Here is a 57,671-nt window from a genome sequence, read left to right as displayed (position 1 = left end):
CCGTAGCCTGCACCGATTCCGGCGACCAGCCGGCAATGTGCGGCGTCAGCACGACCTGCTCCAGGTCCAGCAGCCCGGCCGGCGGCTTGGGCTCGCTCTCATACACATCCAGCCCCGCACCACCCAGCTTGCCCGAGCGGATGGCCGCTTCCAGCGCTGCCGTGTCGACCACGCTGCCGCGCGCAATGTTGACCACGTAGCCGTTCGGGCCCAGCGCTTCCAGGATCGTCTGGTTGACGAGGTGCTTGGTCTGCGCGCCGCCCGGCGTGGCAACGATCAGGAAGTCGGCCCACTCAGCCATGTCCTCGAGTGCATCGAAGTAGCGGTACGACACCCCGTCGCGCGGCTTGCGGTTGTGATAACCGATCTGCATGTCGAAGCCGGCAGCGCGGCGCGCGATCTGCAGCCCGATGGTGCCCAGACCAACGATGCCGAGGCGCTTGCCGCATACGCCGGGCTGCAGCGGAATGTCGTCGCGCCAGACGCCGTTGCGTGTGGAACGATCCAGCTTGGGAATGCCACGCACGGTCGCCAGCAGCAAGCCAAAGGCGTGGTCGGCCACGCAGGCGTCGTTGGTGCCGGCGCCGTTGGCCACCGCTACGCCACGTGCGCGGGCGGCTTCCAAATCGATGTTCTCGTAGCCAGCGCCCAATGCGCAGGCCAGTTCCAGCTTAGGCATCGCGGCAATTTCCGCTCCGGTCAGGCCCGTCGAGCCATTGGTGAGCACGATGCGGACATCTTGCCCGTCGCGCGCGATGGCGGCATCGCGTTCGGCGCGGGTCGGTGCATGGATGACGTGAAAATGTTCAGCGATCTGCGCCACGTTCTCGGGCGTCATCGCAATGAGGAGCAGCAGGGTCGGTTGCATGGTCAGGATAGGAGGCGGGCCGCATGAATGGGGCAAGGCCCGGTCGGCAAGGAGGTGCGCGGCACGGCGCTTGGCGATGATAACGCGTGCCCCCACAGCCGTGCTGGAAGCCATGGCCGCCATGCGGTTACACCCCGTTACCGATGAGCGGGTTTGGTTGCACGGGTTTGCAGGCGTGCGGCATAGACTTTGCGGCAAGAGGCGCATGGCCGCAGGCCGCAGAGCAGACTGCTGGTCCGGCCCAGACGCCTCGTTCACAAGACGGGATCATCATGCGAGCAACGAACAAGTCGGACCGTACAGGGCGCGTAGCGCGTTGGATGACAGTGGCCACATTGGCTGCCGTGGCAGCGGCGCTGACGGGCTGCGTGACAGCGCCGGCGTACCCCGGTTACGGCGCGGGCTATGGCGCGGGTTATGCCGCGGGCAGCAATGCCTACGGCAACAGCGTCGGCCCGACCAGCTACAGCAGCGGTTACGACAGCACGTACAACAACGGCTACGGCAGCTATGACCCGAACGCGCCGCAGCCCTATCCGCAGCAGCCGGCGCCGACCTATTCGCAGCCCCAGCCGACTTACTCGCAACCGAACTATTCGCCATATCCGAACAACGGCGATCAGTCTTATCAAGCGCCCGCTGATAACCGCTACGGCGTTGTTGAATACGTCGAGACGGTGCCCGTGCGCGGCCAGTCGAGCGGCGTAGGTGCGGTACTCGGCGGCGTGGTGGGCGGCTTGCTGGGCCATCAGGTTGGCGGCGGACGCGGCAACACCGTGGCCACCATCGGAGGCGCGGTGGCAGGCGCCATGGCGGGCAACGCCGTGGAGGGCAACACGGTGGTCGGCCAGACTTATCGCGTGACCATGCGCCTGAACGACAACTCGCGCGTCACGCTTACACAGAACAACCCGAACGGACTGCGCGTGGGTGATCGCGCACGCATCGAAAACAACATGGCAGTGCCTTACTAGCCACATCCCGCATGGCGCCGCCCGCGCCGGCTTCAGAAACGGAGCGGGTCGGCCGATATAGCGGAGGCAATAACCCGCTGTGACTGCCATGCTCAATCGACTTTCCATCCGTTTCCGACTCAACGCAGCGCTGGCGCTGCTGGCCGTGCTGCTGGCGGCCACCGGCACCATCGGCGTGATCGGGATGCGCGCCTCCGACGCCAATATCAATGAGGTCTATACCAATCAGCTCGCTTCGGCATCGCTGATGGGCAAGGCACAGCTGAACGCAGCGATCGTGCGTACGACGCTGGATCGGGCGGTCTTCCATCCGGATGCGGCCGACGTGCCGGCCATCATCGAAAAGGCCAACGCTTACCGCGCCAAGTCTGAGGGCGCGTGGAAGCAATACAAGGCGCTGCCCATGAACGCGGAGGAAGCGCGCCTGGCCGCTGACGTTGAAGCCAAGCGCGCAGCGTTGTTCCGCGATGGTGTTGAACCGCTGATGAACGCCCTGCGCGCGCACGATACCGCTGCTGCGGACAAGGTGGTGATGACCCTCATCCCGCCGCAGTTCGTGGCACTGTCTGCTGCTGTAGACGCGCTGGATCGTAGCCAAGCTGAGCAGGCCAAGGCCGCCTACGAAAGCGCGGTTGCCCGCTCGCATGCGTTTCTGATGTTGATCATTGGTGCCATCGCGGTGGGCATCGCGGCGGCGCTGGGCTGCGCATTCGGCCTGCACCGCGCGATCTCTGTGCCGCTGTCCAAGATGCTGGGCCACTTCAGCGCGATCTCGAACGGCAATCTGACCGAGTGCATTACCGTCAGCAGCAAGGACGAAATGGGCGCGCTCACGCAAGGTCTCGTCGACATGCAGAACGGGCTGATCCGTACCATCGTGACGATGCGCGGCGGTAGCGAATCCATCGCCAGCGCCACCAAGCAGATTGCGGCCGGCAACATGGACTTGTCGCAACGCACGGAAGAGCAGGCGTCGTCGCTGGAAGAAACAGCGTCGAGCATGGAAGAGCTGACCAGCATCGTGCGCCAGAACGCCGACAACGCACGCCAGGCCAGCCAGCTTGCGGGCAACGCTTCGGACATCGCCGTCAAGGGCGGTGAGGTGGTGGGCCGCGTGATCGAGACGATGTCGGGCATCAACGACAGCAGCAAGAAGATCGCCGACATTATCGGCGTGATCGAAGGCATAGCATTCCAGACCAACATCCTCGCGTTGAACGCGGCGGTGGAAGCTGCGCGCGCAGGCGAGCAGGGCCGTGGGTTTGCGGTGGTGGCCGGTGAAGTGCGCAGCCTGGCGCAACGCTCGGCCACGGCGGCCAAGGAGATCAAGGAACTCATCAGCGATTCGGTTGGCCGCGTTGAAAACGGCTCGACGCTGGTGACCGAGGCCGGCGCGGTGATTGACGAAGTGGTTGTGGCAGTCAAGCGCGTGACCGACATCATGGGCGAGATCAGCTCGGCATCGGACGAGCAAAGCGCCGGCATCGAGCAAGTCAACCAGGCCGTCACGCAGATGGATGAGGTGACTCAGCAGAACGCCGCGCTGGTGGAAGAGGCAGCCGCTGCTGCGCAATCGCTGGAAGAGCAGGCCGGCGTGCTTCGCGAGGCGGTGGCGTCGTTCCGCTTGCCGGTGGCGGGTGTGCGCGCCGAACCTGTGCCGGCGCCCGTGGCTGCAAAGGCGGCGCCCGCTGCATCGGCTACATCGGCCGCATTGACCGTTTCCAGCCCGGTCGCTAAACCGGTTGCACGCAAACCTGCCGTGGCGACGGCGCGTGCGGCCGGCAAGCGTCCCGCTGCGCCGGCCAAGTCGGTCGCTGTGCCAGTTCAAAGCGCGAAGGTAGCGCCTGCCGTGGCAGCCGAGCCCAAGCCTGGCAAGCTTGCCTTGGCTGCGGCCTCCAGCGATGCCGACGACTGGGAACAGTTCTGACGCACAGGCCGACACGCTCAATCCAACAAGCCGCGCCCAGAGCGCGGCTTTGTGTTTCAGCGCTGTAACCGATTTGCGGAATTGCTTGGGCCGATGTTGTCAGCCCAGGCGGCGATTCGCGCGGCAATGTCGCCGATGCGTGCCTCAACTGCGCACCAGCCCCCATCTGACGAGCGATTCGTCTGGAAGGTCCTTTGCGCATAAGGCTTTGCAACCTGCACTGCGCTGCGCGCCGAAGTGCATGCAGCAACGCGCGCTCCGTGCCGGTGAAGTGCACTTCCCGCTCGCCTAACCCAAACACCCTGCAGTGGACCGCTCAACGCCTCCGTCATTCGTAGGGAGGCTTTGTCCGCTGCCGTACGAACACCCGTCCCATCAGGCGATATTGCATGCCGTGGCGTTGATCTTGCAGACCCCGTCCGCCGCATCTTGCGTTCATACATGCAACAACCCTGCGTGTCCGACACGTGTCTGAAGGCGTACGTGGTGCACTGCACCGCATAACTGTGCGCCTCGGCGGGTGTTGGTATGGTCCTCGCGTTCCCCCTCGCGAGAAGCAGGCTAGAGAGACGCATCCACCGATCGACGGCAGGCGATCGGGGCGGATGTCACGGCGCAAAGCGGTTGCGTCGGACGTCGAAGAAGACCTTTGGGGGAAGCATGAGTGCCACAGCGCAAGGCGGGGGGTACGCCGGACACTGGCAACGCGCCCGTAGGGCGGGAGCGGGGGAGCGACCATGAGCGATCTGCCATGGGACCTTTACCTCGCGTTGCTCAACACCTTGACGGTGGCGACCACGCTCGTCATCTTCATCAGTACCGCCGACGACTTTTTCCTGGATGCCTTCTATTGGGTGCGGGAGCTGTGGCTCTGGCCGCAGCGTGGCCGCACCCCCGTCACGATCTCGGCGCAGTCGCTGCGTGAGCGCGAAGAGCAATGGCTCGCCATCATGGTGCCGGCGTGGAAGGAGTACGACGTCATCGCCAAGATGGTCGAAAACACCCTGGCGACGATGGAGTACACGCGCTTCATCATCTTTGCCGGCGCGTACCGTAACGATGCGGAGACCACCACCGAGGTCGAGCGCATGGTGCGCCGCTATCCCGGCCGCGTGGTGCGCGCAGCCGTCACGCACGATGGCCCGACGTGCAAGGCCGACTGCCTGAACACCATCATCCAGACCATCATCCGGCATGAGGCAGGCCACGGCATCCGCTTTGCGGGCGTGATCATGCACGACTGTGAAGACGTGATCCACCCGCTGGAGCTGAAGTACTTCAATTACTTCATCATCGATCAGGATCTGGTGCAGTTGCCGGTGCTATCGCTTGAGCGCAAGTGGTACGAGTGGGTGGCCGGCACGTACATGGATGATTTTTCAGAGACGCACCAGAAAGACCTGGTGGCGCGCCAGGCGCTGACCGGCACGGTGCCGGGGGCCGGCGTGGCGCTGTGCTATAGCCGCCGTGCGATCGAGGCGGTGATGAAGGTACGCGGCGATTCTCCGTTCAACACCAGCACGCTCACGGAAGACTACGACTTCAGTTTCCGCCTGCGCGAACTGGGCATGCGCGAAGCGTTCGTGCATTTCCCGATCTGCGAGAACGCAGCGCCGGCCGAAGACGCCGCGGGCAAGACGCGCACACGCTGGCACCTGGGGCGGCGCAAGGGCACGCGTCCGCAACTCCTGGCCACGCGCGAATACTTTCCGAGCACGTTCCGCACGGCGTATCGCCAGCGCGCACGCTGGGTGCTCGGCATTGCGTTCCAGGGCTGGTTGCAGATGGGCTGGAACGGCAATCTCATCACGCGCTACATGTTCTTCCGGGACCGCAAGGGCGTGCTGACGGCGCTGTTCTCGATCCTGGCGTATGTGCTCTCGCTCAACTATCTGGCGCTTGGCGCACTGATGGCAAAAGGCGTGGTCACGATTCCGGATGGCACGTTCGTGGTCGGCAGCTTCTGGATGCAGGACCTGCTGGCTGTCAATGCCGCGCTGCTGTTCAACCGACTGGCGCAGCGCGTGTACTTTGTCGGTCGGCTCAATGGCCCGCTGCAAGGCGTGCTGTGTCTGCCCAGGCTCGTCGTGAACAACTTCATCAACTTCTTCTCGGTATGCCGGGCGTGGAAGATCTTTCTGATCTACTGCCTGACCGGCAAGCCCATCGCCTGGGACAAGACGCAGCACACCTATCTGTCGAACGACGCGCTCGGCCGCACGCGCTGCAAGCTGGGCGAAACGCTCGTCAAGTGGGAAGTGCTCACGCAGGAGCAGTTGGACGCGGCGCTTGCCATCCAGAGCCAAACCGGGCGGCGTCTTGGGCAGGTGCTGGTCGAGCAGGGCCTGGTGACGCCCGACACGCTGGCCGATGCGCTGGCCGAGCAGGTCGACCTGCCGCGCGTGAGTCTGACCAACGTCGTGCTGGGTGCGCTGGCCGATTGCCTGCCGCGCGACCTGGCTGTGCGGCATCACGTCGTGCCGTTCTCGATTGGCGAAGACGGTTCGCTCAACATCGCCGTGTCGGAGTTGCCCGACGGCGAAGCGTTGGAAGAGTTGGCGCGTGCTGCGGGCCGCAAGGTCGCGTGCTTCATGGCGTGCGATCACGAAATGTCGGCCGAGCTGGCGCAGATGGCCGATCCCAACCGCCGTGCGACGGTCGTGTTTGGCCCGGCGGCGCATTCGGCCATGCTGGCCGTCGAATCCATGACGGGCGCCGGCCCAGGTGTTGCAGCCGGCACGGCACCCGCACCCGAGGCTTCCACCATCCCCCCCATTCACGTGCCGCCGGACTTGGCCCCCGGGCCAGACCCTCGGCCCAATCCATCAGTTGCGGGAGGTGTGGCATGACACGCGAGAGAGCAGACCGTTTAACCGTGCGCCGGTTGCGCTGGCCGATTGCCGCGGCAGTGTGGGTGCTGTGTCATGGCGTATCGCTGGCAGAGCAGCCTGCGCCGTTGCAGCCCGATGCCTACTTTCGCGCCGATCGCGCCTATCACGCCATCGACGCCAACAAGCTTGACGATGCCGAGGCCGCCACGCGCGCGGCATTGGCCGTGCAACCTGACAGCCTGCAACTGAATCTGTTGCTGCTCGATGTGCTTACGCGCAAGGGCCAGTTGGATGCGGCACGCGCGCAGGCCGACGCGCTGCTGCGGAAATATCCCGACGAGCCACGCGTGTACGCGCAGCACGGGTTCCTAGCGCAGAAAGCAAATGCCCCCGCTGTGGCCGAGCAGGATTTTGCGCACGCCGTGCAAGGCACCGACTGGACCCCGCAGGAGCAGCGCAACCTGCATCTGGCCTGGTCGGATAGTGCGTACTCCGCCAAGCATCCGCAGGCTGCCCTCGATGCGCTCAGCGGCATGAAGGACGAGCCCGATGCCGACGTGCAGGTGCGCCTGGCGCAGTCACGCTTGCAATTGGGCGATCGGGATGGCGCAACCCAAGCGGCCACGCTGGCCGCCGAACACGCTACGGACCCGGCGCGGCAGCGCTACGCCAAGGCGCTGCTCGCCCAGGCAATGGCGCCCGAAGCGCAGGGCGACGCCACTTCCGCCAATGATCCGCGCGTGATCGGTCAGCGTGAGTTGAACGAGGCTTACAGCCATCTGCGTGCGCGTGACGACCGCGCTGCATTGGCAGCGTTCCAGCGCGGCTTCGCCACGGGCGAGGGTAACTGGACCCACTACGCCGATGCCGCCTACGCAGCAAAGCGGCTGGGCGACAACCCGACTGCCATCAACCTCTTCCGGGAAAGCCTCGACCATGCCGATGCCGATGCCAAGAGCGACCGCGGTGGCAATGGAGACGACCGCCTTCAACCGGATCGCCGCTTCGGTTACCGGCGTGAAGTCGAGCAGATGCAGCGCACGTTCGGCATGGTTCTCTCTGGCGCGTATCAAACGTCTGCATTCGGTTTGCCCAACACGGTGAGCGCGGGGCAGGCTGGCGCAGAGGTGTACTGGCAACCGCCCGGTATCGGCTACCGTGACGGCAGCATCTTCCAGCTCTTCGTGCGCGGCTACGACAGCGTGTACGACCGCAACGGCAACACGGGTCTGCCGACCGCGCAGGGCTCCGTGGGCGCACGCTACAAGCCGATCAAGGACATCAACCTGGTGTTCACCGCCGAGCGTCTCTTCCGCATCGGGCAACTGACCACCAACGATACATTGCTGCGCATCGGCTTCTCGACCGACCAGGGGCTCGACCTGCAGGTCACCAAGCCGCGCTGGCAGACGTGGCAGGTGTTTGGCGAGGGCGCGTACTTCCTCAACCAGGGCCGCATGATCGTCAGCACGGAAATGCGCTACGGACACACGTGGTTGCTCAACTCGATCAGCGATCGCCTGACGGTCTATCCGCATATCGTGCTGGCGGGCGATCACGACAACAAGGCGATCGGGCAGCGGCTCGCGCTTGGTGTTGGCCCAGGCATCAACTTTCGCTACTGGTTTCGGGAGTCGCACTACGCAGCGCCGGCCAGTTGGCTGGATTTGACCGTGCAATACCGCTTGCCGTTGACGCATGCGGATCGAGCAAAAGGGGTGGTCGCGCGAGCCATTCTTTGGTTCTAAGCAACCCTGGATTCAAGCAGACCCCAGTCAGAGGTGTCGCAGATGAAACGTTTTTGACCGCCGAGGGAAACGGGTAACAAAGAGAAATGGCAGCGGCGTCCGAAGGATGGCGTCGCAGCGCCATGGCGAGTCAAAGCGGGACGCTTGGCACGGCCTTCGCTCATTGGCGAAGTCTGTGCCGGCGTCAGAAGCGACACGTTCGTCGTCGCGCTTTGCATGCGCCGATGCGGATGACTGGGGGGAATCATGACAGGAAAAATTTTGACCGTGTTCGGCACGCGCCCGGAGGCCATCAAGATGGCGCCGCTGGTGCAGGCATTGCAGGCCGAGGCAGGTTTTGAGTCGGCGGTGTGTGTGAGTGCGCAGCACCGGCAGATGCTGGATCAGGTGCTGGAACTCTTCGGCATCGTGCCGGAGTTTGACCTCAACCTGATGCGGCCTGGGCAGACGTTATCCGACATCACGTCGAACGTGCTGGGCGGCATCGACGGCGTGCTCGATGCCTACAAGCCCGATGCCGTGCTCGTCCACGGCGACACGACGACCACGCTGGCGGCAAGCCTTGCGGCGTTCTACCGGCGCATTCCGGTCGGGCATGTGGAAGCGGGTCTGCGCACCGGCAACATCTGGTCGCCATGGCCGGAAGAGTTGAACCGGCGTGTTACCGATTCTGTGACGACCTGGCATTTCGCGCCCACGGCCGAATCGCGCCAGAACCTGCTGGACGAGGGCATCGACCCGGAGCAGGTCACGCTTACCGGCAACACCGTCATCGATGCGTTGCTGGCCGTCAAGCACCGGCTGGACGACGACACCACGCTCTCAGCGCAGATGGCGGCGCGCTATCCGTTCCTGGAAGCGGGCCGGCGAATGATCCTGGTGACGGGCCATCGCCGCGAGAACTTCGGCGAGCCATTCGAGAACTTCTGCGTGGCGCTGCGCCTGCTGGCGGCGCGTCATCCGGATGTACAGGTCGTGTATCCGGTGCACCTGAACCCGAACGTGCAGCAGCCGGTCAACGCCATCCTCTCCGGCCACGACAACGTTCATCTGATTGCGCCGCAGGACTACTTGCCGTTCGTCTACCTGATGGACCGCGCCTACCTGATCGTCACCGATTCCGGCGGCATTCAGGAAGAGGCGCCCGCGCTGGGCAAACCGGTGCTGGTGACGCGTGATACCACCGAGCGGCCAGAGGCCGTGGCATCGGGCACCGCGCGGCTGGTCGGCACCGATACGCAACGCATCGTCGATGAAGCAGAAGCGCTGCTCAATAACGCCGCTGAATACGAGCGCATGGCGCAGGCTCACAACCCCTATGGCGACGGCCACGCCTGTCGGCGCATTGTCGATGCGCTGAAGAAAGCCTTCACCACGCAGCCACAAATGGTGACGCGCGGCCCGCAACTCATTCGCAAACCGGCTACCGAAGCCGAAATCATCGATCTGGAAGCGGCGCGTGCCACCGCGCAAGGGTCGTCAACGCAGCACCGCCTGAACGGCTAGGAGGCTTGATGAAAGCGAAGCAAATCGGAGGCGGCGTGTTGGTTGCCTCTGCACTTGTTGCCGGGTGGCTGATCGTGGCGCCGCCGTGGGCTGGCGATGGACGCGTACCTGCCATCGTGACCGGCGCGATGGACCAGGGTAGCCCCGGCGCCGACACCGACAAAAAAGCCCCAACGCCCGCATCTTCCAGGGCGACGGCCACGGCTGCGCAACCCGTGCAGCCCACCGTTGTGGCAGCAGTAACACCCAGGCCCGTGACTGGAGGCGCGCGCGCTTACGGCTACGGCGTCATGGATGAGAACGGACAGGTCATTCCACCGCCACGCACGGTGGTCATGACTGAAGTCCGCCCCGGCACGCCGGAAAACGAGACGACAGGTACAGACCGTGGCCACGATCGTGGCCCCAACTTCAACCTCGGGCTCTACCGCCAAGCGGACGGCTCGTTCTATCGCCCATGATTGCCATGAGTCGGAGAGTCATCATGAAGACATTGCTACGTAAGTTCCTGTGCGCGCTCGTCTTTGCGGGCGGGCTGCTCGGCATTTCGCTGACAGCGCCGGCACAGGCCGCCACCTGCACGATCGGGCTCGGGCCCATCTGCGTGACAGTGGGCGGAACAACAACGAGCACGCCAGCCCCGATGCTCGTGCTGTACGACGCCCCGCCAAACGACCAGTACACCAACCTGGGCAAGTCGTACGCGATCATGCTGTACAACCTGCTCGCGCACTTCAACACCACCATCACGCTGCTGCCCGTGCAGAACTACACGGCCGGGATGACCGAGCAATACACCGCCATCTTCTACATGGGGAGCTACTACAACAACCCCATACCGGCGGCGTTTCTGTCGGATGTGACCACCACACAGAAGACCGTCGTCTGGTTCAAGTACAACCTTTGGGAACTTGCCTGGAACACAGCGTATCCATTCACCTCGCGCTACGGCATCAATTTTGTCGGTCTGCGCGGCATGAACGCCGCGCCCTCGGCGAGCGCGCCAAACCCCGGGTTCTTCGATACGGTGTCGTACAAGAGCCAGAGCATGACCAAGTACTACGCCTTCAATGCCACGACTGGCGCCATCAGCGCTGATCCGGACATTGGCGTGACCTCTGTGGCCGATGCCACCAAGGCCAGCAGCGTGGTGACGATCACCAACTCGGTGACGCAGGAAACGGCGCCATACATCATGCGGTCGGGCAATTTCTGGTACGTGGCCGACATGCCGTTCTCTTACATCGGGCCACGCGATCGCTATCTGGTGATGTGCGACATGTTGCATGACATTCTGGGCACCAATGCACCCACGTTGCACCGTGCGCTCGTGCGTCTGGAAGATATCAACGCCACCAACACTGTGACGTCCATCAATACCCTCACGGATTATCTGTACAGCAAAAAGATTCCGTTCTCGCTTGCCACCATCCCGCTGTACAAAGACCCGAACGGCGTCTACAACGGCGGCGTGTCGCAGACCATCCACCTGGTTAATGCGACGGGGCTCAAGTCGGCACTGAACCATGCGTTGCCACGGGGCGGGAAGATCCTGATGCACGGTTACACGCACCAGTACAGCAACATCCCGAACCTCATCAACGCCGTCAGCGCGAACGACTTCGAATTTTGGCTCGCCACGCAGAACAGGCCCGTGAACGAGGACTCAACGCAATGGGCGGCAGGGCGATTGTCTTCCGGGCTGCTGGAGTTCCAGCTCAATGGCTACGCGCCGTTCGCCTGGGAGGCGCCGCACTATCAATCGTCTCCGCTGTCGATCAAGGCCGTGCCGCAGTACTTCAAGAACACCTACCAGCGCGTGGTGTATTACACATCGGATAACCCGCAGACCTTGAACTCGACGACCGCCGGACATGATTTTTCGGTCGGCCAGTTCTTCCCCTACATCATTCAGAAGGACTACTACAACCAGCGCATCATTCCTGAAAACCTGGGCAACGTGGAATACAACATCTGCAATATCGATCCGTCGTCATGCCTGACGTACACCGCACAGGATATCTTGACCAATGCGACGTATGCACAGGTGGTACGTGACGGGTTTGCCTCGTTCTTCTTCCATCCGTTCTGGCTGGAGCCGGAACTTGGCACGCCCGGCTATACCGACTTCCAGACCATCATCACCGGTATCACCGGCATGGGGTACACCTGGGCGGACGCCAGCACGGTGAAGTGATGATGTACCGGATGCGCTCGTTACTGGCAGCAGCCATGTTGGCATTGAGCGCATCCGCCGAAGCCGCAGGGCCGGTAGGCGCCATGCCTGCCGGCCCTGCGCCGTTGTATGGCGTGACGGTCGATGCGGTGGACAACGTACCAGCCGTGGTGGATGCGCTGTCGCACCTCTCGCGCACGCCCACGGTGCGCGTCGTCTTTGATGAAGGCATGGACGCGCCGCATTACGTTGGGGCGGTGGCCGCCATCCGGGACGTCGCGTATGTGATGGGCGAACTGGTGGATTCTTCCACGCTCCGGCAATACACCGCACAGCAACTGCGTACGCGTGCCGCTGCTTACCTGCACGCCCTTGGCACCAACGTCGATGTCTGGGAAATCGGTAACGAGATCAACGGCGAATGGACCGGCCCCACGCGTGACGTGATCGACAAGACCATGGCCGCCTATGAAGTCATCAAAGCCGGCGGCGGCCGTACAGCGCTCACGCTGTACTACAACGAGGGCTGCGCCGAGCAGCCGTCACGTGCGATGTTCGAATGGGTGCAACGTAATGTGCCGCTGCGCCTGCGCGATGGGCTTGATTACGTCTTCATCAGCTTCTATGAAGACGACTGCAAGATCCCTCCGCCCGATTGGAACGCGGTGTTCACCAGGCTAGGCGGACTGTTTTCGCATGCCGCGCTGGGTTTTGGAGAAGTCGGGACGCGACATGCTGCACGCAAGCCGGCGCTCGTCGCGCATTACTACGGGCTCGCGGTCACACATCCTCGCTTTGTCGGCGGCTACTTCTGGTGGTACTTCCGGCAAGACATGGTGCCGCGCTCAAGGCCGCTATGGCGCAGCCTCGATGCGGCGTTCCTCAGCATGCCCGTGGCGGTCAGCCGCTAGCCCGCGCGCTGACGCGTTGGGTGTTTGCGGTTGATTTGCGGTCTGCCAGGTCTTCGGGTTCAACCGGCTCGCCGTCACGACGCACCAGCTGGATCGTGCGCGTGGGCAGCGCGAACGAGGTGCCGAGATTTTCCAGACCTTCCAGGATCGTCAGGTTGATGCGCTGCTGGATGTCCATGTACAGGTTGAAGTCCGGATCGGTCACGAAATACACGACCTCGAAGTTCAGTGCGTTCTCGCCAAACTCCTTGAAGTGCGCGCGATCAAACCGCGTGTTGCCGGCGGCTTCCACCGCACGGCGCACGATGTCCGGAATCTTCTGCAGTTGCGCGGCACGCGCATCGTAGGTCACCCCAAAGGTGAAGACGATGCGTCGTTCCGACATCCGTTTGTAATTGTGAATCGTGCTCTTGAGCAGCGCCGTGTTGGAAGCGACGATCTCTTCGCCCGACAGGCTGCGGATGCGCGTGGTCTTGAGGCCCACGTGCTGCACCGTGCCGGCAATCGATTCGAAGACGATGAAGTCTCCGATCTCGAAGGGCTTATCCAGCCCGATGGCGAGTGAGGCAAACAGGTCACTCAGGATGCTTTGCACCGCCAGCGCCACCGCCACGCCGCCCACACCCAGGCTGGCAACGAAGGCCGTGATGTTGACGCCCACGTTGGCCAGAATGGCCAGCAGCAGCATCGACCACAGTGCAAAGCGCAGCACCCATGCGGTCATCGACGTGATCACGGGGTTGCGCGTCGCGTGGGTTTGCGTCGACAGCCGATCGCGTGCCCACAGTTTCACGCCGCGATTGAGCCACAAGGCAATCTGGAAACCGATGATGACAAACCAGATGTGGTCGAGCTTGTTGGCAATGCGCGTGGGCAGATCGATGAAATACGACCCGGCAAGCAATGCGGCCAGCGCGATGAACAGCGGATGCGTATCGCGCAGCACTGCGGTGACGAGAATGTCGAAGCGGTAGCCGGTCCGGCGCGCGCGCGCGTCAAACCGGTTACAGATGAGGTGCAATACGCTGGACAGCACCGCATATGCAGCGATTACAGTCAATGCGGCGGCGGCCCAATCGCGGGCCGGCACGCGCAGGAAGGTGTGGGCGTTGAGCCACTCCATGGGCATCTCCGTGCAGAAATCACGGATGCTGCGCCGCACATAACGTGCCTGCCTTACTGCCGCAGCGTTGCCCTCGGCTCGGCGTCCGTCGGTACGCACACGCGGTTGCGGCCCTGACGCTTGGCTTCCATCAGGCCGAGATCGGCATCTGCCAGCAGGTGGGCCAAGTCCTGTCCGGGGCGTAGCGGAGCGGCGCCTACGCTCACTGTCAGCGGCCCCGCGGGCGTTTGCGTGCCGGCCACCGCCGTCTTGAGCCGTTCGACCACGGCCAGCGCGCCGGTCAGGCCGCAAGCCGGCAGCAATACGGCGAATTCGTCACCGCCCAGACGGCCGAACAGGTCGGCGGGGCGCAGCACGCCCGCCAGCGCATCGGACAGCGCGATGAGTGCCTCGTCGCCTGCGGCGTGTCCCCACGTGTCGTTGATGGATTTGAAGTGATCGACGTCGAGGTACAGCGCGCACAGCGGCTCGGCATGATGCTGCGCACGCTCTACCGCAAAGGTGCCCAGCTCGAAGAAGCGCTGCCGCGCGAGCATGCCGGTCAGGTGGTCAGTGTTGGCGCGATCGGCCAGGCTGCGTTCGGCCGCAAAGTGCCGGGCCATGGCGCGCAGCAGGTAGTGATGAATGACCGCGGCCGCAGCAATGCAGATCGGTAGATAAAGCACCAGCCCCAGCCAGCCGTGGTGGATTGCCGTGGCAGGTTCCGGCGCGATGAGCAACGCGACGATGGGGCCGGCCATGCACAGCGCCATGGCGATGCAGAAATCGCGCCGCGTGAGCCACGCGGGGCTGGTGGCAAGCGGCATCAGATAGAACGCTGGCAGCACCCATTGGAGCCCAGCCTGATGGCCGAACGCGATGATGGCCGCCTCCTCTGCCAACAGGTGCGTGAGCGCCAGCAGCCCCCACATGCCGGTGTGCCGATACCGCTGTGCGACCACCACGATCGCCAACAGCAGCAGGAGCAGCGCGAGCAGAGGCTCCGGCCGATGCAGCAGCCCGACCGACCAGCCCAGCACGATCGCGAAGGCGTAGCCGAGCACACCGCATTTGCTCAGCGCGAGGATCATCGGCACGAAATGGCGCGCCTGATAGTCACGCGAGGGCGTGCGAGCGTCGGGCAGGTCGGAGGCGGTAGGCAGGTTCGCGCTCAAGGCAGGGCAAGAGAGACCCTCTGGCGCGACGGGATGATGCGGGCGCGGGCGGGGCCGGATTGCGCAACAAAGCGCGCATTCTAATGGCGACAGGCAACCCCGTGCGCGGATTTTTAGTGGGGGAATCCCGCAACGGGCGTCTCAGCCTGCCAGCAGCTGCCACACCAGCCACACATTGGCGATGCTGATGACGATGAATAATCCCCACGCGAGCCACGACGTTAAACGGCTGTTAACAAATACCCCCATCAGCGTGCGATCGCTCGTCATGCGGATCAGGGGAAACATCGCAAACGGCAATTGCAGGCCGAGCACCACCTGGCTGATGACAAGCAGTTTGCCGATGGCGTGGTCGCCCAGCATCGCCACGCCGATGAACGCAGGGATCAGCGCTAGCGCGCGCGTGATCAACCGCCGCTGCCAGCACGGGATGCGCAAGTCGAGGAATCCTTCCATCAGGATTTGCCCGGCGATGGTGCCGGTAAAGGTGGAGCTTTGCCCGGCCGCCAGCAACGCGATGCCAAACAGCAGCCCCGCCAACGCCGTTCCGACGATGGGCTCCAGCAGGTGGTAAGCATCCTGGATGTCAGCCACGGTTTGATGGCCGTGCGCGTTGAATGCGGCAGCGGCCAGGATCAGGATCGCGCCGTTCACGAGCAGCGCCAGCCCCAGCGACACGATGGTGTCTAGCCGCGACAGGCCGATGGCCTCACGCTTGGCCGCCTCGGTGTTGGCCGTCATGCGCGTCTGCACGATGGACGAATGCAGATACAGGTTGTGCGGCATCACCGTTGCACCCAGGATGCCGATGGCCAGATACAGCGGCTCGCGCTGGCTCACGGCCTGCCACGAGGGCATCAATCCGGCTGCCACCGAAGGCCAGTGCGGCTTGATGAGCACGAGTTCAACGAAGTAGCACAGCCCGATCGTGAGAATGAGCCCCAGCACGATGGCCTCAAGCTGGCGGAAGTTTTTGCCCTTCAGGCCCAGCACGATCAGCGTGTCCAGCGCGGTAAGCGCCACGCCCCACAGGATCGGCACGCCCAGCAGCAGGTGGAAGGCCAGCGCGCAGCCCAGCACCTCAGCCAAGTCGCACGCAATGATGGACAGCTCTGCCAGCAGCCATTGCACACGCAATGCCCCGGGCTGATAACGGTTGCGAGAGGCGCGCGCGAGATCCATGCCGGTGACAATGCCCAGCCGCGCCGAGAGGCACTGCAGCGCCATGGCCGCCAGGCTGGAAAGCACGACCACGAACAGCAACGCATAGCCGTAACGCGAACCAGCTTCAATGTCGGTCGCCCAGTTGCCCGGGTCCATATAGCCGACCGATACCAGCAGCCCCGGCCCCGCAAAGCGCAGCAGCTTCTTCCACAGCGGCAAGCCTGGCGGCACGGCAACGGTGCCGCGCACCTCGGATGGACAGAACGGGGCGGTGGCGGTGGTGGGGAGGCGGAACATGCGCGTGTTGCTAAGAAAAATGCAATCAGAATTTCAGAATGATAGCTAAACGCCACGCCGCACGTCTGAAGCCGCGCCCGGTATGTGTTGGCGGGGCGACTTTCTCGGCACATTTGTCCACACACTTAAGGCAAAGCTCAGTCCGTTGCGGTAGATTTCGAGCTTCGCCGGCGCCTGTTTTCCACGCGCCGGTTGTCCGTTTACCGTCATTACCGCCGCCGAGATTCCCGCGCATGAACGCCATCCTCCTTATCGAAGACGATTTGCCCTTGGGCACGGCGCTGGCCCGCGCGCTGCGTCAGGCCGGCTACAACGCGACCTGGGTGCGCCGCCTGGTCGACGCGCAGAAATGGATCACCACCAACACCTTCGAAGCCATCGTGCTCGATCTTGGGCTGCCCGATGGTGAGGGCCATACCTTCCTGGAAGAACTGCGCGCCGCGCACAGCGACGTGCCCGTCATCATCGCCAGCGCGCGCGATGCGCTGTCTGAGCGCCTCAAGGGGCTGGATTCCGGCGCGGATGACTTTCTCGTCAAGCCGTTTCCCGTGGATGAACTCATCGCCCGCCTGCGCGCCGTGCTGCGCCGGCACGCGGGGCAGAGCACCAACCAGTGGAACGTCGGCAATTTGGTGGTCGAGCCCTCGCAGAAGCGTGTGACGCAAGAGGGGCAGATCATCGAACTGACCCCGCGTGAATACCAACTGTTGCTTGAACTTGTGCGCCGCGCCCACCGCTGGGTGCCGCGCGAAACGCTCATGGACGCGCTCTACCGTGAGGGCGACAGTGTGAGCGCCAATGCGCTGGAAGTTGTCATCCATCACCTGCGCCGCAAGCTCGGTAACGAAACCATCCAGACCATTCGCGGTGTCGGCTACATGATCGGCGGCAACCGCGGGGCCGCCCAATGAAGCTGGCGGTTCCAGCCATCCTGCGGGTTCGCTCGCTCTCGTTCCGCCTGTATGTGCTGATCCTGCTGGCGCTGGTGTTGATGCTGCTGGTGCAGCTCGTCATCGCGCATCTGGAAATCTCGCGCACCAACAGCCGCCAGGTGGTGAGCGATCTGCGCATGTCGGCGCAGGCCTATGCGGACCTCACCACGCTCAACATGGACGATGTGCCGCGCCGCGAAGAATTCCTGCGCCGGCTCACCGACATCAAGCTGGGCCTCTCGCTGCCCAACATCCTGCCGGGCGAATTCCGCTACGTGCTGTGTGATCGCGCGGGCCACGTCATCACTGCGTTTCCGGGTGCGCCCACCATGCCGTGCGGCAAGGCGCACGACACCGTCGTCGAGATCATGTTGGAGGGCAAGCCGTGGCGCAGCTACACGGTCGACAGCGTCGACGGCAAAATCTCGGCCACCGTGGCGCAACCCCTGACCGCGTACGAGCGCGCCATTCGCGACCTGTTCGAGGAGGTGGCGGTGGCGCTGGCCATCCTGGCGAGCGCGCTGATGGTGATGGTCGGTTGGGCGGCGCACCAGGGCCTCAAACCGCTGCGTACGCTCACGCGCCAGGTCGAGGCGCGTGACTCTGCCGATCTTGACCCCGTGCAGAGCGTGGAACATGCGGAGCTGAAACCGCTGGTCGATGCCTTGAACGGGCTGTTCGCGCGTGTACGTCGTGGCATCGAGGCAGACCGCCGTTTCTTTGCCGATGCGGCGCACGAACTGCGCACGCCGCTGGCGGCCATTCAGGCGCAGGCGTATGTCGTCTCGCATTCCGATAGCGAAGACGATCGTTCGACCGCGCTGCGCGAGTTCGACCGCGGCATTTCGCGCGCAACGCAGTCGCTCGCCAAGCTGCTTGCCATTGCGCGGCTGGATGCGCGTCGTGTGGAGGCGCAGCTTGCGCAGGGCGCGTTGTCCGACCTGGCGGGCTGTGCGCGCAGCGGCGTGATCCAGCAGGCTTCGCGCGCTGAGCGTCGCAACATCACGCTGTCGTACGACGGCGCCAACCAGGCGTGGGTCTCGGTCTCGCACGAAGACGCCGCGACGCTGGTGGAAAACGTGCTCGACAACGCCGTGCGCGAAACGCCCGACGGCGGCGAGGTGCGCGTGGCCGTCAAGCACATCGAGCAGGCGGGTGCGCCGATGGTCGAACTGCGCATTGAAGATTCCGGCCCCGGCATTCCGCTCGACGAGCGCGATCGCGTATTCGAGCGTTTCTACCGCCCCCGCACCAGCCAGTCGCAGGGCAGTGGCCTGGGCCTGGCGATCGTGCGCCGTATCGTGGAATTGGGAAATGGCTCGGTGGCCATCGAAGACGGCCTGGCCCATGCAGATGGCAGAGGCTGCGCGATCGTGATCCGCCTGCCGGCGCTGGATTCCGCGCCCGAGCCGATCGAGCCCGATGATGCGCCTCCCGGCATGGCCGACACGCCCAGCCATTGATTGGCGCGGCTCGCGGTTGGTGGTCCCGGCACTGGTGGTGCTGGGGCATCTGGTGTTGCTGGCATGGTGGCGCGATCGTCCGGTGCCAGCCCTCCACGACGCGCCGACGATGCTGCAAGGGCGGTTGCTTGACACCGAGCCTCCGCCGGCGCCGGTGCTGCGTCCGGAGCGCGGCGCGCACACCCCATCAAAGTTGCCTCAAACAGATTCCATCCCGCATTCAGCTGAACCGGTGCAGCAGCCCATGTCTGCCGCGCCCGCGGCTGCCGATGCAGTTGAAGCGCGCACGCTCGATCTGGCTGTACCGCTGATGCCCAGCCAGCGAGCGCGATCCCACGCTGAAGACAACATCGCCCAGAGCACAGCGCACGGCACCGGTCACGCATTCGGGCCAGACGCTTCTGCGCCTCGTGCGGCACGGTCGATCGAGGAATCGCGCGGCGCTGCGGGCCGCTGGCAAGCCCGCGTGGAAGTGGGCAGCAGCGCCTACTGCCTGAGCGCGCAAGACCCAAGCCTGCGCCGCGACCCCTTTGAAAAGGCACTGGCCGTGCCATCCACCTGCCGCTGATCAGTAACCGACTGTGAAGCGCTGGCGCGGGTGTGCCGGTTTTTCCGTTTCGTCGAGGAAGGCGATGGCGTAGTCCTCCATCGAAATCCACGGCTTGCCATTGGCATCCACCAGCAGCGAATCCTTGCCGACGCGGAAGTGGCCCGTACGCTCGCCCGGCTCGAAGATGGCCGACGGCGACACGAACGTCCAGTTCAGCTCGGTTTCCTTGCGCAGCGCGTTAAGGAAATCGCGACCGGCCGAGGCTTCGTCAAAGTACTCCTTGGGGAACTGCGGGGTGTCGATCAGCGCGACGCCCGGTGCCACTTCCAGGCTGCCGGCGCCACCCACGACCAGCAGGCGCGGCACGGCGGCCTTCTTCACCGCACCAACGATCTGGTCGGCGCTTGCCTGCAGAAAGCGCACCGTGCTGTAGGCCACATCATTGCCAGCAAGTGCGGCAGCGAGGCCAGCTTGGTCGGCTACATCCACATCCTTGGTGGTCAGGCCAGCACGTGCGGGCAGCTTGGATGCCGTGCGCGCAATGGCGGTCACCTGGTGGCCGCGGCGCAGTCCTTCGTCGATCAGGCGGGTGCCCACGCGCCCCGTGGCGCCGATGATTGCAATCTTCATGGTCAACTCCTTATGGAATGGTTCGAGCGGTTGAAACGCTATATGTAATTAATACAGTTACATATAGGGGTAAAAAAATAGGCCGACATGCCGGCCCGGCTAGGCTCGACGGCGGCGGCGTTGTGCGTGTCCCACCTCGTTGAGGATGCTAGCGATGGTTTGCGCAGCAAGCTCCGCTTCCAGCGCGGATTGCGCGCGCTCCGTCACACGCTCCAGCACGCCGGTGATCTCGCGGCCGACCTCGCACGCCGGGTTGGGTGCATTGGGCGGCAGCGCAATCAGCACCGGAGATTCCACCACACGAAAGACGTCCAGCAGCGTGATGCGGTCTGCCGGCCGTGCCAACGTGGCGCCGCCCGTCGCGCCCATCTGCGAGGTCACGAAACCGGCGTCGGCCAGTTGCGATACCAGACGTCGGATGAGCGCCGGGTTAGTTCCCACGCTGCCCGCGATCAGCGACGACGGCACCGGCCCCTCTGCGCTGGCAAGCAGGGTGAGGATATGCACGGCGACGGCGAAGCGGCTGCTGGTGGTCATGGTGATGAATGCAAAGTGTAACCATGATAGATACACTTTGGCGTGCGGTCAACCCCGTTGGCGGATGTGCGCTTCAGAAGGCGGCGGCCAGTGCCGTGGCCCGCGCTTTGGCATCTGCCTTGGCGGCCGTCAGCACGTCGGGCGTGGTGAGCGTGGGTGCTGCGCTGATCTCGGTCACGTCTTCAATGCCCAGGAAGCGCAGCCAGCGGCGCAGATAAGGTTTCTGAAAATCGTCCGGTGATTCGCTTGCGCCTTCAGTGTGTGCAGCGTACGCCCCTGCGCTGGCGTAGATGAGGGCCGCCTTCTTGCCCGAGAGTAGCGCCTGATAGCCCGTGGCCGGCGACCAGCTCCAGTTCTGTCCCGGCAGCGTCACCACATCAATGAAATGCTTGAGCCGGTAGGGCACTCCAAAATTCCACATCGGAACAGAGAATAGATAGTGGTCTGCCGCGTTGAAGCGTTGTGACAGCGCCACCGCGCGCTGCCATTGCGCACGCTGTTCCGGCGTGGCGTTCTGGGTGCGCAAGACCGCAAACTTGGCGCCGATCATATTGGCGTCGAATTCGGGCAGATCGATGTCCTTGCTCCACAAGTCGATCATGTCCATCTCATGGCCTGGGTGCGCGATGCGGTAGGCATCGAGAAACTGCTTAGCCACGTCGATGGAGTGGGACAGCGTTTTCATGGGAGAGGCTTCGATATAGAGCAGACGGGTCATGACGGGCTCCTTATGCGGTCTTATGCTGCGTTGAAGAAATTGAGGCCGGCGGTGCCGGCGATCACCAGTCCGATGCAGGCCAGGCGCGCGGGCTGCATGCTCTCGCCAAACAGCACGATGCCGAGCACGGTCACGCCCACCGAGCCGATGCCCGTCCAGATGGCGTAGGCCGTGCCAGCGGGCAGGCCGCGCATGGCATGCGTGAGCAGAAAGACGCTGGCAAGCGCCGTCACAATGCCGAGCACGCTGGGGATGGGGCGCGTCCACCCCTGTGCAAACTTGAGCGAGATCGCCATGGCGATCTCCACAGCGCCGGCTGCCAGCAGCCAGAGCCAGGCGGTTTGAAGCATGGAACCTCCGAAGTGTCCGCTGCCCGGGCGGCAAGCGGATGCGTTGCGATGCACCCAGAGTAAGGACGGTGTGGTGCGGCAACAAGTACGCACCTGAAGGTAACCACCAGGCACGATGCGGGTATCAGCGCCCCGCAGCCGCCCGCCAAACGATCTGTGCGCCAGCCTGGCAAAAACGCAATTCGCTGCCGTGCCGTGCCGCGCGATCGGCACCATCGTCGGCGCTGCTGCTCCTAAGCTAGACGCCATGCAAGGCGGCTTGCCGCCACCCTTGGATTCATTCTGGCGTTCAACCATTCAGGAGCGTTGTCATGGCCCTTCGGGATTTCAAAGTGCTCACTTTCGATGTCGTCGGAACGTTGATCGACTTCGAGGGGGGCATGCTTGCCTACCTGCGCCGTGCGGTGCCCGACAGCAGGGTTACCGACGAGGATTTTCTGGGCGCGTATCGGGCAGCACGCAAACGCGGCCAGACCGAGTGGTATCCCGATGATCTGGTGCCGTGCTGGCACATCGTGGCGCAACAGTTTGGCCTGCCCGATAGCGACGCGCTGGCGCATGGTTTTCGCGATTCGGTGGCGGAATGGCCAGCGTTTCCCGACTCGGTGGAGGCGCTGCAGCGGTTGGGCAAGCGCTTCAAGCTCGTCACCATGACGAACGCGCAGTCCTGGGCGCTCGAACATTTCCAGCGGACGTTGGGCGCACCGTTCGACCTGCTGCTCAGCTGCGACGATGCCCTCTGCGAGAAGCCCGATGCGCAGTACTTCGCCTACGCGCGCGGCCGCTACGAAGGTGCCTGGGGCTTCAAGCAAGCCGACAATCTGCACGTGGCGCAGAGCCAGTACCACGACATCGGCATCTCCAAACGTCTGGGCATCGCCACCTGCTGGATCGAGCGCCGGCATGGCATGAAAGACTCGGGCGGCACCATCGAATCGGAGCACACCGTGCCTGATTACCACTTCCATACGCTGGCCGAGCTGGCCGATGCAGTGGAGGCCGGCGAGTGAGGCCCGACGCCATTTCGGAACCGGTCGCCGATCTGCTGCCAGACCTTGTGGCACTGCGCCGCGACCTGCATGCGAATCCGGAGCTCGCCTACGAAGAACACCGGACGGCCGGCATCGTCGCGCAGTCGCTGCGTGTGTTGGGGCTGGCGGTGGAGGAGAGTATTGGGGGTACCGGCGTGGTCGGCACGCTGCGCGGCGGCCGAGGCACCCGCAGTGTCGCGCTGCGTGCCGACATGGACGCGCTGCCGATGGTGGAACTAGGTCGATCACCGCACGCGAGCCGCGTGCAGGGCAAGCATCACGGTTGCGGGCATGACGGCCACACCAGCATGCTGATTGGCGCTGCGCGCCAGCTTGCGCGCACGGGCATCGATGGCACCGTCCACTTCATCTTCCAGCCTGCCGAAGAGGGCCAGGCCGGTGCGCGCCGGATGATTGAAGACGGCCTGTTCGAGCGTTTTCCATGCGATGCCGTCTATGCGTTACACAACTGGCCGGATCTGCCACTCGGACAGGCGCAGACGCGGCCGGGCTCGATCATGGCGGCGGCAGATCGGTTCGATATCACCGTGCGCGGGCGTGGCGGGCATGCGGCCCAACCGCACCACACGCCGGACGCCATCCTTGCCGCCAGCCAGCTTGTGGCGCAGCTGCACACCATTGTGTCGCGCCGAATTGATCCGAGCGAATCGGCGGTGTTATCTGTCACGCGCATCGAAGGCGGCCACAGCCACAACGTGCTGCCGGCCGAAGTACGCATCACCGGCACCGTGCGCAGCTTTGATGCCGTATCGCAGGATCGCATCGAGGCGGCGCTGCGCGACACGGCCAATGGCATCGCGCTGGGCAGCGGCACGCAGGTGGCGGTGGATTACCGCCGCTATTACCCGGCCACCATCAACACGCCGGCCGAAGCGATGCTCGCATTGGACGCTGCACAAGCGATTGGCTTGCAGGCCGCGGAGGCACCACGCGCTGCGTTCACTTCCGAAGATTTCGCCTTCATGCTGCAGCGCAAGCCCGGTGCCTATCTCTGGCTCGGCCAAGGCCGTGCCGACGCGGGGCCCGAGGGCGAATACCCGCTGCACCACCCGTGTTATGACTTCAACGACGAGGCGTTGCCGGTGGGTGTGCGCTGGTTTTGCGAAGTCGCACATCGCGCGCTGGCCGCCGTTCCATCCGGTTCCTGAACTGCGGCCATCTTCGTCACCCTCCCGGTATTGCAGCGTTAGAAATCCGCCACCTTGCCCCAAGCCGAGTGCTTGAAGCGCGCCGGGTTGTAGGGAGCGGGGTCGAAGATCGGCTTTTCACCCGTCACCAGATCAGCGATCAGATGGCCGGCGCCGGGGCCGATACCGAACCCGTGACCCGAGAAGCCTGCGGCCAGGATGAACCCGGGGATTTCCGGGACTTCTCCGATGCCGGGCACGCCGTCCGGCGTGTTGTCGACGAAACCGGCCCAGGCGTTGGCGATGCCCGCTTGGCCCAGCACCGGCAGCAGTTCGACGGCGCGGCTGTAGGTTTGTCTGACGGCCGCGGCATCCGGCCGTGGGTCAAGTATGCGCATGCGCTCCATGGGCGTGGGCGCATCGAGCCGCCACCGCGCGAGAGTTTCGTGGCCCGCGCGAATGCCTTCCAAGCCGCCCGGGAACACATTGCGCCAGCGCTTCGCGAACATCGGCAGAAACTGCGGCGCGAAGCGCAGCAGCTGTGCCGTCGGGTCCACGCGTCCGCGCCCGCTGATGGCCAGGTTGTAGCTGCCATCGCTGCGGCGCGTGATGGACACGCGTGCGGTGTGCAAGGCGTCAGGCACTGGCTCGGTCACCCCCGTGACACGCACGATGGATTGGCGAACAGTCGCCTGCGGAAAACGAATGCCCAATTGGCGACAGAACGAGGAGGCCCAGGCACCGCCTGCAAATACCACGGTGCGGGTCTTGATGGTTCCTGCCTCTGTGACGACGCCGCTCACGCGACCGCCCTCGACTTCAATGCCTCGTGCAGCGCAGTTCTGGTGCACGGTGCCGCCGAGCTTCATGAGCGCAGCCGCTACGGACGGCGCCGCCTTGGCGGGGTCCGCCGTGCCGTCGCTCGGTGCGAACACGCCGCCCTTCCACGCGCGACCAGTGAGGCGGCCGCGCTCGGAGGCATCCCGGCTGCTCAGCATGTGTGTGGTAACGCCGGCCGTTCTCGCGAAATCGCGCCAGTTCGTCCAGCGAGCAAGTTCGTCTTCGTCGTTGCTGAGGTAGAGCAAGCCGCACCGGCGGAAACCTGTGTCTTCCCCCGTGTCTGCGGCAAACCGCTCCCATAGCTCGAGGCTTCGGGTGGCCATCGGCAGTTCACGCGCATCGCGGTTTTGCTGTCGGCACCAGCCCCAATTTCGGCTCGACTGTTCGGCCCCGATGCGGCCCTTTTCGACCACGGCCACCGAAACGCCGCGCCTGGCCAGGTAGTAGGCAGCAAAGACGCCAATGATGCCGCCGCCGATCACGACGACGTCGGCTTGCGCTGGAAGGGGAGAGGCGCTCTCGATGAGGCGCAACGGTTGAGACATGACTCGCTTTCCTCGTTCGTTCAGGCCTGGGCGTTTTGCACCACGTAGAACTTGGCGACGCGCTCCGTGCTGAGCCATCCGATGGCGGTGCCCTGCGGCACGAAGATGGCATCGCCCGCACTCACGGACAGCACGCTGCCATCCGGGCCAGCGAACTGCACACCGCCATCGAGCACGTACATGAACTCGTTGACCGGATGCGCGCGCACGATGCGGTGATAGGGCGTTGAGTCCCAGGTGCCGGCGCGGTATTGCGTTGGCTCGTCGGTGAAGACGTTGTCGCTGCGGCACTGCGGAACCGGCCCGATCAGGACTTCCGGCGCCGGGCCGCCCGAGGGTTTGAAGTCCGCATCCGCGTGCAGCGGGATGAGCGCCGGCGTGGTCGGTGTGTTGATGACAGCAGCGCAGAACACGAATCGAACGCCCGTGGCAGCCTCGATGCGCACGGCCGTGCCGGATGCGATGACCGCGCCCGCGCCCGGGCCGATCACGTGCGGTGCCGAGCCCGGCGCCGTGAGCGTCAACTCACCCTCCACGACGGTGAGCGTCTCGGTATGGGGAAAGCTCGCGACATCCCGTTCGCCGACAAAGCTCGCCCGGCCGGCGCTCATCGCGTTGGGCCCTTCCCAGGCAATCTCCCGTTCTTGCGCGAAGGGGTCGTCGGGGCCCAGGGCGGCAGGCCGGAACGCGGTTGAGATTGGGGCGCCGTCGGCGCGATGCAGCATCAGGGCGGTTGTCATGCAGGGTTGGTCCTCACCGCATCCAGCAGTGGACTCGGTTTCGAGGGCGTCAGCGTTGGTTGGGAAAGAGCCGTTCGATCGGACAGTGCGTTTTGATGAACGGCGATTTGATGACGATGTAGCTGAAATATTTGGCAATGCCGATGTTGCGCTCCAGCAGGTCTTCAATCACTTCCTGGTAGTGATTGACGCCGCGCGTGATGAAGCGCAACAGGTAGTCGTAGCCGCCGGACAGCAGGTGGCATTCGAGCACCTCGTCCACCTCACGGATGGCCGCTTCGAAACGCACGAAGGTTTCGCGGTGGTGGTCCGACAGCGTGACCTCGGTGAAGACGGTCAGCGTATCGCCCAGCTTTTCGAGGCGGATGTGCGCGCCATAGCCAGAGATGTAACCCGCCTGCTCCAGGCGCTTGACACGGATCAGGCATGGGCTGGGCGACAAGCCCACGGCATCGGCCAGGTCCACGTTCGTCATGCGTCCGTTCTTCTGCAGTTGGGCGAGGATGCGCAGGTCTAGACGATCGATCTTGAGGGCTTCGGTCATGGCAGGGGCGAAGGCGTGGAAGATAGATCCGATTCTGCGGCAGCCAGCGTCTCTTGTGTCAGCTTGTTGCGGCGTGTTGCCACCAGTTGCATCAGGCGAGCGCGGCGCGCACGGCCGGAATGGCCAATACGTTGTCGAGCGTCTTTTTCAGGCGCGTGAAGAGCTGCGCGAACTCGTCTTCGGTGTAGGTCAGCGCGGGCGCAAAGCCCAGGATGTTGTCGCCAAACGCCCGGAACACGAGGCCGTTGTCATAGGCAGCCGAGGCAATCAGATTGGGCAGGCCAAGCGCAGCGTCAAAGCCGCGCTTGGTGGCTTTGTCGCTTACGAGTTCCAGGGCGCCCAGCAGGCCGCGGTGGCGTGAGTCGCCCACCAGGGGGTGCGCAAGCAGTCCGTCCAGCCCCGCCGCAAAACTCGCCCCACCGCGCAGGCCATTGGCGAGGATGCCGCCTTCTTCGTACAGGCGCAGCACTTCCAGCGCCACCGCGGCGCAGACTGGGTGGGCCGAATATGTGGCACCGTGGCCGATGGGCACGCCGGCGGGCGCGCCGTCGGCAATGCCAGCGTAAATCTGGTCGGAAATCAGCGTCGCCCCCATCGGTACGTAGCCCGCCGTGAGCCCTTTTGCCATCGTCATGATGTCGGGGTCGACGCCTTCGGCATCGCAGGCAAACATGGGGCCGGTGCGGCCAAAGCCGGTGATGACCTCATCGACCACGAACAGGATGTCCAGCTCGCGGGCGGCGTCGCGCATGGCTTTGAGCCAACCCTTGGGTGGCACGATCACGCCACCCGAGCCCTGGATCGGCTCGCAGAAGAAAGCCGCGACGTTGTCTGCGCCCAAGTCCGCCACCTTGGCACGCAAAGCCGCCACCGACGCCGCGATGATGCCCTGCGCATCCGCCGGGTTGGCCGCACGGTATGGGTTGGGCGAGGGGATGTAGTGCTGCGTCGGCAGCGGCAAGTCGAAATCGCGATGGAACGCCGGCAGTGCCGTCAGCCCCGCGCCCGTGGACGAAGAGCCGTGGTACCCGCGCTCCAGCGAAATGAAATGCTTCTTCGTCGGCTTGCCGACAGCATTGAAGTACTGGACGATAAAACGCACCGCCGCGTCGACCGCCTCAGAGCCGCCGAGCGTGAGATAGACGTGATTGAGCGAGCGCGGCGTGATCTGCACGAGCTTGTCGGCCAGGCGGATGGCGGGCTCGCTGCTGAAATGGAAGTAGCCCGTGGCGTAGGGCAGGCGGCGCATCTGCTCGGCGGCAGCCTGTACCACGCTCTCCTGGCCATAGCCGACGTTGACGCACCAGAGGCCCGCAAAGGCATCGAGCAGTTCGTTGCCGTGCGCATCGGTCAGCCATGAACCGTGTCCGGATGTCAGCACGATCGGCCCGCGTTGCTCGTGGGTACGCCAGGATGCGACCGGGTGGATCAGGTGTGCGCGGTCGATGGCGTCAAGCGAGGCAAGCTGCGGCAGATCGGTGAGCTGGGTCATGGCAGAGTCCGTACGGGCAGTGAAGGCAATCAATGGACTCAAGAGTAGGCCGAGCACTCGCAGCCTTGGTGCTGCTTTGCAGGCAGGAAACGCAGTGTGCTGCTGTTGTTTGGGCAGCCGCAGCACATCGTGCCGAGCGTGGCTTGGAGCCTTATTTCGGCAGCCACGAACGCGATCTTGGTCTTCTCGGTGATTGAAATATCCGGGCGCTCGCTAAAAAAGAAGAGCTCGCAGACATTGCTGCCTGCGAGCCACGGCTCCCCGAGTCGGATGTGGAGCATCCTGCCTAGAAATCATGCCGGCCGGTATATATCGGCAAGGTCGGATAGATCCCAGTTTCCGCCACTCAATACAGCACACACTTTTTCATTCGCCCGGACTTTGACGGCGCCGGCCAACAAGGCTCCCACACCGATTGAGGCAGCCGGTTCGGCAATCAGTTTTGCGTCTTTGGCAAGAACACGCATGCCGGCAATGATGTGCTCGTCTTCCACCAGGACGATCTCGTCCACATATCTTTCAATAATGGGATACGGGTTTTCGCCTGGAACGCTGATCCTCAAACCATCGGCAACGGTATTTGCCAAAGGAAGCGATGTGCGTTGTTTGTTGAGCCTGCTGTGATGGTACTTGGGGGTCAAGGCAGGCTCAGCGCCCACGACACGGACCCACGGCTTCGTTTCCTTGATGGCGGTCGCGATTCCGGAAACAAGGCCGCCGCCGCCCATCGGGATGATCACAGTTTCCACGTCTTCCAGATCCTCCAGTATTTCGCAGCCGATCGTTCCCTGCCCCGCCATTACAAGAGGATCTTCAAATGCGTGGACTACCGCGTACTTCATTTCCTGGGCAATCTCATGCACTTTCTTCCACCTGGCAGCGGTGTCGCCATCGAAGAGGATGACCTCTGCGCCGAGGGCCTTCGTATTCTCGATCTTGATTTTTGGTGTGGTAACGGGAAGGACCAGAAATGCCTTCACGCCCAGCATTCTTGCGGCATAGGCGAGCCCTTGCGCATGATTGCCAGAAGATGTCGCGATGATGCCGTTGGTAATCTCTTCCCTTGACAGGGAAAAGGCCTTATTCAAGGCGCCTCGAATCTTGAACGCCCCAGTAATTTGGAGCATTTCAGGTTTGAGATAAAGCTCGCAGCCGACGGCCTTCTCAATCTTTTCCGCACGCAGTAAGGGCGTATGCCTGATGTGAGGTCTCAGCCGCTCTCGAGCTTCCAGAATGTCCTGAAGAGTAGGGTAGTTGCGCACGTGAAATGCCCTAGCCGATGAATTCAAAGAAAGTGCCGACGCTGCGTGCTATTGCGTTCTGATAGATCTTCGTCGAAGTCGTATTGTCTTGAATGGCCATGCCAGTGGAGTCGAAGATCGCTATTTCGTCATCGCGCTCCCTTCCTGGCTTCTTGCCGAGCAGGATTTCGCCGATCTCTGCGTGGATGCGGTCTTTGGTCGTGATGTGTTGGCTGCTGTTGTGAGGGCACCGCTAGACATCGTGCCGCGCATGCTCTCCCGCCTCATTTCAATAGCCGCGCGAGCGATCCACCAGCCCAACCATGGGCTCGCCCGCAGCGAAGCGGTGAAGGTTGTCGATCACAACCGCTGCCGCAGAAAGCGGCTGCGTCATGCTGGCAATGTGCGGCGTGATGTGGATGCGCGGGTGATGCCACAACGCATGGCCGGCGGGCAGCGGCTCGGGGTCGGTCACGTCCAGCATGGCTTCGCTGAGCTGCCCGCTGTCCAGTGCCGCTATCAGGTCGTCGTTCACAAGCTGGGGGCCACGGCCGACATGCACCAGCGCGGCGCCTCGCGGCAGTTGCGCAAACAACGCTGCATTGAGCACGCCGCGTGTGGCATCGGTCAACGGCATCAGGCAGATGAGGATGTCGGTGCGTGCCAGGAACGCCGCCAGTTCCTCCTGCCCGGCAAAGCACTGCACGCCGTCGATTGCGTGGCGCGATCGGCTCCAGCCTGCGCAATCGAAGCCGAACCCTTGCAACTGGGTCAGCGCGGCCTGCCCCAGCGAACCGAGCCCCAGCACACCGATGCGGCGTTCATTGGCGGGCCGCACCGGCAGCGGCCGCCATTGTTCAGCCTGTTGCTGACGGCGGTACGCGGGAATATCGCGGTGCAGGCTCAGCACGGCATGCGTGACGTACTCCACCATGCCGCGCACGATGCCGGGCTCCACCATGCGCACCACGGGCAGCGTGGGGGGGAGCGCCGCAAAGTTGAATTGATCGACCCCGGCACCCAAGGAGAACAGCACCTCCAGGTGGGGGAAGTGCGTAGCGATATCGGCCGGCGGCTCCCACGCCGCAAGAAAACGCACCCGCAGCGGATCACCAACGTCGGGCCAGATGCGAAAGTCGATGTCCGGTGCGCGCTGGCGGAATACCTCCGCCCATTGCCGGCCGCGAACAGGGTCGGACTTGTAGAGGAACGTGGTGGTCACGATGAGCGGTCGGCGCAATGTTCGAGGCTTAACCCATGGCCTGGGTCACGATGGCAAACAGCGCGGGCGCGCCGGGTGGTGTGGTCAGCGGCTCGCCGCGCACCATGGTAGTGGGCGCATCCACGCGCAGCAGGCCGATGCTTTCCAGCCATTCGGCCAGGCCGCTGTCGAAATCGATGTCGATGCGTGTGAAATGGCCGGCATTGACACCCGCCAGATGCGCGATCAGCGCTTTGCCGCTTTCGGCATCCGGGGCGATCACCGGGCCGATGACATGGCCGCGACCGAATCGGCGCAGCATGGCGAAGCCGCGCGCCTCGCCGTCGTCGTCCAGCACGACGCAGGCATCTGCGCTGGCGAGCAGATCGTCGATCAATGCATCGCGCGGCATGCCCCGCGCCTGGGCGTCGAGCCGGCGCAAATCCTCAGATTCATTGAGCCCGGCGGGGCGCAGGCGCCAGCCGGCGGGCAGGGCGATCAACGGCGTGGGTTGCGCAATGCCCTGGTGCTGGCGGATCTCGCCGGTGCGCACGAAGCCCAGTCGTTCATACAAGCCACGCCCTTCGGCGGTGGCATGTAGCAGCACGGTGTGGTTGTCCAGGCCATCGAGCAGCGCGCTCATCAGCCGATGGCCGATGCGCCGGCCCTGGCATGCGGGCGTCACGATGACCAGCCCGATGCTGGCGTGCCGCGGCCCCCAGCGCCAACGTTGCGCAGTGGCGATGATCTCGCCGTCGCGCTCGGCGACGATGCCTTCGGCATGCACAAAACTCTGCGCCCAGTCGGCCGGGCGGTGCGGCCAGCGCTGCTCTTCCGACAGGGCATGTGCCTGGGGCAGATCGTCGGCAGTCATGGGGCGCAGCACCACACCGTCGTCGGCGGGAAGATTCTGGGCAGGTACGGACGAGGAAGACATGGGAGGTTCCTTCCGGCGAAGGATGAAGGTGGCACCGGCACTTATCTTGGACGACATCGCAGCGCGGAGCCAGAGCGAATTCGGGTTTGCCCGCAATTTGCAAGCATCGTCTGTCGAGGGTGTCGGTTTCGCAATTCGATGCGGTAGCGCCCGCGGTTACGAACACAAATGCCGAGCCTTCCTGCCTAGCATCAATGACCTCATCTCGATATGGGTGCCGGGCTCCGGCGCCCCCAAATTCGTGGCCACTTTCGACCCTCAGACCATCCGTGTGCCCGCTGGCCATTTCATCGGCGGCAGGCTCGTCACAGATACAGGTCGCATCACCGTGCGGCGCCCCTCCGATAACGCAGTGCATGCAGAACTGCCGCTGGCTGACGCATCCACCGTGGATGCTGCCGTGCAAGACGCCTGGCGCGCCTGGCGCACGACGGACTGGGCGCGCCGCGCCCCACGCGATCGGGCGCGTGTGCTGCGCCGCTGGGCCGATCTGATCGACGCCGACGTGGCGCACATGGCGCCGCTTGAAGCGGTGTGCTCCACCCGCCCGCTGCGCGATGCGGCGGCGTGGGACGTGCCATTCACCGCCGAAGGACTGCGTTTCTTTGCCGAATACGCCGACAAGCTCGGCGGCGACGTGGCGGCCACCCGGCACGACAACCTGGGGATGGTGGTGGCCGAACCCTATGGCGTGGTCGGCGCAATCACACCGTGGAATTTCCCGCTGGTGATGGTCTCGTGGAAGGTCGGTGCGGCGCTGGCAGCCGGCAACGCTGTCGTGCTCAAACCATCCGAGCTGACGCCGTATTCCGCCATCCGACTTGCAGAACTGGCCATCGAAGCCGGCGTGCCGCCGGGCCTGTTCAACGTGGTGCAGGGCGATGGCCGCACCACCGGCGACGCACTCACGCGCCACCCGCTGATCTCCAAGATGACCTTTACCGGCTCAACGCGCACGGGCTCCGCCATCATGGCGACCTGTGCGTCGCATGGTCCGAAGCCCGTCACGCTGGAGTTGGGCGGCAAGAGCCCTCAACTCGTGTTTGACGACGCGCCCGATATCGACCGGCTGGCAGGCATTGTCGCGGGCGCCATCACCGGCAACGCTGGGCAAGTGTGCGTGGCTGGCTCGCGCCTGATCGTGCAGCGGCACATTGCCCAGGCATTGATCGAGCGCATTACCACACGCTTTGCCGCGCTGCGGCCTGGCGCCACCTGGGATGACACGGCCACGCTGCCGCCGATCATCTCGCAAGCCCAGGCGGGGCGCATTCTCGACATCGTGGAGCGTGCGCGCGATGCCGGCGCGCAAGTGCGCTGCGGCGGCGGCCTGTTTGGCGACGGGCCTGGCGGGGCGTATTTCCAGCCCACGCTGCTCGAAGGCGTGCGCGCCGACAGCCCGGCCGTGCAGGAAGAAATCTTCGGCCCCGTGCTGACAGTGCAGACCTTCGACGATGAAGAGGAAGGTCTGGCACTCGCGGCGCACGAACACTACGGCCTGGCCGCCGGGGTACACACCGCAGACATCGGACGCGCGCTGCGAGCCATGCGTGGCATCGCGGCGGGCACGGTCTGGATCAACCGCTATGGGCGCAGCGCAGATTTCGTGATCCCCACGGGCGGCTATCACCAATCGGGTATCGGCAAGGATCTGGGCCGGCAAGCCGTGGAGGCCAACCTGCGCTTCAAAAGTGTGCTGATCGATTTTGCTGCGACGCACTAGCGTGCCTCGGCGGTGCGTGCGGCACGCCGGCGGTGCAGACCGCATGGCATGCCGCGAGTGCCATCGGAAACAGCAGCTTTCTCACGTGAGACGGCGCATTTCCCTACAACCGTTGCGAGTCTGCGTGCTTCAATGATTTCGTCATAACCGTGCTGCAAAGACTGCATAGATGCAGCGACCTTCAGGACCTTAGGACTTCAGACCATGACTTTCCGCCCCAAGTACATCACCTTTGACTGCTATGGCACGCTCACGCGGTTTCGCATGGGCGAGATGACGCGCGAGCTGTTTGCCGATCGCATTCCGGCCGAGCAGATGGAGCAGTTTATTGCCGACTTCACTGCTTACCGCTTCGATGAGGTGCTGGGCGCCTGGCAACCGTACGAGGTGGTACTGAAGAACGCCGTGCGCCGCCTGTGCAAGAAATGGAAGATCCAGTACTTCGACACCGACGGTCAGGCCTATTACGATGCCGTGCCGACTTGGGACCCGCATGCTGACGTGCCGGCAGGTCTTGCCAAGGTCGCCAAGGAAATCCCGCTGGTGATCCTGTCCAACGCAGACGACGCGCAGATCCAGAAGAACGTGGCGATGCTCGGTGCGCCGTTCCACCGCGTGTACACCGCGCAGCAGGCCCAGGCCTACAAGCCGCGCCTGAAGGCCTTTGAATACATGTTCGATTCTTTGGGCTGCAACCCGGAAGACGTGCTGCACGTGTCGTCCAGCCTGCGCTACGACCTGATGTCGGCCGATGACCTCGGCATCGTCAACAAGGTGTTCGTCAACCGCGGCCACGGCCCGGGCAATCCGGCGTACCGTTACACCGAGATTCAGGACATCAGCGGTCTACCCGGTGTTGTCGGCCTTTAAGCAGAGTCTCTATCGCCCCCACATGACCTCCATGAAACTCGACTCCTACTGGAACGACTCGGTGCCGCCGCTGGTGCTGCAGGCACACGATCTGCCGGCGCAGGCGGACGTGGTCATCGTTGGCGGAGGGTTCACGGGGTTGTCGGCGGCGCTGGCGTGGGCCCGGCGCGGCGCCAGCGTGGTCGTGCTGGAAGCGGGCGAGATGGTGGCGCCGGAGGCGTCGGGGCGCAACGGCGGCCACGTGAACAACGGCTTGGCTGTGGATTATGCGGACTTGGCCGCCAAGGTGGGCGTAGACCGCGCCCGCGCCTGGTATCACGCCTACGACGCCGCAGTCGATACGGTTGAGCGCATTGTGCGCGACGAGGGCATTGCCTGCGATTTTCAACGCAACGGCAAATTGAAACTCGCCACCAGGCCGCATCAGATGGAGGCGCTGCAGCGTAGTGCCGATCGCCTGATCGCAGACGGTGTGGATGCGGACGTGGAGGTTCTCGATGCCGCCCGCGTGCGAGACGAAGTGCAAAGCGAGCGCTTTCATGGCGGCCTGCTCTACAAGCGCAGCGGACAGATGCACATGGGCCGCTTTGCGCAAGGCCTGGCCATTGCGGCACAACGCCAGGGTGCACAAGTCCATACGCGCACCTGTGTGCAGCGTATCGAGCGCGTGCAGGGCCAGGTGCATCGCCTCCACACCACGCGCGGCACGGTCGAAGCCAAGCAGGTGTTGCTCGCGACCGGCGCGTCGCGCCATGGCGGTTATGGCACGTTCGGCTGGTTGCGCCGGCGCATCGTCCCGATTGGCAGCTTTATCGTCACCACCGAGCCGTTGGGTGCTGAGCGTGCGCACGCGTTGCTGGCAGCGCGCCGCACGTATGTGACGGTGGCGAATATTCACCACTACTTCCGGCTCACGCCGGATCACCGGCTGGTCTTCGGCGGTCGCGCGCGCTTTGCAGTGTCGAGCCCGCAGCAGGATGCGGTGAGCGGGGAGATCCTGCGCGCCGGCCTGACGGAGACCTTCCCACAGTTGCGCGACGTGCGTCTCGATTACTGCTGGGGCGGCCTCGTCGACATGACACAAGATCGCCTTCCGCACGCTGGCGAGCACGAAGGCCTGTTCTATTCCATGGGCTACAGCGGCCACGGCACGCAGATGTCCGTACACATGGGCGAGCGCATGGCCGCGGTCATGGCGGGCGACGCTGCTGCCAACCCGTGGCGCGACCGCGCGTGGGGCGCCATTCCCGGTCACTTTGGCCCGCCGTGGTTTTTGCCCGCGGTCGGCATGTACTACCAGCTCAAGGACCGATTCGCCTGAGCGGTGCCGCAAGCGCAGTCTTCCGCAGTATCCAACGATCGCAACGCTATCCATTCAGATCCATCAGGAGCCCCACCATGAGCGACAGCCATAACGAGTTCGAGAACCTTGTCGGTCCCGCCGAAAGCCTGCGCGTGATGGAGTCGCTCAAGCGCGGTGCCTCGCGACGCGACGTGTTGAAGATGCTGATGGCGGGTGGCATGCAGGCCACGCTGGCCGGCAGTTTGGCGGGCACAGCCGTCAGCGCGTATGCACAGACGCCGCGCCGCGGTGGGCGCATCCGCGTGGCGGCGGCCACGGCGGCAGCTACCGACACGCTTGACCCGGCCAAGCAGTCGAACCAGAACGACTACGTGCGCTGCAACATGGTCTACAACGGCCTGTTTGTTCTGGACGGTAGCCTGACGCCGCGCCCCGCGCTGGCCGAGTCGTACCACACGGCCGATGCCAAGACCTGGGTGCTGACCCTGCGCAAGGGCGTGACCTTCCACGATGGCAAGGCGCTGGCCCCTGCGGACGTGGTGTATTCCGTCATGCGCCACAAAGATCCGGCCACCGCCTCCAAGGCCAAGGTGCTGGCCGACCAGATCGAGAGCGTCAAAGCCACCGGCCCGAACGAAGTCACGGTGGTGCTGACTGCCCCGAACGCCGATTTGCCGGTGATCCTGGGCACTTTCCACTTCCATATCGTCAAGGACGGCACGACCGATTTCAACGCCGGCATCGGCACCGGACCGTACAAGCTCAAAGAGTTCAAGCCTGGTGTGCGTACGGTCGTCGTGCGCAACGAGGGGTACTGGAAACCGGGCAAGCCGTATCTGGACGAGATCGAGTTCGTCGGCATCGGCGACGAAAGCGCGCGCGTCAATGCGCTGCTGTCGGGCGGGATGGACCTGGTGGCCTCCGTCAACCCGCGCGCCGTGGCGCGTGTGAAGAGCACGCCCGGCTACGCGATCTTCACCACGCAATCCGGGCAGTATTCCGATCTGATCATGCGTCGCGACACGGGCCCGGGTGCGAATCCCGATTTCGTGATGGCGATGAAGTACCTGTTCGACCGCGAACAGATGAAGAAGACCATCGCGCTGGACCACGCGGTGCTGGGCAACGACCAGCCCATCGACCCGACCAACCGTTTCTATTTCAAGGAACTGCCGCAGCGCGCGTTCGACATTGACAAGGCGAAGTTCCACCTGCAGAAGTCGGGCGTGACCGGAAAGATTCCGGTGGTGGCATCGCCGGCGGCCATGTATTCCGTGGAGATTGCGCTGGTGCTGCAACAGACGGGCCAGCGTATCGGTCTGGACCTCGACATCAAGCGCATGCCAGCCGACGGTTACTGGTCCAACCATTGGCTCAACAGTCCGGTCGGCTTCGGCAACGTCAACCCGCGCCCGAGTGCCGACACCATCCTCACGCAGTTCTTCAAGTCCGATGCAGCGTGGAATGAGTCGCGCTGGAAGAACCCGAAGTTCGACCAGTTGCTCACCGCCGCCCGCGCCGAGACTGACGTTTCCAAGCGCAAGCAGATGTATGCCGACATGCAGACGATGATCCACGGAGAGGCCGGCATCGGCATTCCGCTGTTCCTGGCCAGCATCGACGGGCACACGACCAAGCTCAAGGGCCTGGCGCCGATCCCCCTGGGTGGCCTGATGGGCTATTCGTTTGCCGAAAACGTCTGGCTTGAAGCCTGACGGCGTGCCGGCGTTCTTGCACAAGGTGATGAAGGTGCTGCCATGAATCGAGTCATCCTCAAGCTGCTGATGCGGCGTGTCCTGCTGGCGCTGCTGTCGTTGCTGGCGGTGTCGGTCATCGTGTTCTCGATCACCGCCGTGCTGCCGGGCGACGCCGCACAAGAGCAGCTGGGGCAGGACGCCACGCCCGAAGCCCTGACTGCACTGCGCGCGCAGATGGGCCTGAACGTGCCGGCACCGCAGCGCTATGTGCACTGGCTCGCCGGCATTGCGCGCGGCGACCTCGGGCAGTCCACTACCACGCAGATGCCGGTGGCCGAACTCGTGGCAAGCCGCCTGCCCAACTCGCTGCTGCTGGCCGCGGTGACGGCACTGTTCTCGGTGCCGATCGCGCTCAGCCTTGGCATTGCCTCGGCGGTGTGGCGCGGCTCGTGGTTCGACAGGCTGGCCTCCACTGCTTCTGTGGCTGTGGTGTCGGTGCCGGAGTTTCTGGTGGCAACGCTCGCGGTGCTGGTGTTTGCTGTCAAGCTGCGCTGGCTGCCCGCGCTGTCGTACGTCAACGACATCGAGTCGCTCGGCCAGATGCTCCAGGCCTTTGCCATGCCAGTGCTCAGCCTGTGCTGCGTGATCGTCGCGCAGATGATGCGGATGAGCCGCGCCGCGGTCATCGACCAGCTCGAAGCCCCGTACATCGAGATGGTCCGCCTGAAAGGCGCTTCGCCGATGCGCGTGGTGCTCGCGCATGCGTTGCCCAATGCGGTGGGGCCGATCGCCAATGCGGTGGCGCTGTCGCTGTCGTACCTGCTGGGCGGTGTGATCATCATCGAGACGATCTTCAACTACCCCGGCATCGCCAAGCTGATGGTCGACGGCGTGTCGCAGCGCGATATGCCCCTGGTGCAGGCCTGCGCCATGATCTTCTGCGCGGGCTATCTGCTGCTCGTGACCACTGCCGATGTGTTGGGCATTGTCGCCAACCCGCGTCTGCGCCATCGCTAATGCTGACCCTATGAACAAGAGCCTGACGATGGAACCCACGCCAACTTCCCCAACGTTGCCCGCCGGCACGCCTCCTGCGCCGCCCGCGCCGCGCCACGTCATACGACGCCTGCTGGACGGCTTCGGCGTCGCGGGCCTCATCGGGCTGGCCGTGCTGGTGTTCTGGTTGCTGGCGGCCGTGGTCGGGCCGGCATTGCTGCCCGCGCATCTGATCACCAGCGGGGACGGCAACGGCGACGTGTTTGGGCCCATGAGCGCGGCCCACTGGTTCGGCACCGACTACCTCGGCCGTGACATGTTCGTCCGCGTGGTGGAAGGTGCCCGCTACACGGTGGGCGTTGCGCTTGTGGCGACCGTGCTGGCCAGCGGCACGGGCACGGTGCTCGCGCTGTTTGCCGCCGCCATGGGCGGCGCGGTTGATGCCACTGTGAGCCGCGTGCTCGATACGCTGACCGCCATCCCCAGCAAGATGTTTGCGCTGCTCATGGTGGCCGGTTTCGGTTCTTCGGTGACGATGCTGGTGACGACAGCTGCGATCATTTACGTGCCGGGTGCGTATCGCATTGCGCGCTCGCTGGCGGTCAACATCAACGCGCTGGACTACGTGACCGTGGCGCGCACGCGCGGCGAGGGCACGCTGTACATCATGCTGCGCGAGATTCTGCCGAACATCCTCGGGCCCATGCTGGCCGATCTGGGGCTGCGCTTTGTGTACGTCGTACTGCTGTTGGCCAGCCTGAGCTTCCTCGGCCTCGGTATTCAGCCACCATCGGCCGACTGGGGCTCGCTCGTGCGCGAGAACATCGGCGCGCTTCCGGATGCGGGCGCTTCGGTCATCGTGCCGGCGCTGGCCATTGCAAGCCTGACCATCGCCGTCAACATCGTCATCGACAACCTGCCGGGCCGGGAGGCCCGCCAACGCGGAGGGCGTTGAACATGGGCGCGTCCGTCGTCGTGGAAGGCCTGCGCATCACCGCAGGTGATCAGACCCTCGTAGATAACCTCAGCTTTGCCATTCAGCCTGGCGAAGTGCTTGCCTTGATCGGCGAGTCGGGCTCCGGCAAGACCACCACCGCGCTGGCGCTGATGGGCTATGCGCGCCGGGGTTGTGAGATTGCATCGGGCAGCGTGCGCATTGGAGACATTGACGTGCTGCACCTGTCAGCCGCTGAACAACGTGCGTTGCGCGGGCGCACCGTCGCCTATATCGCGCAGAGTGCAGCGGCCTCGTTCAACCCGTCGCGCACCATTCTCGACCAGGTGGTGGAACCGGCACGCATTCACGGCACGATGTCCCGTGCGCAAGCCGAGGCCAAGGCCGTGGAGTTGTTCCGTGAGTTGGCATTGCCTGATCCCGAGACCATTGGCGAGCGCTATCCGCATCAGGTGTCAGGCGGGCAGTTGCAGCGGCTCATGGCCGCCATGGCGCTCATCATCGATCCGGATCTGGTAATTCTGGATGAGCCGACTACCGCGCTGGACGTAACCACGCAGATCGAAGTGCTGCGAGCGTTCCGCCGCGTGGTGCGCGAGCGCCGTGCTACCGCCGTTTATGTGAGCCATGACCTGGCCGTGGTGGCACAGATGGCCGACCACATCCTGGTGCTGCGTGACGGCCAGATGCAGGAGATCAACCCGACCGCGCGCATTCTCTCCACGCCCGATCACGACTACACCAAGAGCTTGCTGGCGGCGGCGCGTCCCAAGGCGCGCCCGGCAGAGCACTGCATGGGCGAAGGCGAATTGCTGCTCGACGTGGACGGCCTCAGCGCCGGCTATGGCCCGCTCGATGCGAAGGGCCAACCCGCCACGCGGATCCTCGACGACATCAGTTTCAAGCTCTATCGCGGGCAGGCCATCGGCGTGATCGGTGAATCGGGCTCGGGCAAGACCACGCTGGCGCGTGCCATTGCTGGGTTGATTGCGCCGTGCGAGGGCAGCATGACGTTCCACGGGAAGGCGCTCGAACCCTTGCTGGCAAAGCGCTCACACGACGCGTTGCGACGCATCCAGATCGTCTTCCAGATGGCCGACACAGCGCTCAACCCGTCACACACCATCGAGCGCATTCTGGCGCGGCCGCTGCAGTTCTATAAGGGGTTGAAGGGCGAGGCGTTGCAACGGCGGATTCGCGAGTTGCTGGATCTCGTCCGCTTGCCGCACAGCGTGGCCCAACGGCTGCCGGGCGGACTCTCGGGCGGTCAGAAGCAGCGCGTGAACCTTGCGCGTGCCCTCGCAGCCGAGCCGGATCTGATCCTCTGCGACGAGGTAACGTCCGCGCTCGACACCGTGGTCGGTGCGGCGGTGCTCAACCTCATGGCCGACCTGCGGCGCGACCTGGGCGTGTCGTATCTCTTCATCAGCCACGATCTGCACACGGTACGCGCGGTGTGCGATGAGATCGTCGTCATGCAGCACGGCCGCAAGCTCACGCAGGTGGCGCGTGCCGATTTCGATCGTGGCCCGCACCATCCGTACTACGTGCAACTTGCCAACTCGGTGCCCGAATTGCGCCAGGGCTGGCTGGATGAGCGGGACCGCACGACGGTTCAGTCCGTGGCGGTCTCCGTCTAACAAAAGAAAGGAACGACATGATTCCCGCATTCCGCATCGCGATCATCCCCGGAGACGGCATCGGCAAGGAGGTCATGCCCGAAGGCCTGCGCGTCATCCAGGCGGCGGCAGAGCGCTTCGGCTTCGAACTGGAGTGCCACGCCATCGAATGGGCAAGTTGTGATTACTACCAGCAGCACGGTCAGATGATGCCCGACGATTGGAAGGCGCAGCTCAAGGGCATGGACGCGATTTTCTTCGGCGCGGTCGGCTGGCCGGCCACGGTGCCCGATCACGTCTCGCTGTGGGGCTCGCTGCTCAAGTTCCGCCGCGAGTTTGATCAATACATCAACCTGCGCCCGGTGCGTTTGTTCGAAGGCGTGCCGTGCCCGCTGGCCAACCGCAAGCCCGGCGACATCGATTACTACGTCGTGCGCGAGAACACCGAGGGCGAATACACGTCGCTCGGCGGCATCATGTACGAAGGCACCGACCGCGAGATCGTCATCCAGGAATCGGTTTACTCGCGCAAGGGTGCAGAGCGGCTGCTCAAGTTTGCCTTTGACCTTGCACAAAGCCGCCCGCGCAAGCACGTGACGCTCGCCACCAAGAGCAACGGCATCGCCATCAGCATGCCGTGGTGGGACAAGCGTGCAGATGAAGTCGCGCAGCAATATCCCGACGTCACGCTCGACAAGCAGCACATCGACATCCTGACCGCGCGCTTCGTGCTGCAGCCGGGTCGCTTCGATGTGGTGGCCGCCACCAACCTGTTCGGCGACATCCTGTCCGATCTTGGCCCCGCGACGACGGGCACGATTGGCCTGGCGCCTTCCGCCAACCTGAACCCCGATCGCACGTTCCCATCGCTGTTCGAGCCGGTGCACGGCTCGGCGCCGGACATCTACGGCAAGAACATCGCCAACCCGATTGCGATGATCTGGTCGGGTGCGCTGATGCTCGATTTTCTGACGCAGGGGCAGGGTGCCGGACGCGCCGCGCACGACGCCATTGTCGCGGCCATCGAGACCGTGTTGAAGGAAGGCCCCCGCACTCCAGACCTGGGCGGCACGGCCAACACCACGCAAGTGGGCGAGGCAATTGCCTCTTTGGTTGCTGCTGCCTGATCGCCGACATTCCATCTATCTGAACCATGTCTCTCACACTGACCCGCACCGACCTGATCCGCAATGCCAACTACATCGCCGGCGAATGGACCGCAGCAGCCGGGCCGCTGCTGGATGTGACCGATCCCGCCACCGGCAACGTCATCGCCCGCGTGCCAGATTCGGGAGCAACCGAGGCGCGTGCTGCATTGGATGCAGCGCATGCTGCTTTTCCGGCCTGGCGCAAAGTACCCGCCAAACAGCGCGCGCAGATCATCAAGCGATGGAACGATCTGGTGCTCGCGCATCAGTATGATCTCGGCAAGCTGATCTCGCTGGAGCAGGGCAAGCCGCTTGCCGAAAGCAAGGGCGAAGTGGCCTACGCCGCGAGCTACATCGAATGGTTTGGCGAAGAAGCCACGCGCATGAATGGCGAGATCATTCCTGCGCCGGTGCCGGGCCGGCGCATGTTTGCGCTCAAGGAGCCGGTGGGCGTGGTGGCGGCCATCACGCCGTGGAATTTCCCGGCGGCGATGATCGCGCGCAAGATCGCCCCGGCGCTCGCGGTGGGTTGCACCGTCGTCTGTAAGCCCGCCGAAGACACGCCGCTGACATCGCTCGCCCTCGTGCGTCTGGCACAGGAAGCCGGCGTTCCGCCGGGCGTGCTCAATATCGTGACCGCCTCGCGCGAGCGGACGCCTGAGGTGGTAGACGTTTGGCTGGACGATGCCCGCGTGCGCAAGATCACGTTCACGGGTTCCACGCCGGTCGGCAAGCATCTGGCGCGCCGCAGTGCTGACACGCTCAAGAAGCTGTCGCTGGAACTCGGTGGCAATGCGCCCTTTATCGTGTTCGAAGATGCTGACATCGATGCCGCTGTCGAAGGCTTCATGGCGGCCAAGTTCCGCAACGGCGGGCAGACCTGCGTGTCCCCCAACCGCGTGTTCGTGCACGACGCCGTGCACGATACGTTTGCCGCCAAGTTGGCCGCACGCGTTGCAGCGCTCAGCGTCGGGCCGGCCACAGACCCGACTTCGCAAATCGGCCCGATGATCAACGCGCGCGCGGTCGACAAGATTGACCGACACATGCAGGACGCCATCGCCAAGGGCGCCAAGGTGTTGACCGGCGGTGCGCGCCTGACCCAGCTCGGCGCCAACTACTACGCACCCACGGTGCTGATCGACGCCGATGCCACCATGGCTTGCGCCTGCGAAGAAACCTTCGGCCCCGTCGCGCCGCTCACGCGGTTCACCACCGAAGATGAGGTGATTGCCGCTGCCAACGACACGCCGTTTGGGCTGGCCGCCTACTTCTACAGCCAGGACGTCCGCCGCATTTGGCGCGTGGCTGAAGCGCTGCAGACCGGCATCGTCGGCATCAACGAAGGCGCGCTGGCCGCGGAGGCCGCACCGTTTGGCGGCGTGAAGGAATCCGGCTACGGCCGGGAAGGCTCCGTTCACGGGCTGGACGATTACCTTCACACCAAGTACGTCTGCCAGGGCCAGCTCGACTGAGCTGAGCGGGGCGCGTTGCAGGCCACCACGATTGGCGGTACGTTCACGCGTATCCCAATCGCGCTCCGGAGGCCCCATGGCCGACAACATGGCCCCATCCTCATCTTCAACGCCGGAAAGTCCCGCTGAAGGCACCGTGAACGCCTGCCCGTCCACACGCGCACTCGAACTGGTTGCCGGCAAATGGGCGCTGCGCATTTTTCCGGCGCTGGAAAACGGCCCCGTGCGCAACAACGAACTCCTGCGCCGCGTGGGCGACGGCGTCTCGCAAAAAATGCTCACGCAGACGCTGCGCGAGCTGGAAGCCAACGGCCTCATCCTGCGCACCATCTACGACAACGTCCCCCCGCACGTCGAATATCGTCTCAGCCCGCTCGGGGAATCGCTCAACCGCACGCTCGTCGGCCTGGACGACTGGGTGCGCGTGCATTGGCCTGAAATGGAACGGATTCGCAAAAGTCAGGTCGATTCCGATTGACATTCTGGCGATCTGCCCGACGTTGTGTGCAGATGCAGCATTTTTCCGATAGTATTCGGGGCCCATGTTTGTGACGAATCTTTCCTCCGCCTTGCCGACGTTGTCTCGCGCCACCGCGCGGGGCGTGCTGTCGCGTGCGCGCGGCGTGCGGTGGATCGTCACGATCTGGTGCCTGTTGTTCACGGTTTCGGTGTTCTCGGCCACGCATTTTCCCGATGGCCAGGCTGCCGACGACGCGCTGGAAGCCATCGAAGCCGTGGTCGACGACATGCCCGGTGATGCTCCGCCGGTTGCCAAGCCGAGCAAGGGTTTCGAGCGCGCCATCAAGGTCGCGCTCGGCAAGGCGGTCAAGCAGCCCGGCCAGTGTTTCAGCGTCGAACATTGGGTTGCGCACGCGCCCGATGCGCCCGACGCGCCCACGACCAGCGCCGCCGCCCCCGATCACCCCAGCGACGCGCCGGAACTCTGGCTACCGCCGCCTCCCATGGCGCTGACGCCCGGCCTGCGTGTCGCGCGTGTCCGTGTTTCGCTTCCTCCGTTCCAGGCTGGCCCCACGCCGGCCCCCATGCTGCGCCCGCCCGCACGCGCCTGATCTCCGGCGTTCGCCGGAAACCATCCCCTTGAGTTGCTAGTGCTGCGCCAACCGGCCCGTTGACCGGCTGGGCGTTCGCGCTTGCCTGTTCTTCTTTTTCAGGATGATTTCGGATGTTGTCCAATCAGGATGCGGCCAACCCGCGCCCCGCAGCAGGCGCGCGCGCGTCGCGGCGTGCTGTTCTTTCCGCTGTGCTGGCCGCGATGGCCGTCCACGCCAATGCAGCGCCCCCGACTCCGTCGCCACGTGGTGCCCAGACCGCCACCGCCCGTGCCGACGAGGCGCTCCCGCAGCCGCGCTACACCTTGCAGCAGTTGCTGGAACTGGCCCGCGCCAACCACCCGGCACTCGCCGCTTCACAGGCGCAGGTGCAGGCTGCGCAAGCGGGCATCGCCACCGCACGCGCCTGGCCCAACCCCGAGGTGGAAGCCATGGCCGGCCGCCAGCGTGCCCGCATGCCGGGTGCGGCGGAAGGCCGCACCAATAGCGTGTCGATCACGCAAAAGCTCGATTTGCCGTGGCAGCGCGCCGCCCGTACGCAAGCCGCCGATGCCGCGTACGAAGCGTCGCAGGCCACTGCCCGATCGCAGGCACGCGACGTGGAAGCCGATCTCAAGCTGCGCTTTTACGACGTGGTGCGCCGCGAGGCCGAGCAGCGCAACGCGCGCGAAGACGTGACGCTGGTCGAGCAGATCCGCCGTGGCGTGGCCGTGCGGGTGGAAACCGGCGAGGCCCCGCGCTACGAACTCATCCGTGGCGACGCGGAGTTGCTCAACGCGCAGCGCAACGAGCAGGCCGCCGCACTGCGCGTGCAGCAGGCGCTGGCCGAACTGCGCCGCGCCGTGGGTGCCGATCTGCCGCTGACGTTCGATGTCGATGCCGGAGCGGAGACGCCTTCTGTCGCGCATTTGCCGCCCTTGGCCGATCTGGTCAGCACGGTCCTCGCCACGCATCCGGAGTTGGAAGCCGACCGCGCCGCCGTGCGCGAGGCCGAAGCGCGTCTCGCACACGAGCGCAGCCAGCGTTGGCCGTCGCTGGCGCTGCGCGGGTCGGTCGACCGCCAACCCGATCTGCAGGACAGCCGCGTGGGCCTGGTGATGTCGATTCCGCTGTTCGACCGCCGCGATGGTCCCGTCGGTGAAGCCGTCGCTGCCTGCGAACGTGCCCGCGCCCTGTTGCGCGACCGCGAACTGCGCACGCGCCAGGCGGTGGAATCCGCCTATCGCCAATACGAGATTGCGGAGTCGCAAGTCAGCGCGCTCGAATCCGGTGTCATCAAACAAGCCGAATCGGCGCTGCGCGTGGCCGAAGCCGCATACCGCCACGGCGAGCGCGGGATTCTCGATTACCTCGATGCCCAGCGCGTCTTCCGCCAGGCACGCAATGACCTGATTGCCGCACGCGCAGACCTGCGCACCGCTGCCGTTGAACTCGACCGCCTGCGCCCGGAGGCCCAATGAACCGGCCCAGCCATCGCGTTGCCTCCCGAACTCACGAATCCAGCCAGACCATGACCGCACCTTCTTCTTTCTCTTCTTCGATCCGGCTGGCCGGCGTTGCCCTGGCGGCGATGCTGTTGCTGGGCGCATGCGGCAAAGATGCCGCTAACGATGCCAAGGCCGCGCAACAGGCCGTCGACCCAAACCTCGTCGTTGCCCAGCCCACGCTGGTGCAGCGTCTGAAAGTGGCGCCGGTGGGCAAACAGCCGATTGCCGAGCGCTTGCGGGTGCCGGGGCAGATTGCGTTTGACGAACAGCGCGTTGCCCGCATCGGCGCCACCGTCACGGGTCGTGTGACGGAGCTGGTTGCCACGCCGGGCCAGAGCGTCAAGGCAGGCGACATCCTGGCGCAACTGCACAGCACCGAGCTGGGCGCCGCGCAGCTCGCCTATCAGAAGGCCGCCGCGCAGCGAGACTTGGAGGCACGTGCGCTGGAACGCGCCAAGCTGCTCCTGGCCGCCGACGTGATCGGCTCGGCCGAACTCCAGAAGCGCCAGAGCGAACTGGCAATGGCGGACGCCGAAGTGCGCGCAGCCGTCGACCAATTGCGCGTGATGGGTGTGTCGCCGGGGACGCTGGCGAAGATGCGCACGGGCGGCATGTCGTCGATCTCGCCCGTGGTGGCCAGCATCAGCGGCACGGTGGTGGAGCGCAAGGTGACGCGCGGCCAAGTGGTGCAGCCGGCCGACGAGCTGTTCACCGTGGCCGATCTGTCGCGCGTGTGGGTGGTGGGTGAAGTGCCCGAGAACGCCGCTGCCGGCGTGCGGGCAGGCCAGGCCGTCGAGATCGACACCGGCGCGGGCGAGCGCATTGTCGGCAAGCTGATCTGGGTGTCGGACATTGTTGACCCGCAAACGCGTACGGTCACGGTGCGTACTGAAGTCGACAACGCAGAGCGCGCGCTCAAACCGTCGATGCTGGCCACGCTGATCATCCAGTCGCGCCCGGAAGAACGCGTGGTGGTGCCGACCTCCGCCGTGGTGCGCGAAGACAACCGCGACTACGTGTTCGTGCGCACCAGCGATACGAACTACCAGCTCACGCCGGTCAAGCTGGGCGATGAGTCGAACGGCGTGCGTCCGGTCTTTTCCGGCGTGCAGGCCGGCCAGCCCATCGTCGTTGAAGGGGGCTTCCATCTGAACAACGAGCGCAAGCGCGCCGAGATGGAGGGCGCATGATCGACGCATTGATTCGCGGCGCGCTCAAGCAGCGGCTCGTGGTGGCGGTGATCGCTGCCGTGCTGCTGTTCTTCGGGTTGGACGCCGCACGCAAGCTGTCGCTTGACGCGTTTCCGGACGTGACCAATGTGCAGGTGCAGATCGCCACGGAAGCGCCGGGGCGCTCGCCAGAGGAGGTCGAGCGCTTTGTGACTGTGCCGGTGGAAATGGCGATGACGGGTCTGCCGGCGCTGACAGAGATGCGCTCGCTCAACAAGCCGGGCCTGTCGCTCATCACGCTCGTTTTTACCGATGAGACCGACGTGTACTTCGCGCGCCAGCTTGTGATGGAGCGGCTGATCGAGGTGCAGTCGCGCATGCCCGCAGGCGTGACGCCGGTACTCGGCCCCGTATCGACGGGCCTGGGCGAGGTGTATCAGTACACGCTCGACAAACCGGATGACGGCGACAAGGAGCTTTCGGTGGAGGAACTCACCCAGCGCCGTATCGCACAGGACTGGGTGGTGCGGCCGCTGCTGCGTTCGATTCCGGGCGTGGCCGAGATCAACTCGCAGGGCGGTTACGAGAAGCAGTATCAGGTGCTCGTCAACCCGGAGCGCCTGCGCCACCACAACGTGACGGTCAAGCAGGTGTTCGAGGCGCTGGCCGCCAACAACGCCAACTCGGGTGGCGGTGTGCTGCCGCACTTCGCGGAGCAATACCTGATCCGCGGTGTGGGCCTCGTGCGTGACACCAACGATATCGGCGCGATCGTGCTCAAGGAGGTTAACGGCACGCCGCTGACGATCCGCGATGTGGCCGAGGTGAAGATCGGTACGGCGGTGCGCGCGGGGGCGGTGGTCAAGAACGGAGTGACGGAATCCGTCGGCGGCGTCGTGATGATGATGCGCGGGGGCAACGCCAAGGAAGTCGTCGCCCGCATCCAGGAGCGCGTCAAGGCCATCAACAACGACGGCATGCTGCCTGACGGCCTGAAGATCGTGCCGTACTACGAGCGTTCCGATCTGGTGGATTCGGCCTTGCAGACCGTCATCAAGGTGCTGGCCGAAGGCGTGGTGCTGGTGGTGATCGTGCTGCTGCTGTTCCTCGGCGACATACGTTCATCGCTCATCGTGGTCGGCACGCTGATCCTCACGCCGTTGCTGACCTTTATGGCGATGAACAAGCTCGGCATCTCGGCCAATTTGATGTCACTCGGCGGGTTGGCGATCGCCATCGGCTTGATGGTCGATGGCTCCGTGGTGGTGGTGGAAAACGCGTTTGCGCACCTGGCCAAGCCGCGCGACCCGAACGAGAGCCGCGCGCGCATCATCCTGCATGCCGTGACGGAAGTGGCGACGCCCGTGATCTTTGGCGTGGGCATCATCATCCTGGTGTTCCTGCCGCTGATGACGCTGGAGGGCATGGAAGGCAAGATGTTTGCGCCGCTGGCCTTCACGATTGCCATTGCGCTGTTCTTCTCGCTGGTGCTGTCGCTGACGCTGACGCCGGTGCTGTCGTCGTATCTGCTCAAGCCCAAGGTGCACAAGCACATGGAGGGTGAGCACAGCGATGACCCACACGCCGAGCACGATGCACACGATACGTGGCTGATTCGGAAGATGAAGAAGCCGTATCTGCGCTTGCTGGAGCTGAGCCTGAACAACGGGCGGAAGACCGTCATCGTGGCTGTGGCGGTGTTTCTCGCCACCGGTGCGCTGATGCCCTTCCTGGGCACGGCGTTCATTCCGGAGATGAAGGAAGGCTCGGTGGTGCCCGGCATCAATCGCGCGCCGAACATCTCGCTGGAAGAGTCGATCCGCATGGAGATGGAAGCCATGCGCCTGGTGATGCAGGTGCCGGGTGTGAAGTCGGCGGTTTCGGGTGTGGGCCGTGGTGAATCGCCGGCCGATCCGCAGGGCCAGAATGAATCGACGCCGATCGTGTCATTGAAACCTCGCGACGAGTGGCCCAGGGGCTGGAACCAGGACGACATTGCCGAGGCGATGCGCAAGGCGCTGCAGGTGCTGCCCGGCGTGCAGATCGTCATGGCGCAGCCGATCTCCGACCGCGTGGACGAGATGGTGACCGGCGTGCGTTCGGACGTGGCCATCAAGGTGTTTGGCGACGACCTGAACACGCTGCGCGAAAAGGCCGAGGCGATCGCCAAGGTGGCACAGGGCATCCAGGGCGCGCAGGACATGCGCGTGGAGCGGATCACCGGTCAGCAGTATCTGCAGATCGCGATCGACCGCCAGGCCATTGCGCGTCATGGCCTGAATGCGGCGGACGTGCACAACGTGATCGAAACCGCCATCGGCGGCAAGGAAGCCACGGAAATCTTCGAAGGCGAGCGCCGCTTCAGCGCGGTGGTGCGTCTGCCGGACGCATATCGCGGCAGCGTGGAGGCCATCCGCAACCTGATCGTGGCCGCACCCAACGGGGCACAAGTGCCGTTGGAAAGCATCGCCCGCATCGATGTGACCGACGGCCCCGCGCAGATCAGCCGCGAGCTGGGCAAGCGCCGGGTGGTGGTTGGCGTGAATGTGCGTGACCGCGATCTGGGCGGCTTCGTGGCCGAGTTGCAGGCCGCCGTGGCGCAGAAGGTCAAGCTGCCCGAGGGCTATTACCTGGAGTGGGGCGGCCAGTTCCAGAACATGGAACGCGCCATGGGCCACCTGAAGGTGATCGTGCCGATTACGGTGGCCGCCATCTTCTTCCTGCTGTTCTTGTTGTTCAACTCGGTGCGCTACGCCACGCTGATCATCCTGGTGCTGCCGTTTGCCTCGGTGGGCGGAATCATCGGGCTGTTCGTCACGGGTGAATACCTGTCCGTTCCGGCATCGGTCGGCTTCGTGGCGCTATGGGGCATCGCGGTGCTCAACGGCGTGGTGCTGGTCAGCACGATCCGCAGCTTGCGCGAGCAGGGCATGTCGGTGGAGGAATCCGTGCGGCTGGGCTCGCGCATGCGCTTCCGCCCTGTGATGATGACGGCCACGGTGGCCATGCTGGGTTTGATCCCGTTCCTGTTTGCCACAGGGCCGGGCTCGGAAGTGCAACGGCCGCTGGCCATCGTGGTGATCGGCGGTCTGCTGACTTGCACGCTGCTTACGCTGGTGATGCTGCCCACGCTGTACAAATGGTTTGATGAGGAGTCGAAGGCATGAAGGAAATCCGCATCGTAGTGCGCCCGCAACTGCTGGAACGCATGCATGAAGCGCTGCGCAGTTGCCCGGGCTTTCCGGGCATGACGGTGGGCGAGGTGAGCGCCTATCCTCCGGCGGCTTCCCAGGCCGGCGCGCATTCCATCAAGGAAGACCTGACGGAGTTCGTGCCGCGCGTGCGCATCGAGATCATCGTTTCCGATGCGCTGGCCAGCGTGCTGTTTGAGAGTGCCGTCAAGGTGCTGGAGCATGGCCAGACCGGCGAAAGCGCTATCTGGATGACTGACGTAATTCAGGCCACCTTCCTGCATCGGACCGGTTGAGGATCGTCTGACGCGCGCATGAAAAACGGCGGACCGTGTCCGCCGAAAATCAGGAGCCAACCTCGCAGCGGGCCGCATCGTAAGACGCGGCCCGTTTGCTTTGGCGCTTACCGCTTGATGTCGGTCAGATGCTTCATGAGACCTTCGTAGCGGAACTTGTGGATCGGGCGATCCATCGACTGCATTTGCTGCAGCTGCACCGCTTGCGGACGCAGCGAGCCCGTCGGCGTCACAGCCTGTGCACGCAGCGTTGCGACGGCCGGCTGCATGTTCTGGATGCCGACGATCTGGTCATACAGCGCTTTGTCGATGATCTGCGCGTTGTACAACTGCGTCGCATCGCCGGCGATGTTGGTCGTCGTCGCCTTGTTGGTGATGGTACCGGCCTGCGCCAGCAGCGCGCTCCACAGCGTCGGGCTGTAGTTGGTCACGTAGTAGTCCAGGCCCGTCGGGTTCGCCAGCACGGCCGAGCACGTCGGCAGGGTGACCTGTGCGGTCTGCTGGTCCAGCACCACCGTTTGCGTCTGCGCCAACCCATCGCCGTAGGCAATCGTGAGCGGCACATTCCACTGATAGCCGGAATAGACGTTCTTGTTCGGGAACGCCTTCTGCGTGATCGTCAGCACGTTCTGGTTGGTGGCCGGGTTGCACTGCGCATCGATGCTGACCAGCGGCACGCCGGTCTGGCGCACAAAGCTGTCGCCCACCTTGCCGACTGGCTTGCCGCTTGCCGCTTCCAGCTCCGCCCACAGGCGCGGCGGCGTGCCATTGCCGAACTTGTACTTGTTCAGGTAGCTCTGCAGCCCCTTGCGCATGGCGTCCTTGCCGACGTAATTCTCGAGCATCTGCAGCACATGGCCGCCCTTGTTGTAGGCAAAGCGGTCGAGGAAGTCCATCGAGCCGGCATCGCTCAGGTTGTGCTGCACCGGCACCGAGGTGGGTTGCAGGTCGAGCGTGAAGACGCGCTGCTTGACGGCCGCATAGTCGGCCCAGGTGTTGCCCTGGAACTCGGGATGCAGCGCGATCTTGGTGACGTTCTCGAACCAGTTGGCGAAGGACTCGTTCAACCAGATGTCGTCCCACCAGTCCAGCGTGACGAGGTCACCAAACCATTGGTGTGCCAGTTCATGCGACACCACAACGAACGAGCGCGCCTTGCCCATCGAGTGGACGGTGGTCGGTGCGCCATCGGGCGGCACCAGCACCTGGTCGGCAAACTCGAAGATGGCGCCCCAGTTCTCCATGCCGCCAAAGCCGGCATTCTTGTTGTCGTAGCTGTCGTTGGCGACGATGGTGTCCATCTTGTCGAACGGCAGCGGGATCTGGAAGTAGTTGTAGTAGTGGTTCAGCGCTTCCTTCGTGAACTGCATGCCGGCCACCGCAGAGTGCGCCTCGCCAGGCGGCACCCACCAGCGCAGGCGCATGCTGCTGCCATCGAGCGGGTTGGTGAACTGGTCTTCCAGGATGTCGAACTTACCGCCGCCGAAGAACAGCAGGTATGCCGGCATCGACGGCGTCTTGGCAAACGACACCTGCTGATAGCCATCCGGCAGTTTGGTCGCGCCGGTCTGCCGGCCGTTGGCCACGGCCTTCCAGTCGCCCGGAATTTCCGCCGTCACCTCGAAGGTGTTGCGGAAGGCTGGCTCATCCCAGCTCGGGAACCATTCGCGCGCGAAGTTGGATTCGCCTTGCGTGACGATGGCGTCAGAGCTCTCACCCGTTGCGGCCTGCAAGCCCAGCTTGAAGATGCCCTCGGCCTTGGTGAAGTTGATCGTGCCCGTCCATTCCATGTGCAGCACGTAGTTGCCGGGCTTGATGTCTCCGGTCGGGTCGCGCAGGTCATAGAAGGCGCCTTGCGATTGCGGAATCGGTACCAGCACGCGCGATGCGCCGTTGCCCGAGGTGGGCGTGAGCGTCAGGCGCGAGGCGTCGAGCTTCAGGTCACGCACGGCCAACGTCACGGCGCCGGTCTGCTTGGTGACCTTGATCTCCACATCGGCACGGCCCGAGAAGCTGTTCAGGTCTGCGCTCGGGCGGAACCACAGTTTGTAGTTGACCGGCCTGATGTAGTCCGGAAGTTCCACCGGCGGCACCGTTGCGTCGACGGCCGGTGCCTGCGCGTTGGTGTTGCCGGTATTGGTATTGCCCTGCTGCTGCGAGCCGTTTGCGTCCAGCTTGCCGCCGGCCGGGGTAAGCCCGTCATCTCCGCCGCCGCCGCACGCGGCCAGAATCAGCGCGGCCGCAGCTTGTGCCACGAGTGCCAGCTTGAACGAGCGACGTGTCCGGGCGCTGTAGGCGCGTCCGGTGTGTGTCGTGGCCGTACGACGGTGGGTTGTCGAATCCCGCATTGCATTTCTCCTGAGATGGAAACGAATCGGCGGCCCAGGGCTCAAAAGAAAATGGGGGGGCAGGCCGCAGAATCGGGACAAGGAATTACCCGCTTCTTGCGCGGTGCAAATCACAGCCCGCGCACGGGATGCACGGATTCTGGAGGAAACGGCTTGCGAATCGAGACGAAGTTTTTTAAATCACGTGCGAGGGAACATGTCGCGGAATTTGCAGTTTTTGGTATGCGCATCCGCAAAGCTGCGGGCGACTTCCCGGGAAACGGGCGACTTCTGCAAAGCGCGTTGAAAAAATGAAATGCATATCCCGCTTCGTGAAAATATCTTAAAAATCGAAGTGGCTATTTTTACAACGCCAGATAAAGAAAAACTAAATACGGCGCGGCGCCGGAAAATCCCGCGGGGGAACTTTCCCGGCATTCGACGAGGTATTGCGCTGCAGTAGCTGACCGCGCATCGTCTGCATGGGGGTAATCCTTCCGGATGAGCGAGGCGCTGTGCGCGGTCTTACACAAAACCGGTACGCTCGCAACGTTTGCGAAGTGTTTTTGTTCCCGTAGAGCGATTCATGCAATCCGCGTCCGATAGCGTCAGCAGCCCGGCGGCTGTGGGTGTCAACCTGATCGACTTCTTCGATGTCACCCCCACGTCATTGTGGCTGGAGGACTACAGCGATCTGCACCGCCTCTTTGCCCAATGGCGGGCGGCCGGCGTGACCGACCTGCAGCGCTTTCTGGAAGAGGACGTATCACGCGTGGCGGCGTGTTCCGCCTGCATCAAGGTGCTGCGCGTGAACCGGCGCACGCTGTCCATGTACGCCGCCCCGGATGCCGAAACCCTGACCGCGCGGCTGGCAGACGTTCTGCGCGACGACATGCTCGAGGCCCACGTGGGTGAACTCGTGCAGCTCTGGTCCGGCGAGCCGTCGTTCGAGAGTCGCAGTGTCAACTACACGCTCGACGGCCGCCGTCTCGACATCCTGCTCAAGGGCGTGGTCCTGCCCGACCACGATCAGCCGTGGGACCGCGTGCTGGTGGCCGTGGACGACATCACCGAACTCGAAGACGCCCGCCGCCGTGCCGCGGCCAGCCAACTCTATGCGCGCGGCGTGTTCGAGCATGCACCGGTGTCGCTGTGGGTGGAAAACTTCAGCACCATCAAGATGCTGCTGGACGAAGTGCGCATGCAGGGCATCACCGATTTCCGAACCTTTACCGACGTGCACCCGGAGTTTGTCGAACGCTGCATGCAGGAGATCCAGGTGCTTGACGTCAACGGCTTCACGCTGGAGATGTTCAAGGCGCGCAACCGCAACGACTTGCTTGGCCGCTTGCCGGAAGTCTTTCGCGACGACATGCGCTCCCACTTTCGCGAGCAGTTGATCGACCTGTGGGATGGCAAGCTTTTCCAGCAGCGCGAGGTCGTCAATTACGGGCTCGATGGCAACCCGCTGAACATCCACCTGCAGTTCTCCGTGTTCCCGGGCCGCGAGAAGGATTGGGACATGGTGCTGCTGGCGCTGACCGACATCACCGCGCGCAAGAAGGCCGAGTCGTACCTCGAATATCTCGGCAAGCACGACGTGCTGACCAAGCTGAAGAACCGCTCGTTCTACGTGGACGAGATCAACCGGCTGGAGCGCAAGGGCCCGTTCCCGGTCACAGTCATCATGATCGACCTGAACGACTTGAAGCGCGTGAATGACCAACTCGGCCACGCCGCGGGCGACGCGCTGCTGCGGCGCGCCGGCGAGGTGCTCGGCAAGGCTGTCGACAAGCCTGCTCACGCCGCGCGCATTGGCGGCGACGAGTTTGCCGTGCTGCTGCCCGGCGCCGACGCACAGGCTGGTGCAGCGCTGGTGGAAAGTCTGCGCAAGCTGGTGGAACTCAACAACCAGTTCTATCCGGGCGCGGAGCTTGGGTTTTCCATGGGCTGCGCCACCTGCCACGAGGGTGGGCGTCTGGAAGAAACGCTACGTGAAGCCGATGTCGCCATGTACGAAGACAAGCGGGTCCAGCATGAAGGCGGACGTTCAACGTAACCGCTGCGATCTGTGCGCGCCCTGCACAGATTCGGTGGCCCGAGCGATCGGACTCGGGCGCCGACGCACTGGCAGACTGCGCTGCTGCTTCAGAGGTCAGTTGGCGCGAAAAAACGTTCGTGCAGTTCCCCGAGCCCAAGCGTGCTGATCACCTCGTTCAGTCGCTCGGTCGGGCGGCGGCGCGGCAGGTCTTTGTACTGCGCAATGATCAGCTCGTTCTTCATCGAGTGCTCCCACCCCACGAGTTCCGTCACGCTGACCTGATAGCCGTGCGCTTCAAGCTGCAGGCAGCGCAGCACGTTGGTGACCTGACTGCCAAATTCGCGTGTGTGCAACGGGTGACGCCAGATTTCCGTGAGCGCATTGCCGAGCGACTTGCCCTTGTTCTTGCGCAGCACCCCGGCCACCTCCGCCTGGCAGCACGGTACGAGCACGATGTACTGCGCATGCTTTTCTAGCGCAAAGCGGATCGCGTCGTCTGTGGCGGTATTGCACGCATGCAGTGCAGTGACGATGTCGATCGTGGCCGGCAGTCGGTCAGACGTGATCGATTCCGCCACCGACAGGTTCAGGAACGACATGCCCTTGAAGCCGAGCCGCGCGGCCAGTTCGGTCGATTTGGTGACCAGCTCTTCGCGCGTTTCAATGCCGTAAATGTGCGAGGTTCCATCGCCCGGCTGTTCCTTGCAGAACAGGTCGTACAAGATGAAGCCGAGGTACGACTTGCCTGCGCCGTGGTCGACCAGCGTGACGTGCCCCTTGGCTTGTTGCACGTCAGCCATCAGCGGCTCGATGAACTGGAACAGGTGATAGACCTGCTTGAGCTTGCGGCGGCTGTCCTGGTTCATCTTGCCGTCGCGCGTCAGGATGTGCAGTTCCTTGAGCAGCTCGATCGACTGGTTGGGGCGGATTTCGTGGGTCTTGTTGGACATCGTCAGGACAGCCTGGGCGACATGTCGCACGGAATGGGACCGGTGCGGCGGCGCGGAGAAGAACGGAAAGAGGGCGCCAGTTTACCGAAAAGCGCGGTGGGCGACGGCAAGCGCACCCCAAAAAGCGCCATGCGTGACCTCGTTTGCCCGCACCCATTCAGGATGTGACAATAGCGCCCCGCTCGTCCGCCCCGCGTAAGCCATCCACCCCCGCATGTCTGAAACACCGAAAGCCCCTCTCGTTGCCGTCATCGGCGCCGGCCCCGCCGGGCTCATGGCCGCTGAAGTCCTGTCGCGCAACGGTGTGCGTGTGGAGGTGTTCGATGCCATGCCTTCGGCCGGACGCAAATTTCTGCTGGCGGGCATCGGCGGGATGAACATCACGCATTCGGAGCCGATCGACGCGTTTCTCGGCCGCTATCGCACGCGGCGCGATGCGCTGGCGCCGCTCATTGGCCGCTTCAGCCCCGATGCGCTGCGCGCGTGGATTCATGGGCTGGGCATCGACACGTTTGTCGGCAGTTCGGGGCGTGTCTTTCCGACTGAGATGAAGGCCGCGCCCTTGCTGCGCGCATGGCTGCACCGGCTGCGCGAGGCGGGCGTGCAGTTGCATATGCGACATCGCTGGGTGGGGTGGGCAGAACCGTCGGACCGCGCGCAGGTGCTGCGCTTTGAAACCACCGATGTTGAACGGCTGGTGCAAGCCGATGCGGTGGTGCTTGCCATGGGCGGCGGCAGTTGGCCGCGCCTGGGCTCCGACGGTGCCTGGGTGCCGTTGCTGGAGGCGCGCGGCGTGCAGGTGCAGCCATTGCAGCCCGCCAACTGCGGGTTCGACGCCGATTGGAGCGCGTATTTCCAGGAGCGTTTCGCCGGGCAGCCCGTGAAGTCGGTCGCCATCGGTTTGCCGTCGGGCGCTGACGGGGCGCTGCAATTCCGCCAGGGCGAGTTCGTTGTCACGCAGACCGGCATTGAAGGCAGCTTGGTCTATGCGTTGTCGGCGCCCATTCGCGATGCGCTGGCCGCAGAGGGTGGCGCGACGATCTGGCTTGACCTTGCGCCAGGCTGGAGTGCGCAACGTGTGACGGATGAACTGATGCGCCCGCGCGGCGCGCGTTCAATGTCGAGCCATCTGCAAAGCAAGCTGAACATCACGGGCGTGAAGCTCGGCTTGCTGCGCGAGTGCCTGAGCAAGGAAGCGTTTGCCGATCTGGCTCAACTCGCGAAGGCCATCAAGGCGTTGCCGTTGCGGCTCATACGCACGCGGCCCATCGACGAGGCGATCAGCACCGCGGGCGGTGTGGTGTTTGAAGCGCTGGATGCAAAGCTGATGATCGAGCGTCTGCCGGGCGTGTTCTGCGCCGGCGAGATGCTCGACTGGGAAGCGCCCACAGGCGGCTATCTGCTGACGGCGTGTTTTGCGAGCGGCGCCGCTGCGGGGCAGGGCGCACTCGACTACCTGGCGGCCATGGCGTGCTGATTCAACGGTTTACTGGCGCGCCTTCAGGCGCCACAGCGACGTGACCTCGGCAACCCGCGCGCGATAGAGCGGGTCGTTTTCATCGGACGCCTTCGGGTGCTTCGGCTTGATGTCTTCCCGGCCCACCACCTGCAGGCCGGCAGCGTCGATCATCGCCAGCAGGGCATCGCGCGTGCGCAGGCCAAGATGCTCGGCAAAGTCCGACAGGATCAACCAGCCCTCGCCATTCGGCTCCAGATGGGCGGCCAGGCCGTCCAGAAAGCCGCGCAGCATGCGGCTGTCCGGGTCGTAGACGGCGC

Annotated in this window: 49 protein-coding genes (2 of these 49 running past the window's edge); 30 read left to right on the top strand and 19 right to left on the bottom strand. The window is 64.3% G+C overall.

Annotated features, from left to right (window positions below; genetic code table 11):
- On the bottom strand, positions 1–868 hold the 5' portion of the coding sequence (locus ACEN9T_RS03930) for a 2-hydroxyacid dehydrogenase (protein WP_092971354.1). It extends 65 nt beyond the left edge of the window; only the first 868 of its 933 coding nucleotides appear in the window; it begins with the start codon at positions 866–868; its stop codon lies off the left edge, out of view.
- Between the two features lie 272 nt (positions 869–1,140).
- Here ACEN9T_RS03930 and ACEN9T_RS03925 point away from each other — a divergent pair, with 272 nt between their 5' ends.
- From ACEN9T_RS03925 to ACEN9T_RS03890, 8 genes are all read left to right on the top strand, one after another.
- Complete coding sequence (locus ACEN9T_RS03925; protein WP_092971146.1) at positions 1,141–1,842, top strand: glycine zipper 2TM domain-containing protein; 702 nt, start codon at positions 1,141–1,143, stop codon at positions 1,840–1,842.
- Positions 1,843–1,930: 88 nt separating this feature from the next.
- Positions 1,931–3,769: a methyl-accepting chemotaxis protein gene (locus tag ACEN9T_RS03920; protein ID WP_413706493.1), complete on the top strand. Its 1,839-nt coding sequence runs from the start codon at positions 1,931–1,933 to the stop codon at positions 3,767–3,769.
- Positions 3,770–4,506: 737 nt separating this feature from the next.
- A complete protein-coding gene (locus ACEN9T_RS03915; RefSeq protein WP_092971148.1) occupies positions 4,507–6,618 on the top strand; it encodes a glycosyl transferase family protein in 2,112 nt (703 codons plus the stop codon).
- Complete coding sequence (locus ACEN9T_RS03910; RefSeq protein ID WP_413706492.1) at positions 6,615–8,348, top strand: NfrA family protein; 1,734 nt, start codon at positions 6,615–6,617, stop codon at positions 8,346–8,348. The genes ACEN9T_RS03915 and ACEN9T_RS03910 overlap by 4 nt, the downstream gene beginning before the upstream one ends.
- A gap of 246 nt (positions 8,349–8,594) precedes the next feature.
- A complete protein-coding gene (gene wecB / locus ACEN9T_RS03905) occupies positions 8,595–9,854 on the top strand; it encodes a non-hydrolyzing UDP-N-acetylglucosamine 2-epimerase (RefSeq protein WP_413706491.1) in 1,260 nt (419 codons plus the stop codon).
- A gap of 8 nt (positions 9,855–9,862) precedes the next feature.
- Positions 9,863–10,315 carry a hypothetical protein gene (locus ACEN9T_RS03900; protein WP_092971151.1) on the top strand — a complete coding sequence of 151 codons (453 nt, stop codon included), beginning with the start codon at positions 9,863–9,865 and terminating at the stop codon, positions 10,313–10,315.
- Positions 10,316–10,338: 23 nt separating this feature from the next.
- Entirely contained in the window at positions 10,339–12,051 is a 1,713-nt protein-coding gene (locus ACEN9T_RS03895; protein ID WP_092971152.1) for a DUF2334 domain-containing protein, read from the top strand.
- A gap of 2 nt (positions 12,052–12,053) precedes the next feature.
- The gene (locus ACEN9T_RS03890) at positions 12,054–12,941 is read left to right on the top strand and encodes a hypothetical protein (protein ID WP_413706596.1); all 888 of its coding nucleotides are present in this window, start codon (positions 12,054–12,056) and stop codon (positions 12,939–12,941) included.
- Here ACEN9T_RS03890 and ACEN9T_RS03885 read toward each other — a convergent pair.
- The 3 genes from ACEN9T_RS03885 to ACEN9T_RS03875 form a co-directional block, all read right to left on the bottom strand.
- Positions 12,931–14,064 carry a mechanosensitive ion channel family protein gene (locus tag ACEN9T_RS03885; RefSeq protein WP_413706490.1) on the bottom strand — a complete coding sequence of 378 codons (1,134 nt, stop codon included), beginning with the start codon at positions 14,062–14,064 and terminating at the stop codon, positions 12,931–12,933. The two genes, ACEN9T_RS03890 and ACEN9T_RS03885, sit on opposite strands and share 11 nt — an antisense overlap.
- A 53-nt stretch (positions 14,065–14,117) precedes the next feature.
- Complete coding sequence (locus ACEN9T_RS03880) at positions 14,118–15,218, bottom strand: GGDEF domain-containing protein (protein WP_413706489.1); 1,101 nt, start codon at positions 15,216–15,218, stop codon at positions 14,118–14,120.
- 141 nt (positions 15,219–15,359) lie between these two features.
- A complete protein-coding gene (locus tag ACEN9T_RS03875) occupies positions 15,360–16,679 on the bottom strand; it encodes an Nramp family divalent metal transporter (RefSeq protein ID WP_413706488.1) in 1,320 nt (439 codons plus the stop codon).
- A 233-nt stretch (positions 16,680–16,912) separates the two neighbouring features.
- Between ACEN9T_RS03875 and ACEN9T_RS03870 the strand changes: the two genes are divergently transcribed.
- The 3 genes from ACEN9T_RS03870 to ACEN9T_RS03860 are packed head-to-tail and all read left to right on the top strand — an operon-like array spanning position 16,913 to position 19,642.
- Entirely contained in the window at positions 16,913–17,590 is a 678-nt protein-coding gene (locus tag ACEN9T_RS03870; protein WP_027679979.1) for a response regulator, read from the top strand.
- Positions 17,587–19,074, top strand: coding sequence for an ATP-binding protein (locus ACEN9T_RS03865; RefSeq protein WP_413706487.1), 1,488 nt, complete (start codon positions 17,587–17,589; stop codon positions 19,072–19,074). The genes ACEN9T_RS03870 and ACEN9T_RS03865 overlap by 4 nt, the downstream gene beginning before the upstream one ends.
- The gene (locus ACEN9T_RS03860; RefSeq protein WP_413706616.1) at positions 19,034–19,642 is read left to right on the top strand and encodes a hypothetical protein; all 609 of its coding nucleotides are present in this window, start codon (positions 19,034–19,036) and stop codon (positions 19,640–19,642) included. The genes ACEN9T_RS03865 and ACEN9T_RS03860 overlap by 41 nt, the downstream gene beginning before the upstream one ends.
- On the opposite strand, the gene ACEN9T_RS03855 is transcribed toward ACEN9T_RS03860, so the two are convergent.
- From ACEN9T_RS03855 to ACEN9T_RS03840, 4 genes are all read right to left on the bottom strand, one after another.
- Complete coding sequence (locus ACEN9T_RS03855) at positions 19,643–20,254, bottom strand: NAD(P)-dependent oxidoreductase (protein ID WP_413706486.1); 612 nt, start codon at positions 20,252–20,254, stop codon at positions 19,643–19,645.
- A gap of 99 nt (positions 20,255–20,353) precedes the next feature.
- Entirely contained in the window at positions 20,354–20,791 is a 438-nt protein-coding gene (locus tag ACEN9T_RS03850) for an Rrf2 family transcriptional regulator (RefSeq protein ID WP_413706485.1), read from the bottom strand.
- 73 nt (positions 20,792–20,864) lie between these two features.
- Positions 20,865–21,509, bottom strand: coding sequence for an FMN-dependent NADH-azoreductase (locus tag ACEN9T_RS03845; protein WP_413706484.1), 645 nt, complete (start codon positions 21,507–21,509; stop codon positions 20,865–20,867).
- A 20-nt stretch (positions 21,510–21,529) separates the two neighbouring features.
- Positions 21,530–21,859, bottom strand: a complete 330-nt coding sequence (locus ACEN9T_RS03840) for a DMT family transporter (protein ID WP_413706483.1) — start codon at positions 21,857–21,859, stop codon at positions 21,530–21,532.
- A gap of 311 nt (positions 21,860–22,170) precedes the next feature.
- On the opposite strand from ACEN9T_RS03840, the gene ACEN9T_RS03835 reads away from it, so the two are divergent.
- Both ACEN9T_RS03835 and ACEN9T_RS03830 read left to right on the top strand, forming a co-directional pair.
- The gene (locus tag ACEN9T_RS03835; RefSeq protein WP_413706482.1) at positions 22,171–22,869 is read left to right on the top strand and encodes an HAD-IA family hydrolase; all 699 of its coding nucleotides are present in this window, start codon (positions 22,171–22,173) and stop codon (positions 22,867–22,869) included.
- Positions 22,866–24,059 (top strand): M20 aminoacylase family protein, encoded by a 1,194-nt coding sequence (locus ACEN9T_RS03830; RefSeq protein WP_413706481.1) that lies wholly within the window; start codon positions 22,866–22,868, stop codon positions 24,057–24,059. The genes ACEN9T_RS03835 and ACEN9T_RS03830 overlap by 4 nt, the downstream gene beginning before the upstream one ends.
- A gap of 38 nt (positions 24,060–24,097) precedes the next feature.
- Here ACEN9T_RS03830 and ACEN9T_RS03825 read toward each other — a convergent pair whose 3' ends face one another.
- From ACEN9T_RS03825 to ACEN9T_RS03790, 8 genes are all read right to left on the bottom strand, one after another.
- A complete protein-coding gene (locus ACEN9T_RS03825) occupies positions 24,098–25,423 on the bottom strand; it encodes an NAD(P)/FAD-dependent oxidoreductase (RefSeq protein ID WP_092971164.1) in 1,326 nt (441 codons plus the stop codon).
- A 20-nt stretch (positions 25,424–25,443) separates the two neighbouring features.
- Positions 25,444–26,163, bottom strand: coding sequence for a cupin domain-containing protein (locus ACEN9T_RS03820; protein WP_413706480.1), 720 nt, complete (start codon positions 26,161–26,163; stop codon positions 25,444–25,446).
- Between the two features lie 49 nt (positions 26,164–26,212).
- A complete protein-coding gene (locus ACEN9T_RS03815) occupies positions 26,213–26,707 on the bottom strand; it encodes an Lrp/AsnC family transcriptional regulator (protein WP_039599256.1) in 495 nt (164 codons plus the stop codon).
- 91 nt (positions 26,708–26,798) lie between these two features.
- Positions 26,799–28,199 carry an aspartate aminotransferase family protein gene (locus ACEN9T_RS03810; RefSeq protein WP_413706479.1) on the bottom strand — a complete coding sequence of 467 codons (1,401 nt, stop codon included), beginning with the start codon at positions 28,197–28,199 and terminating at the stop codon, positions 26,799–26,801.
- Positions 28,200–28,492: 293 nt separating this feature from the next.
- Positions 28,493–29,461, bottom strand: a complete 969-nt coding sequence (locus ACEN9T_RS03805; RefSeq protein ID WP_092971167.1) for a threonine/serine dehydratase — start codon at positions 29,459–29,461, stop codon at positions 28,493–28,495.
- 10 nt (positions 29,462–29,471) lie between these two features.
- A complete protein-coding gene (locus tag ACEN9T_RS03800; protein ID WP_413706595.1) occupies positions 29,472–29,624 on the bottom strand; it encodes a hypothetical protein in 153 nt (50 codons plus the stop codon).
- 105 nt (positions 29,625–29,729) lie between these two features.
- The gene (locus ACEN9T_RS03795) at positions 29,730–30,662 is read right to left on the bottom strand and encodes a 2-hydroxyacid dehydrogenase (protein ID WP_413706478.1); all 933 of its coding nucleotides are present in this window, start codon (positions 30,660–30,662) and stop codon (positions 29,730–29,732) included.
- 28 nt (positions 30,663–30,690) lie between these two features.
- Positions 30,691–31,578: a GNAT family N-acetyltransferase gene (locus ACEN9T_RS03790; RefSeq protein ID WP_413706477.1), complete on the bottom strand. Its 888-nt coding sequence runs from the start codon at positions 31,576–31,578 to the stop codon at positions 30,691–30,693.
- A gap of 241 nt (positions 31,579–31,819) precedes the next feature.
- Between ACEN9T_RS03790 and ACEN9T_RS03785 the strand changes: the two genes are divergently transcribed.
- The 15 genes from ACEN9T_RS03785 to ACEN9T_RS03715 all read left to right on the top strand — a co-directional run bounded on the left by ACEN9T_RS03785 (position 31,820) and on the right by ACEN9T_RS03715 (position 50,577).
- A complete protein-coding gene (locus ACEN9T_RS03785) occupies positions 31,820–33,301 on the top strand; it encodes an aldehyde dehydrogenase family protein (RefSeq protein WP_413706476.1) in 1,482 nt (493 codons plus the stop codon).
- Between the two features lie 204 nt (positions 33,302–33,505).
- Positions 33,506–34,171, top strand: a complete 666-nt coding sequence (locus ACEN9T_RS03780; RefSeq protein ID WP_092971169.1) for a haloacid dehalogenase type II — start codon at positions 33,506–33,508, stop codon at positions 34,169–34,171.
- A 31-nt stretch (positions 34,172–34,202) separates the two neighbouring features.
- Positions 34,203–35,492, top strand: coding sequence for an NAD(P)/FAD-dependent oxidoreductase (locus ACEN9T_RS03775; protein ID WP_413706475.1), 1,290 nt, complete (start codon positions 34,203–34,205; stop codon positions 35,490–35,492).
- Positions 35,493–35,569: 77 nt separating this feature from the next.
- Complete coding sequence (locus ACEN9T_RS03770; RefSeq protein ID WP_092971170.1) at positions 35,570–37,189, top strand: ABC transporter substrate-binding protein; 1,620 nt, start codon at positions 35,570–35,572, stop codon at positions 37,187–37,189.
- Between the two features lie 42 nt (positions 37,190–37,231).
- Positions 37,232–38,188 carry an ABC transporter permease gene (locus tag ACEN9T_RS03765; protein WP_092971171.1) on the top strand — a complete coding sequence of 319 codons (957 nt, stop codon included), beginning with the start codon at positions 37,232–37,234 and terminating at the stop codon, positions 38,186–38,188.
- A gap of 10 nt (positions 38,189–38,198) precedes the next feature.
- A complete protein-coding gene (locus ACEN9T_RS03760; RefSeq protein ID WP_413706474.1) occupies positions 38,199–39,122 on the top strand; it encodes an ABC transporter permease in 924 nt (307 codons plus the stop codon).
- A gap of 2 nt (positions 39,123–39,124) precedes the next feature.
- Positions 39,125–40,762 carry an ABC transporter ATP-binding protein gene (locus tag ACEN9T_RS03755; RefSeq protein ID WP_092971172.1) on the top strand — a complete coding sequence of 546 codons (1,638 nt, stop codon included), beginning with the start codon at positions 39,125–39,127 and terminating at the stop codon, positions 40,760–40,762.
- Between the two features lie 17 nt (positions 40,763–40,779).
- Positions 40,780–41,868, top strand: a complete 1,089-nt coding sequence (locus ACEN9T_RS03750) for a tartrate dehydrogenase (protein WP_413706473.1) — start codon at positions 40,780–40,782, stop codon at positions 41,866–41,868.
- Positions 41,869–41,894: 26 nt separating this feature from the next.
- The gene (locus ACEN9T_RS03745) at positions 41,895–43,364 is read left to right on the top strand and encodes an NAD-dependent succinate-semialdehyde dehydrogenase (RefSeq protein ID WP_413706472.1); all 1,470 of its coding nucleotides are present in this window, start codon (positions 41,895–41,897) and stop codon (positions 43,362–43,364) included.
- Positions 43,365–43,440: 76 nt separating this feature from the next.
- The gene (locus ACEN9T_RS03740) at positions 43,441–43,842 is read left to right on the top strand and encodes a winged helix-turn-helix transcriptional regulator (protein WP_413706471.1); all 402 of its coding nucleotides are present in this window, start codon (positions 43,441–43,443) and stop codon (positions 43,840–43,842) included.
- Between the two features lie 64 nt (positions 43,843–43,906).
- Entirely contained in the window at positions 43,907–44,434 is a 528-nt protein-coding gene (locus tag ACEN9T_RS03735; protein WP_413706470.1) for a hypothetical protein, read from the top strand.
- A gap of 113 nt (positions 44,435–44,547) precedes the next feature.
- Positions 44,548–45,894: a TolC family protein gene (locus ACEN9T_RS03730; RefSeq protein ID WP_413706469.1), complete on the top strand. Its 1,347-nt coding sequence runs from the start codon at positions 44,548–44,550 to the stop codon at positions 45,892–45,894.
- Positions 45,891–47,111, top strand: coding sequence for an efflux RND transporter periplasmic adaptor subunit (locus tag ACEN9T_RS03725; protein ID WP_413706468.1), 1,221 nt, complete (start codon positions 45,891–45,893; stop codon positions 47,109–47,111). Before ACEN9T_RS03730 ends, ACEN9T_RS03725 begins: the two co-directional genes overlap by 4 nt.
- A complete protein-coding gene (locus ACEN9T_RS03720) occupies positions 47,108–50,257 on the top strand; it encodes an efflux RND transporter permease subunit (RefSeq protein WP_413706467.1) in 3,150 nt (1,049 codons plus the stop codon). The genes ACEN9T_RS03725 and ACEN9T_RS03720 overlap by 4 nt, the downstream gene beginning before the upstream one ends.
- Positions 50,254–50,577 (top strand): P-II family nitrogen regulator, encoded by a 324-nt coding sequence (locus ACEN9T_RS03715; RefSeq protein WP_413706466.1) that lies wholly within the window; start codon positions 50,254–50,256, stop codon positions 50,575–50,577. Before ACEN9T_RS03720 ends, ACEN9T_RS03715 begins: the two co-directional genes overlap by 4 nt.
- Before the next feature lie 107 nt (positions 50,578–50,684).
- Here ACEN9T_RS03715 and ACEN9T_RS03710 read toward each other — a convergent pair whose 3' ends face one another.
- The gene (locus ACEN9T_RS03710) at positions 50,685–52,925 is read right to left on the bottom strand and encodes a M1 family metallopeptidase (protein WP_413706465.1); all 2,241 of its coding nucleotides are present in this window, start codon (positions 52,923–52,925) and stop codon (positions 50,685–50,687) included.
- Positions 52,926–53,490: 565 nt separating this feature from the next.
- On the opposite strand from ACEN9T_RS03710, the gene ACEN9T_RS03705 reads away from it, so the two are divergent.
- Positions 53,491–54,963: a sensor domain-containing diguanylate cyclase gene (locus tag ACEN9T_RS03705; protein WP_092971182.1), complete on the top strand. Its 1,473-nt coding sequence runs from the start codon at positions 53,491–53,493 to the stop codon at positions 54,961–54,963.
- Between the two features lie 89 nt (positions 54,964–55,052).
- Here ACEN9T_RS03705 and ACEN9T_RS03700 read toward each other — a convergent pair whose 3' ends face one another.
- Positions 55,053–55,895 (bottom strand): class I SAM-dependent methyltransferase, encoded by an 843-nt coding sequence (locus ACEN9T_RS03700; RefSeq protein ID WP_092971183.1) that lies wholly within the window; start codon positions 55,893–55,895, stop codon positions 55,053–55,055.
- A gap of 214 nt (positions 55,896–56,109) precedes the next feature.
- Between ACEN9T_RS03700 and ACEN9T_RS03695 the strand changes: the two genes are divergently transcribed.
- Complete coding sequence (locus ACEN9T_RS03695) at positions 56,110–57,372, top strand: TIGR03862 family flavoprotein (RefSeq protein ID WP_413706464.1); 1,263 nt, start codon at positions 56,110–56,112, stop codon at positions 57,370–57,372.
- 9 nt (positions 57,373–57,381) lie between these two features.
- On the opposite strand, the gene ACEN9T_RS03690 is transcribed toward ACEN9T_RS03695, so the two are convergent.
- Positions 57,382–57,671: the final stretch of a methyltransferase gene (locus ACEN9T_RS03690; protein ID WP_413706463.1), read on the bottom strand. 865 nt of this gene lie beyond the right edge of the window; 290 of the gene's 1,155 nt are visible here — the last part of the coding sequence; its start codon lies off the right edge, out of view — the gene reads right to left on this strand; the stop codon is at positions 57,382–57,384.

Origin of the sequence: Ralstonia sp. Ralssp110 (assembly GCF_047325135.1) — a bacterium.
Lineage (GTDB): Bacteria > Pseudomonadota > Gammaproteobacteria > Burkholderiales > Burkholderiaceae > Ralstonia > Ralstonia mojiangensis.
This window is presented reverse-complemented; position numbering and strand designations above follow the sequence as displayed.

What these genes read in the sequence shown, in the direction of transcription:
- ACEN9T_RS03915 (WP_092971148.1), top strand. Translation starts at nt 4,507, where the DNA reads ATGAGCGATCTGCCATGGGACCTTTACCTCGCGTTGCTCAACACCTTG.
- ACEN9T_RS03730 (WP_413706469.1), top strand. Translation starts at nt 44,548, where the DNA reads ATGTTGTCCAATCAGGATGCGGCCAACCCGCGCCCCGCAGCAGGCGCG.
- ACEN9T_RS03900 (WP_092971151.1), top strand. Translation starts at nt 9,863, where the DNA reads ATGAAAGCGAAGCAAATCGGAGGCGGCGTGTTGGTTGCCTCTGCACTT.
- ACEN9T_RS03765 (WP_092971171.1), top strand. Translation starts at nt 37,232, where the DNA reads ATGAATCGAGTCATCCTCAAGCTGCTGATGCGGCGTGTCCTGCTGGCG.
- ACEN9T_RS03745 (WP_413706472.1), top strand. Translation starts at nt 41,895, where the DNA reads ATGTCTCTCACACTGACCCGCACCGACCTGATCCGCAATGCCAACTAC.
- ACEN9T_RS03820 (WP_413706480.1), bottom strand. Translation starts at nt 26,163, where the DNA reads ATGACAACCGCCCTGATGCTGCATCGCGCCGACGGCGCCCCAATCTCA.
- ACEN9T_RS03740 (WP_413706471.1), top strand. Translation starts at nt 43,441, where the DNA reads ATGGCCGACAACATGGCCCCATCCTCATCTTCAACGCCGGAAAGTCCC.
- ACEN9T_RS03810 (WP_413706479.1), bottom strand. Translation starts at nt 28,199, where the DNA reads ATGACCCAGCTCACCGATCTGCCGCAGCTTGCCTCGCTTGACGCCATC.
- ACEN9T_RS03875 (WP_413706488.1), bottom strand. Translation starts at nt 16,679, where the DNA reads ATGTTCCGCCTCCCCACCACCGCCACCGCCCCGTTCTGTCCATCCGAG.
- ACEN9T_RS03890 (WP_413706596.1), top strand. Translation starts at nt 12,054, where the DNA reads ATGTACCGGATGCGCTCGTTACTGGCAGCAGCCATGTTGGCATTGAGC.
- wecB (WP_413706491.1), top strand. Translation starts at nt 8,595, where the DNA reads ATGACAGGAAAAATTTTGACCGTGTTCGGCACGCGCCCGGAGGCCATC.
- ACEN9T_RS03735 (WP_413706470.1), top strand. Translation starts at nt 43,907, where the DNA reads ATGTTTGTGACGAATCTTTCCTCCGCCTTGCCGACGTTGTCTCGCGCC.
- ACEN9T_RS03885 (WP_413706490.1), bottom strand. Translation starts at nt 14,064, where the DNA reads ATGGAGTGGCTCAACGCCCACACCTTCCTGCGCGTGCCGGCCCGCGAT.
- ACEN9T_RS03825 (WP_092971164.1), bottom strand. Translation starts at nt 25,423, where the DNA reads ATGTCTCAACCGTTGCGCCTCATCGAGAGCGCCTCTCCCCTTCCAGCG.
- ACEN9T_RS03865 (WP_413706487.1), top strand. Translation starts at nt 17,587, where the DNA reads ATGAAGCTGGCGGTTCCAGCCATCCTGCGGGTTCGCTCGCTCTCGTTC.
- ACEN9T_RS03855 (WP_413706486.1), bottom strand. Translation starts at nt 20,254, where the DNA reads ATGAAGATTGCAATCATCGGCGCCACGGGGCGCGTGGGCACCCGCCTG.
- ACEN9T_RS03770 (WP_092971170.1), top strand. Translation starts at nt 35,570, where the DNA reads ATGAGCGACAGCCATAACGAGTTCGAGAACCTTGTCGGTCCCGCCGAA.
- ACEN9T_RS03695 (WP_413706464.1), top strand. Translation starts at nt 56,110, where the DNA reads ATGTCTGAAACACCGAAAGCCCCTCTCGTTGCCGTCATCGGCGCCGGC.
- ACEN9T_RS03925 (WP_092971146.1), top strand. Translation starts at nt 1,141, where the DNA reads ATGCGAGCAACGAACAAGTCGGACCGTACAGGGCGCGTAGCGCGTTGG.
- ACEN9T_RS03780 (WP_092971169.1), top strand. Translation starts at nt 33,506, where the DNA reads ATGACTTTCCGCCCCAAGTACATCACCTTTGACTGCTATGGCACGCTC.
- ACEN9T_RS03760 (WP_413706474.1), top strand. Translation starts at nt 38,199, where the DNA reads ATGAACAAGAGCCTGACGATGGAACCCACGCCAACTTCCCCAACGTTG.
- ACEN9T_RS03720 (WP_413706467.1), top strand. Translation starts at nt 47,108, where the DNA reads ATGATCGACGCATTGATTCGCGGCGCGCTCAAGCAGCGGCTCGTGGTG.
- ACEN9T_RS03910 (WP_413706492.1), top strand. Translation starts at nt 6,615, where the DNA reads ATGACACGCGAGAGAGCAGACCGTTTAACCGTGCGCCGGTTGCGCTGG.
- ACEN9T_RS03870 (WP_027679979.1), top strand. Translation starts at nt 16,913, where the DNA reads ATGAACGCCATCCTCCTTATCGAAGACGATTTGCCCTTGGGCACGGCG.
- ACEN9T_RS03835 (WP_413706482.1), top strand. Translation starts at nt 22,171, where the DNA reads ATGGCCCTTCGGGATTTCAAAGTGCTCACTTTCGATGTCGTCGGAACG.
- ACEN9T_RS03710 (WP_413706465.1), bottom strand. Translation starts at nt 52,925, where the DNA reads ATGCGGGATTCGACAACCCACCGTCGTACGGCCACGACACACACCGGA.
- ACEN9T_RS03840 (WP_413706483.1), bottom strand. Translation starts at nt 21,859, where the DNA reads ATGCTTCAAACCGCCTGGCTCTGGCTGCTGGCAGCCGGCGCTGTGGAG.
- ACEN9T_RS03755 (WP_092971172.1), top strand. Translation starts at nt 39,125, where the DNA reads ATGGGCGCGTCCGTCGTCGTGGAAGGCCTGCGCATCACCGCAGGTGAT.
- ACEN9T_RS03750 (WP_413706473.1), top strand. Translation starts at nt 40,780, where the DNA reads ATGATTCCCGCATTCCGCATCGCGATCATCCCCGGAGACGGCATCGGC.
- ACEN9T_RS03705 (WP_092971182.1), top strand. Translation starts at nt 53,491, where the DNA reads ATGCAATCCGCGTCCGATAGCGTCAGCAGCCCGGCGGCTGTGGGTGTC.
- ACEN9T_RS03815 (WP_039599256.1), bottom strand. Translation starts at nt 26,707, where the DNA reads ATGACCGAAGCCCTCAAGATCGATCGTCTAGACCTGCGCATCCTCGCC.
- ACEN9T_RS03850 (WP_413706485.1), bottom strand. Translation starts at nt 20,791, where the DNA reads ATGACCACCAGCAGCCGCTTCGCCGTCGCCGTGCATATCCTCACCCTG.
- ACEN9T_RS03700 (WP_092971183.1), bottom strand. Translation starts at nt 55,895, where the DNA reads ATGTCCAACAAGACCCACGAAATCCGCCCCAACCAGTCGATCGAGCTG.
- ACEN9T_RS03895 (WP_092971152.1), top strand. Translation starts at nt 10,339, where the DNA reads ATGAAGACATTGCTACGTAAGTTCCTGTGCGCGCTCGTCTTTGCGGGC.
- ACEN9T_RS03725 (WP_413706468.1), top strand. Translation starts at nt 45,891, where the DNA reads ATGAACCGGCCCAGCCATCGCGTTGCCTCCCGAACTCACGAATCCAGC.
- ACEN9T_RS03715 (WP_413706466.1), top strand. Translation starts at nt 50,254, where the DNA reads ATGAAGGAAATCCGCATCGTAGTGCGCCCGCAACTGCTGGAACGCATG.
- ACEN9T_RS03775 (WP_413706475.1), top strand. Translation starts at nt 34,203, where the DNA reads ATGAAACTCGACTCCTACTGGAACGACTCGGTGCCGCCGCTGGTGCTG.
- ACEN9T_RS03920 (WP_413706493.1), top strand. Translation starts at nt 1,931, where the DNA reads ATGCTCAATCGACTTTCCATCCGTTTCCGACTCAACGCAGCGCTGGCG.
- ACEN9T_RS03790 (WP_413706477.1), bottom strand. Translation starts at nt 31,578, where the DNA reads ATGTCTTCCTCGTCCGTACCTGCCCAGAATCTTCCCGCCGACGACGGT.
- ACEN9T_RS03860 (WP_413706616.1), top strand. Translation starts at nt 19,034, where the DNA reads ATGATGCGCCTCCCGGCATGGCCGACACGCCCAGCCATTGATTGGCGC.
- ACEN9T_RS03845 (WP_413706484.1), bottom strand. Translation starts at nt 21,509, where the DNA reads ATGACCCGTCTGCTCTATATCGAAGCCTCTCCCATGAAAACGCTGTCC.